Annotated in this window: 46 protein-coding genes, 1 tRNA gene and 3 rRNA genes; 30 read left to right on the top strand and 20 right to left on the bottom strand. The window is 69.9% G+C overall.

Annotated features, from left to right (window positions below; translation table 11 throughout):
- Window positions 1–629, top strand: a 629-nt coding sequence (locus VM681_02415; protein ID HVL86852.1) for a hypothetical protein, incomplete at its 5' end; no start/stop codon positions are given.
- Between the two features lie 234 nt (window positions 630–863).
- On the opposite strand, the gene VM681_02410 is transcribed toward VM681_02415, so the two are convergent.
- Window positions 864–2,351, bottom strand: coding sequence for an aldehyde dehydrogenase family protein (locus VM681_02410; protein HVL86851.1), 1,488 nt, complete (start codon window positions 2,349–2,351; stop codon window positions 864–866).
- Between the two features lie 131 nt (window positions 2,352–2,482).
- Here VM681_02410 and VM681_02405 point away from each other — a divergent pair, with 131 nt between their 5' ends.
- Window positions 2,483–2,680 (top strand): hypothetical protein, encoded by a 198-nt coding sequence (locus tag VM681_02405; GenBank protein ID HVL86850.1) that lies wholly within the window; start codon window positions 2,483–2,485, stop codon window positions 2,678–2,680.
- On the opposite strand, the gene VM681_02400 is transcribed toward VM681_02405, so the two are convergent.
- A complete protein-coding gene (locus VM681_02400; protein ID HVL86849.1) occupies window positions 2,677–3,495 on the bottom strand; it encodes a universal stress protein in 819 nt (272 codons plus the stop codon). The two genes, VM681_02405 and VM681_02400, sit on opposite strands and share 4 nt — an antisense overlap.
- Window positions 3,492–4,535 (bottom strand): hypothetical protein, encoded by a 1,044-nt coding sequence (locus VM681_02395; GenBank protein ID HVL86848.1) that lies wholly within the window; start codon window positions 4,533–4,535, stop codon window positions 3,492–3,494. The genes VM681_02400 and VM681_02395 overlap by 4 nt, the downstream gene beginning before the upstream one ends.
- 124 nt (window positions 4,536–4,659) lie before the next feature.
- Between VM681_02395 and VM681_02390 the strand changes: the two genes are divergently transcribed.
- Complete coding sequence (locus VM681_02390; GenBank protein ID HVL86847.1) at window positions 4,660–5,553, top strand: Mrp/NBP35 family ATP-binding protein; 894 nt, start codon at window positions 4,660–4,662, stop codon at window positions 5,551–5,553.
- 46 nt (window positions 5,554–5,599) lie between these two features.
- On the opposite strand, the gene VM681_02385 is transcribed toward VM681_02390, so the two are convergent.
- Genes VM681_02385 through VM681_02370 form a run of 4 tightly spaced genes read right to left on the bottom strand, consistent with a single transcriptional unit; the run spans window position 5,600 to window position 11,524 of the window.
- Complete coding sequence (locus tag VM681_02385; GenBank protein ID HVL86846.1) at window positions 5,600–6,619, bottom strand: hypothetical protein; 1,020 nt, start codon at window positions 6,617–6,619, stop codon at window positions 5,600–5,602.
- Window positions 6,620–6,678: 59 nt separating this feature from the next.
- The gene (locus VM681_02380) at window positions 6,679–9,642 is read right to left on the bottom strand and encodes a hypothetical protein (protein ID HVL86845.1); all 2,964 of its coding nucleotides are present in this window, start codon (window positions 9,640–9,642) and stop codon (window positions 6,679–6,681) included.
- Window positions 9,639–10,325, bottom strand: coding sequence for an ABC transporter ATP-binding protein (locus VM681_02375; GenBank protein HVL86844.1), 687 nt, complete (start codon window positions 10,323–10,325; stop codon window positions 9,639–9,641). Before VM681_02375 ends, VM681_02380 begins: the two co-directional genes overlap by 4 nt.
- A gap of 26 nt (window positions 10,326–10,351) precedes the next feature.
- A complete protein-coding gene (locus VM681_02370) occupies window positions 10,352–11,524 on the bottom strand; it encodes a flavoprotein (protein ID HVL86843.1) in 1,173 nt (390 codons plus the stop codon).
- Window positions 11,525–11,646: 122 nt separating this feature from the next.
- Here VM681_02370 and VM681_02365 point away from each other — a divergent pair, with 122 nt between their 5' ends.
- Together VM681_02365 and VM681_02360 are read left to right on the top strand one after the other, a co-directional pair.
- A complete protein-coding gene (locus tag VM681_02365) occupies window positions 11,647–12,222 on the top strand; it encodes an AAA family ATPase (GenBank protein HVL86842.1) in 576 nt (191 codons plus the stop codon).
- Window positions 12,219–12,821: an RNA-binding domain-containing protein gene (locus VM681_02360; protein HVL86841.1), complete on the top strand. Its 603-nt coding sequence runs from the start codon at window positions 12,219–12,221 to the stop codon at window positions 12,819–12,821. Before VM681_02365 ends, VM681_02360 begins: the two co-directional genes overlap by 4 nt.
- Here the strand turns inward: VM681_02360 and VM681_02355 are convergent.
- Together VM681_02355 and rnz are read right to left on the bottom strand one after the other, a co-directional pair.
- Window positions 12,818–13,183, bottom strand: coding sequence for a hypothetical protein (locus tag VM681_02355; GenBank protein ID HVL86840.1), 366 nt, complete (start codon window positions 13,181–13,183; stop codon window positions 12,818–12,820). The two genes, VM681_02360 and VM681_02355, sit on opposite strands and share 4 nt — an antisense overlap.
- A 148-nt stretch (window positions 13,184–13,331) precedes the next feature.
- Window positions 13,332–14,339, bottom strand: coding sequence for a ribonuclease Z (rnz, locus tag VM681_02350; GenBank protein ID HVL86839.1), 1,008 nt, complete (start codon window positions 14,337–14,339; stop codon window positions 13,332–13,334).
- Between the two features lie 106 nt (window positions 14,340–14,445).
- On the opposite strand from rnz, the gene VM681_02345 reads away from it, so the two are divergent.
- From VM681_02345 to VM681_02320, 6 genes are all read left to right on the top strand, one after another.
- Complete coding sequence (locus VM681_02345; GenBank protein ID HVL86838.1) at window positions 14,446–15,855, top strand: sialidase family protein; 1,410 nt, start codon at window positions 14,446–14,448, stop codon at window positions 15,853–15,855.
- A 580-nt stretch (window positions 15,856–16,435) separates the two neighbouring features.
- Window positions 16,436–17,903, top strand: a 16S ribosomal RNA gene (locus VM681_02340).
- Between the two features lie 163 nt (window positions 17,904–18,066).
- A tRNA-Ala gene (locus VM681_02335) sits at window positions 18,067–18,138 on the top strand.
- A 206-nt stretch (window positions 18,139–18,344) separates the two neighbouring features.
- Window positions 18,345–21,267: ribosomal RNA gene (locus VM681_02330) — 23S ribosomal RNA — on the top strand.
- An 81-nt stretch (window positions 21,268–21,348) separates the two neighbouring features.
- Window positions 21,349–21,470: ribosomal RNA gene (rrf, locus tag VM681_02325) — 5S ribosomal RNA — on the top strand.
- Together the 16S, 23S and 5S rRNA genes with 1 tRNA gene alongside form the textbook arrangement of a ribosomal RNA operon.
- A gap of 124 nt (window positions 21,471–21,594) precedes the next feature.
- A complete protein-coding gene (locus VM681_02320; protein ID HVL86837.1) occupies window positions 21,595–21,990 on the top strand; it encodes a Holliday junction resolvase-like protein in 396 nt (131 codons plus the stop codon).
- On the opposite strand, the gene VM681_02315 is transcribed toward VM681_02320, so the two are convergent.
- Together VM681_02315 and VM681_02310 are read right to left on the bottom strand one after the other, a co-directional pair.
- Complete coding sequence (locus tag VM681_02315) at window positions 21,987–22,430, bottom strand: hypothetical protein (GenBank protein HVL86836.1); 444 nt, start codon at window positions 22,428–22,430, stop codon at window positions 21,987–21,989. The genes VM681_02320 and VM681_02315 overlap by 4 nt on opposite strands.
- Before the next feature lie 149 nt (window positions 22,431–22,579).
- The gene (locus VM681_02310) at window positions 22,580–23,143 is read right to left on the bottom strand and encodes a TOBE domain-containing protein (GenBank protein HVL86835.1); all 564 of its coding nucleotides are present in this window, start codon (window positions 23,141–23,143) and stop codon (window positions 22,580–22,582) included.
- A 77-nt stretch (window positions 23,144–23,220) separates the two neighbouring features.
- Between VM681_02310 and VM681_02305 the strand changes: the two genes are divergently transcribed.
- From VM681_02305 to VM681_02290, 4 genes are read left to right on the top strand one after another with little or no spacing between them, the layout of a single operon-like run.
- On the top strand, window positions 23,221–24,066 hold the full coding sequence (locus VM681_02305; GenBank protein ID HVL86834.1) for a substrate-binding domain-containing protein: 846 nt from the start codon (window positions 23,221–23,223) through the stop codon (window positions 24,064–24,066).
- Window positions 24,063–24,701, top strand: coding sequence for an ABC transporter permease (locus tag VM681_02300; GenBank protein HVL86833.1), 639 nt, complete (start codon window positions 24,063–24,065; stop codon window positions 24,699–24,701). Before VM681_02305 ends, VM681_02300 begins: the two co-directional genes overlap by 4 nt.
- Window positions 24,698–25,411 carry an ATP-binding cassette domain-containing protein gene (locus tag VM681_02295; protein HVL86832.1) on the top strand — a complete coding sequence of 238 codons (714 nt, stop codon included), beginning with the start codon at window positions 24,698–24,700 and terminating at the stop codon, window positions 25,409–25,411. Before VM681_02300 ends, VM681_02295 begins: the two co-directional genes overlap by 4 nt.
- 45 nt (window positions 25,412–25,456) lie before the next feature.
- Window positions 25,457–25,798, top strand: coding sequence for a hypothetical protein (locus tag VM681_02290; GenBank protein ID HVL86831.1), 342 nt, complete (start codon window positions 25,457–25,459; stop codon window positions 25,796–25,798).
- Between the two features lie 37 nt (window positions 25,799–25,835).
- Here VM681_02290 and VM681_02285 read toward each other — a convergent pair whose 3' ends face one another.
- Window positions 25,836–26,654 carry a hypothetical protein gene (locus VM681_02285; GenBank protein HVL86830.1) on the bottom strand — a complete coding sequence of 273 codons (819 nt, stop codon included), beginning with the start codon at window positions 26,652–26,654 and terminating at the stop codon, window positions 25,836–25,838.
- Window positions 26,655–26,847: 193 nt separating this feature from the next.
- Between VM681_02285 and VM681_02280 the strand changes: the two genes are divergently transcribed.
- The 3 genes from VM681_02280 to VM681_02270 all read left to right on the top strand — a co-directional run bounded on the left by VM681_02280 (window position 26,848) and on the right by VM681_02270 (window position 28,348).
- Complete coding sequence (locus tag VM681_02280; GenBank protein ID HVL86829.1) at window positions 26,848–27,324, top strand: winged helix-turn-helix transcriptional regulator; 477 nt, start codon at window positions 26,848–26,850, stop codon at window positions 27,322–27,324.
- A gap of 183 nt (window positions 27,325–27,507) precedes the next feature.
- Complete coding sequence (locus VM681_02275; protein HVL86828.1) at window positions 27,508–27,783, top strand: hypothetical protein; 276 nt, start codon at window positions 27,508–27,510, stop codon at window positions 27,781–27,783.
- The gene (locus VM681_02270) at window positions 27,770–28,348 is read left to right on the top strand and encodes a hypothetical protein (protein ID HVL86827.1); all 579 of its coding nucleotides are present in this window, start codon (window positions 27,770–27,772) and stop codon (window positions 28,346–28,348) included. Before VM681_02275 ends, VM681_02270 begins: the two co-directional genes overlap by 14 nt.
- Here the strand turns inward: VM681_02270 and uvrB are convergent.
- Entirely contained in the window at window positions 28,345–30,357 is a 2,013-nt protein-coding gene (uvrB, locus tag VM681_02265; GenBank protein ID HVL86826.1) for an excinuclease ABC subunit UvrB, read from the bottom strand. The genes VM681_02270 and uvrB overlap by 4 nt on opposite strands.
- A 110-nt stretch (window positions 30,358–30,467) precedes the next feature.
- Here uvrB and VM681_02260 point away from each other — a divergent pair, with 110 nt between their 5' ends.
- On the top strand, window positions 30,468–30,722 hold the full coding sequence (locus VM681_02260) for a hypothetical protein (GenBank protein HVL86825.1): 255 nt from the start codon (window positions 30,468–30,470) through the stop codon (window positions 30,720–30,722).
- A 5-nt stretch (window positions 30,723–30,727) separates the two neighbouring features.
- On the opposite strand, the gene VM681_02255 is transcribed toward VM681_02260, so the two are convergent.
- From VM681_02255 to VM681_02240, 4 genes are all read right to left on the bottom strand, one after another.
- The gene (locus tag VM681_02255; protein ID HVL86824.1) at window positions 30,728–31,132 is read right to left on the bottom strand and encodes a hypothetical protein; all 405 of its coding nucleotides are present in this window, start codon (window positions 31,130–31,132) and stop codon (window positions 30,728–30,730) included.
- Between the two features lie 99 nt (window positions 31,133–31,231).
- The gene (locus tag VM681_02250; protein HVL86823.1) at window positions 31,232–32,809 is read right to left on the bottom strand and encodes an acyl-CoA carboxylase subunit beta; all 1,578 of its coding nucleotides are present in this window, start codon (window positions 32,807–32,809) and stop codon (window positions 31,232–31,234) included.
- A 2-nt stretch (window positions 32,810–32,811) separates the two neighbouring features.
- On the bottom strand, window positions 32,812–33,300 hold the full coding sequence (locus VM681_02245) for a biotin/lipoyl-containing protein (GenBank protein HVL86822.1): 489 nt from the start codon (window positions 33,298–33,300) through the stop codon (window positions 32,812–32,814).
- Window positions 33,300–34,793, bottom strand: a complete 1,494-nt coding sequence (locus tag VM681_02240) for an acetyl-CoA carboxylase biotin carboxylase subunit (GenBank protein HVL86821.1) — start codon at window positions 34,791–34,793, stop codon at window positions 33,300–33,302. Before VM681_02240 ends, VM681_02245 begins: the two co-directional genes overlap by 1 nt.
- A gap of 108 nt (window positions 34,794–34,901) precedes the next feature.
- On the opposite strand from VM681_02240, the gene VM681_02235 reads away from it, so the two are divergent.
- Together VM681_02235 and VM681_02230 are read left to right on the top strand one after the other, a co-directional pair.
- Window positions 34,902–35,804: a right-handed parallel beta-helix repeat-containing protein gene (locus tag VM681_02235; protein ID HVL86820.1), complete on the top strand. Its 903-nt coding sequence runs from the start codon at window positions 34,902–34,904 to the stop codon at window positions 35,802–35,804.
- A 43-nt stretch (window positions 35,805–35,847) separates the two neighbouring features.
- Window positions 35,848–36,630: a nucleoside 2-deoxyribosyltransferase gene (locus VM681_02230; protein HVL86819.1), complete on the top strand. Its 783-nt coding sequence runs from the start codon at window positions 35,848–35,850 to the stop codon at window positions 36,628–36,630.
- On the opposite strand, the gene VM681_02225 is transcribed toward VM681_02230, so the two are convergent.
- Complete coding sequence (locus VM681_02225; protein HVL86818.1) at window positions 36,631–37,761, bottom strand: alanine--glyoxylate aminotransferase family protein; 1,131 nt, start codon at window positions 37,759–37,761, stop codon at window positions 36,631–36,633.
- 130 nt (window positions 37,762–37,891) lie between these two features.
- Here VM681_02225 and VM681_02220 point away from each other — a divergent pair, with 130 nt between their 5' ends.
- Window positions 37,892–38,503: a hypothetical protein gene (locus VM681_02220; GenBank protein HVL86817.1), complete on the top strand. Its 612-nt coding sequence runs from the start codon at window positions 37,892–37,894 to the stop codon at window positions 38,501–38,503.
- On the opposite strand, the gene VM681_02215 is transcribed toward VM681_02220, so the two are convergent.
- Entirely contained in the window at window positions 38,472–39,602 is a 1,131-nt protein-coding gene (locus VM681_02215; GenBank protein ID HVL86816.1) for a radical SAM protein, read from the bottom strand. The two genes, VM681_02220 and VM681_02215, sit on opposite strands and share 32 nt — an antisense overlap.
- Window positions 39,603–39,699: 97 nt before the next feature.
- Between VM681_02215 and VM681_02210 the strand changes: the two genes are divergently transcribed.
- Window positions 39,700–40,095 carry an STAS/SEC14 domain-containing protein gene (locus VM681_02210; protein ID HVL86815.1) on the top strand — a complete coding sequence of 132 codons (396 nt, stop codon included), beginning with the start codon at window positions 39,700–39,702 and terminating at the stop codon, window positions 40,093–40,095.
- Window positions 40,044–40,343: an RNA repair domain-containing protein gene (locus tag VM681_02205; protein ID HVL86814.1), complete on the top strand. Its 300-nt coding sequence runs from the start codon at window positions 40,044–40,046 to the stop codon at window positions 40,341–40,343. Before VM681_02210 ends, VM681_02205 begins: the two co-directional genes overlap by 52 nt.
- Here the strand turns inward: VM681_02205 and VM681_02200 are convergent.
- The gene (locus VM681_02200; GenBank protein HVL86813.1) at window positions 40,319–42,895 is read right to left on the bottom strand and encodes a penicillin acylase family protein; all 2,577 of its coding nucleotides are present in this window, start codon (window positions 42,893–42,895) and stop codon (window positions 40,319–40,321) included. The two genes, VM681_02205 and VM681_02200, sit on opposite strands and share 25 nt — an antisense overlap.
- A 60-nt stretch (window positions 42,896–42,955) precedes the next feature.
- On the opposite strand from VM681_02200, the gene VM681_02195 reads away from it, so the two are divergent.
- From VM681_02195 to VM681_02170, 6 genes are all read left to right on the top strand, one after another.
- A complete protein-coding gene (locus tag VM681_02195; protein HVL86812.1) occupies window positions 42,956–43,777 on the top strand; it encodes a CBS domain-containing protein in 822 nt (273 codons plus the stop codon).
- A 108-nt stretch (window positions 43,778–43,885) separates the two neighbouring features.
- Window positions 43,886–45,016 carry a helix-turn-helix domain-containing protein gene (locus tag VM681_02190; GenBank protein HVL86811.1) on the top strand — a complete coding sequence of 377 codons (1,131 nt, stop codon included), beginning with the start codon at window positions 43,886–43,888 and terminating at the stop codon, window positions 45,014–45,016.
- Window positions 45,017–45,064: 48 nt separating this feature from the next.
- Complete coding sequence (locus VM681_02185; protein HVL86810.1) at window positions 45,065–46,612, top strand: helix-turn-helix domain-containing protein; 1,548 nt, start codon at window positions 45,065–45,067, stop codon at window positions 46,610–46,612.
- Between the two features lie 173 nt (window positions 46,613–46,785).
- A complete protein-coding gene (locus VM681_02180) occupies window positions 46,786–47,376 on the top strand; it encodes a 50S ribosomal protein L15e (protein ID HVL86809.1) in 591 nt (196 codons plus the stop codon).
- Window positions 47,377–47,379: 3 nt separating this feature from the next.
- Window positions 47,380–47,838: an RNA-binding domain-containing protein gene (locus VM681_02175; GenBank protein HVL86808.1), complete on the top strand. Its 459-nt coding sequence runs from the start codon at window positions 47,380–47,382 to the stop codon at window positions 47,836–47,838.
- Between the two features lie 26 nt (window positions 47,839–47,864).
- A partial coding sequence (locus VM681_02170) for a hypothetical protein (GenBank protein HVL86807.1) occupies window positions 47,865–48,434 on the top strand: 570 nt, incomplete at its 3' end.

Genomic DNA, 48,434 nt, shown 5'->3' with positions numbered 1-48,434 from the left:
GCGATCTCGACTGCGTCCAAGCGCCCCCGCCTTGGCCCCTCGTCGTCCTCGTCGGGCCGGGAGAAGCTCGTCCAGTCGTGCTCGCCCACGAACGCGAGGAGCGCGCGGGCAAGCTTGCGGTCGTCGAGGCCCGACGCCGCTACCGCTACTTCCTGCCGGCGTCGGGCCTCGACGACCGCAAGCTTGCCCGCGCGCTCCTCGCGTTCGTGGGCGAGCACGACTGGACGAGCTTCTCCCGGCCCGACGAGGACGACGAGGGGCCAAGGCGGGGGCGCTTGGACGCAGTCGAGATCGCCGATCGGGGAGCCATGGTGGCCCTCGACGTCACCGCACCCTCGTTCCGTTGGAACCAGGTGCGGCGCATGGTGGAGGCCGCCCGGCGCGTGGCGGCCGGCGAAGCCTCGCTTGAGTCCGTCGAGGCCGCGCTTGCGGGAAAGGAGGCGGTGGACCTCGGGCTTGCGCCGGCGGAGAACCTCGTCCTTCTCGACGTGGACGTCGGCGTTGCCTTCGCGCTTCCGGAGCCGGCAAGCGCGCGGGTGCTCGAGGACTTGGGCCGCAGGCTCTTTGCCCTCGCGGTGGAGCGCGAGGTCCTAGGAGCGGTGCACGAAGCGGTGCTGGAACGAGAATAGGGGGCGGCGGGCGCGGCCGATGGCCGCGCCTTCGCGCGCCTCCGAAGGCCGGTTTTTCCGACCAAGGATTCCCGCTGTCGTGCGGACCGTGGGGGGTCGCGTCCGCGCCCGGCGGTGGGCGCCGGGGCGAGGATCCTCCAAGCCTCCGGGCCGTCGTTCCCCGGCGGGGAAATAAGGGTTTTGGCGAGTCGTTGTTCGGATGCCCCAGGAGGGCGGTTTCCAACGGAGACCGGCCTACTCCTTGTCGATCTGGGCCCGCTGGAGCCTGTCCGAGTAGTCCACGAAGACGGCCTTCTGCTCCGTGAACTCGTCCACGGCCGTGGTCCCCGCCTCGCGGCCGCCGTTCCCGGTGTTCTTCGTGCCGCCAAAGGGCAGGTGCACCTCGGCGCCGATCGTGGGAGCGTTCACGTACGTGATGCCCGTGTCGAGCGCCTCGATGGCCCGGAAGGCGTGGTTGACGTTCCGCGTGTAGATCGAGGACGAGAGGCCGTACTCGACGTCGTTTGCCACGCGGACGGCCTCGTCGAAGTCGCGCACCTTGAGGACCGAGAGCACGGGGCCGAAGATCTCCTCCTTGGTGATCCGCATCCCGTGACGCGCCTCGAAGATCGTGGGCGCGTAGAAGAATCCCTTGTCGTAGGCGCCGCCCGTGAGTCGCTTGCCGCCCGAGAGGAGCTTCGCCTTGTCCTCCGTAAGGCCGATCTTCACGTACTTCTCGACCGTGGCAAGCTGGTCTTCGCTGTGGACGGGCCCCATCTGAGTCGCGCTCTCCAGGGGATTTCCGACGGCAAATGTGCGAAGGCGATCGGCGAGGCGGGCGACGAGCTCGTCATACACGCGCTCGTGCACGATGAGGCGCGAGGTCGCCGTGCAGCGCTGGCCGGACGTCCCGAAGGCGCCCCACAGGACGCCGTCGAGCGCAAGGTCGAGGTTCGCGTCGTCGAGCACGATCTGCGGGTTCTTGCCGCCCATCTCGAGCTCGACGCTCTTGAGCAGGCCCGCCGCGCGCGTGTAGACGTCCCGCCCGGCCGTCGTGCCGCCCGTGAAGCTCACGTGCGCGACCGCCGGGTTCTCTGCGATCTCGCGACCCACGACCGATCCGTCGCCCGTGACGAGGTTGAGCACGCCCGGCGGAAGGCCGGCCTCCTCGAGGACTTCGACAAGCGCGGCCGCGCAAAGCGGCGTCGTGCTCGCGGGCTTGAAGACGCAGGTGTTTCCGGCGACAAGCGCCGCGCCCGTTTTCCAGCTCGGGATCGCGATGGGGAAGTTCCACGGCGTGATGAGGCCGACGGCGCCCTTCGGACGGCGCACCCACATGGCAAACTTGCTCTTGAGCTCGGAGGTGGTCGTTTCGCCCAGCAGGCGGCGGCCCTCGCCGGCGATGTACTCGTAGAAGTCGATCGCCTCCTGGACGTCGCCTGCGCCCTCGGGAAGGACCTTGCCCATCTCCTTTGTCACAAGCTCGGAGAGCTCCTTCTTGCGGCGGCGGAGGATGCGCGCGGCCTCGAGGAGGATCTCCCCCCGGCGGGGCGCGGGCGTGGCCGCCCAGGAGGGGTACGCGCGCTTGGCCGCCTCGATGGCGGAGCGGGTGTCCTCGCGCGTGGCCTTGGGGAAGCGGGCGAGCACCTCGCCCGTGGCCGGGTTGATCGTGTCGAGGCGGTCCTTCGACGACGCGTCCGTCCACTTTCCGTCGACGTAAAGGCCGTACTCCTTGGCAGCCATGGGAACTCCCTTGGCCGTCCAAACCCGGGGCCCGTTATAGCCTTTGGGCCGCACCCGGGCCGGCGTGGCGTCCCACGCGACCGGCGGGAAGGTCCGAGAAGCTTATAACCGGACGCCGCATTGCGCGCGGCGTGGCCACCGTGTTCGGACGCGGAAACGACGGCGCGCAGACGGGCATGCCCTTCACCCTGGCGATGCTTCTCCTCGTGCTGCCGTGGATCGTGATCCCCGTGAACGCCCTGTTCCTGGGCGGGGATCTCCTGCTGTTCCTCCTCATGTTCCTCGTCTTTGGAATCGGCGTGCTCCTGGCCGGCGCCTTCGAGAGCTAAGGCGCCCACGCCCGCACGACGAGCACGCTCGAAGGAACGTGCCCGATGACGTAGTCGGCGACGTCGAGCGTGAGCCTTCCTCCGCGCGTGCTCTCGTGCGAGCCCACGACGACGAGGTCGTACCCTCCATCGTGCACCTCCTGCACGATCTCCTCGACGACAAGCCCGACCCTCGTGCGAACGCCGCCCTGGACGCCCCGCGCGCGCAAGGCCCGCTCGGCGTTCGCGAGCGCCTGCGCCGCCGGATGCTCGAGCTCCAGGAGCTGCCCGATCTCAAGCGGGCCCTCCGACTCAAGCGGCATGTGCGAGAGGACGTGGAGGACGTGGAGCCGCGCCCCGCCGCGTTGCGCAAGGTCGATCGCCGCATCGACGGGGTCGCTTGCGCCCGAGCCGGCCGTGCAGGCGAGCACGTTCTGGATCGTCCGCCGCTTGCCGCGCACGAGAAGGACGTTCGTGTGGATGTGCCGCACCGTAAGCGGCACGAGCAGGCGCCCCGTGAGCGCGTCGAGCCCTCCCAGGCGCGCGAGCACCACGAGGTCGTACTTGCCCGCGTTTGCGATGCGGGGAAGCTCCCACTCGATGAGCCCCACGGCCGAGAGGCGCTCGCGGGCGGGAACCTCTCCCATGGCCTCGTCGGCGCGCTGGTACGCGCGGATCCGCCGGTCGAACGAGTGCGTGAGCGAGAGCATCGTCACGGAGGCCGACAGCAGGCGCGCCAGGTGCCCTGCGATGGCGGCCGCGTCGGCGCCCTCGGGGCTGTCGTGGACGACAAGCAGGATGCGCCGGCGGGGCGCAGCGTCGTCGGGGGGCTTCACAGGACCAGCAGCAGCAGCGGACATAGCACGAGCACCACGAGGAACACGAGGAGCGATCGCGTGGAGGAGACGATGGTGTTGGTCAACGACATGAGCCTTTCTTCGTAGGGCGTGTAGAAGAGCCCGATCACGACGAGCGAAACGACGAAGACGGCCGCCATCTCGGCGAGCACGACCGTGAACCCGGCGCCCGCCACGATGGCGGCAAGCAGCGTGTCGATGAAGGTCGTGATGTTGGCGCCCATGATGTACGGGATGAGGTTCTCGCGCCGCACGTAGCCTTTGGCCGACAGGGGGACGAGAAGCGAGATCGAGACGGAAACGGAGAGCGTGAGCGCCGTGACGGCCATGCCAAAGGCGAACATGACGCTCGGTCGGTAGATGCGGCCCGCCATGCGCGGGACGCGGCCGCTGCGAGGATCGAAGTCCGGCACGGCGCGGTCGAACAGCGACAACGCGCCCGCGACCGTGGCCAACCCGAGGAGGAACGTGGGGACGCCGCCCAACGCCTGCAGCGCGGCGTCGGCCACGCGCCCGAACGTGAGATCGATCACGTCGGCGACCTGCGGCGGCGTGCCCACCTGGATCCCGTCGAGCGCGCCCGAGGAAAAGACGAAGTACCCAAGCGCAAGCGCGGGCAGGTAGATCGTGATCGTGACCATGAGCGCTAGCACGCCCGTCATGAGGCTCGTGTGGCGCGCGTGCCCGCGAAGCTGGTAGATGAAGCCGATGAGCAGCACGACCATGGCCGCGCCAAACCGGCTGCCGCCGATCATGAAGAAGGCCTCGATGTTCGTGAGAAGCCCGCCGCCCAGAAGCCCGATCGCCGTCGCCGCCACGGGCGATCCCGACAGCGCCACGTAGGAGAGAAGCCACCCAAAGCCCAACGCCGACACGGGCCCGTCCACCTGCAGGAAGCCCCGCACGAAAGGCTGGATGGAGCTTGCCCCGTTCTTCAGCAGAAGGATCGCGAGCACGAAGAGGGAAAGCGCGGCAAGCGCAAGGGCAAGGCGGCCCGCCGCGGACGTCGCACGACCCATCGGACGCCCGGACCGCCGCGCGGGGTCTTAAGCTCGGCGAACACGCGGCGCCACGTACGCGCAAGCGATGGCCGCGCGCCGCGTCCCCGCAACCTCTAGATACTACGAACGGCTACGAGGCGCGATGGCCACGCCCCCGCCCCCCGCCGGCCCGCGTTCCGGCGCCCTTCCGCAGGCCAACCCGGAAGCGCAGCAGCGGGCGCGAGCGTTCCTGGCGCGCGTCCAGATGATGGAGCGCATCAAGAACAACCTCGACCGCATCGACCGCAAGATCGTCGTCATGAGCGGCAAGGGCGGCGTCGGCAAGACGACCGTCTGCGTGAACCTCGCCGCGACCTTCGCGCGCGCGGGCAAGCGCGTGGGCGTGCTCGACGCCGACCTCACGAACCCGAACGTCCCGAAGATGCTCGGCGTCGAGGGCGCGCGGGTTGCAAGCGACGGCGAGCGCCTCGTTCCCGTCGCCGCCCACGGCATGAAGGTCGTCTCCACGGGCTTCCTCGCGCAGGACCCCAACAAGCCCATCATCTGGCGCGGCCCCATCAAGATCGGCGTGCTGCAGCAGTTCCTCGGCGACGTCGCGTGGGGCGACCTCGACTTCCTCTTCTTCGACCTTCCGCCCGGCACAAGCGACGAGCCCCTCTCCATCGCGCAGGAGATCCCGCAGGCGGACGGCGCCGTCGTCGTGACGACGCCGCAGGAGGTCTCCGTGCTCGACATCGTGAAGTCCATCGGCTTTGCAAAGGCGCTCAACCTGCGCGTGCTTGGCATCGTCGAGAACATGTCCGGCTTCGTGTGCCCGCACTGCCAACAGGAGACGCCCGTGTTTGCAAAGGGCGGCGGCGAGCGCGCGGCCCGCGAGACGGGCGTCCCCTTCCTCGGCTCGATCCCGCTGCACCCGCCCATCGCGCGGCACGGCGACGAGGGCGTGCCCTTCGTGCTCGGCGACGAGGACAGCGCCGCGGCAAAGGCCTTCCAGCAGGTCGTCGCCGAGCTCGAGAAGCGCCTGCCGGCGCGCTGAGCCCGTCAATGTATACGTATGTATACATCTGTATACGTTGTGCGCGTTAGGGCGCCGTCCCGTAGTACTCCCACGCGCCGGCGAGCATGACCGTCGCCGTCGTGGTGCCCGTGAGCGTGACCTCGACGCGCCAGTTGCCCGCGCGCGGCTGGTCGATCGTCTCGAAGCGGAACTCGTCGGTCTGGCTCTGCAGGAACGTGCGCTCGTAGACGGCGCGCCCCGCGGGGTCGCTGATGCGCACGTCGGCGCGCTCGTTGGCGCTGCTGCCCACCTGCACGCGGACGTTGAACGCGAGGACGTCGTAGGGCTTGCGTTCCTTGGAGCTCGCGCCGTCCACGAGCACCGTTCGCGAGTACGTCTGCGCAAGCCCGCCGGGCGGGCCGAAGGTCTCCTGGAAGAGGTCGTCGCCGCGGACGAAGTAGGCCGTCTCCCGCACGTTCGTGCGGTGCTCGGAAACCTGCAGGTCGTGCAGCACCTGGCCGCGCCCGTCGGTGACTTGGAGCTTCGAGAACCACTTGATCTGCGGGATGAAGTCGTACGCGAGGCGGAAGCCCGCGTTGTTGGTGGCCACGATCTCGAAGCCGGGACGGGGGCCCATGCGCGTGGGAATGTCCTCGCGGTAGGTCGCCGTGGCGCGAAGCGTGCCCTTGTGGAGCGAGAGGAAGAGGTCCGTGTCCCACGTGTCGCCGTCGCGGATGGGGAAGCGGTACATGGCGCGCGGCTCGCCCTTCTCGTAGATGGCGAGGTTGCCCTTCTGGATGCGGCCGAGCTGCGGGTTCACGTTGAAGAGCGCGTGGACGAGCGCCTGCGTGCGGTCCGTGACGCCCACCCAATAGTGGTTGCCGTCGTCGTCGTAGGCCACCATCGTGGACGTGGAGGCGGGAAACTCGGAGGTCTGCGCCGTGTAGGTCCACGCGTCGCCGAGGTTCCAGCGGGGGATGTGCGCGACGGGGTCCTCGTCTCCTCCGTTGCCGTTGGGCGGGGGCGGAGGCGGCGTCGGGCCGGCGCAGCCCGCAAGCGTGCCGGCCAGAAACAGGACGGAAAGCGCGACGGCGCGCGAGTTCATCGCGCGGCCGAAGCCGCGACCTCGCAAAGTATTTTGTGGTCGCGGCGGCAACGCGTTCGTCAACGCAGCTCCTGCATCGTCTCGCGGTCGACCCGCCGCACCGACGACCGCGCGAGGGCGACGGCCATGGCGACCGCGACGGCAAAGAGGGCCGCCAGGAGCCAAACCGCCGTCCTCGCGAGGGCAAGCGCGTCGACCGGAAGGAGCGGGAAGGCGAGGCCGGAGATGCGGTCGAGCGCGGCGGCGGCCGGAAGCGCAAGCGCAAGCGAGAGGGCGAACGCGACCAGGAGCGGCAGGGCCACCTCGACGGCAAGCCCGGCCGCGACGGCGTTCCGGGATGCCCCAAGGGCCAGGAGCACGCCGTCGGCCGCGCGGCGCTCCGCCCGCGCGCGAAGGCCCAAGAGGACGACGAGAAGGAACGAGGTCGCCACGCCGACGAGCGCAAGCGCCTGCAGCGTCGCCCCCGCGCGCACCTGGCCCGCGAGGCGCTCCTGCACGAGCGCGTTGGCGGAGAGGGCCGACGCGCCCGCGTCGCGGAAGAGGTCCTGGTAGCGCGCGGCAAACGCGTCGGCGTCGGCGCCCGGGTCGAGGAGCACGCGCTGCTCGCCGGCAAGCGCGGTGAAGTGCACGGGCAGCGCCTGCTTGGAGACGTACACGCCCTCGAGCAGGCGCGTCTCGACGACGCCAACGACGCGGTAGGAGAGCGCGCCAAGCGGGCCTTCGAGACGGATCTCGTCCGAGCCGAGGGACGCGTGCACGGAGGAGCTCACGACGGCAAGGTCGCTCGACGTCGCCACGGCGAGGAAGGGGTCGTGCACGGACGGGTCGAGCGAGCGGACCGCGTGGCGGTGCCGCTGCGCGAAGGACGTGTCGATGCCGTACACCGTCTGCTCGCGCGTGGACGCCGAGTGCAGCCCCACGCCCGTGACGCGCATGAGCGCGTCGATGCCAAGCGTCTCGCGCAGCAGCGCGCGCGCCGCCTCGGCGCGCGCGGGCTCGCGCGGCAGGACCGCCGTGGCGTCCTCCACGAAGCCGGGCAGCGCAACGACGACGGCGTAGCCGCCCGCTTCGCGCTGCGGGTCGGGCGCGGCGGCGCTCGCAAGCGCAAGGCCCGCGAAGAGGCTCGCAAGGACAAGCGTGGTGGCGGCGGCCGCGACGGCGTGCGCGCGGTGGGAGCGTCGCGTCCGGAACCATCCGAGCGCGGAGGGCGAAAGCGCGCGGGGGCGCGCGAGGAGGGGCTCGGCCCACGGCGCCACGAGGATGGCCGTGGCAAAGGCGGCGGCCGCAAGCGCGGCCGAGGAGAAGGCCTCCGTGGGCGCCTCGGGCGCAAGGGCAAGCAGAAGGACGGCGCTTGCCAGAAGCGGCGCGGCCAGGAGGATGCGCGCGCGGGCGGGAGCCGGCGGCGAGGAGGGCCGCGGCGCGCGGCCTTGGACGGCGCGGCGAAGCGACCACCACACGGAGAGCGCAACCGGCACGGCGGCCGCCAAGGGGACGAGGAGGACGGCAAGCCCGGGCGCAAGCGCGCCGCCGTGCGCAAGGCCAAGGCCGCGGGCAAGGAAGCTTCCCAGAAGCGGCGAGGCCGCAAGCGCCAGGAGAACGCCGGCACCAAAGGCGGGCGCAAGGTGCAGCGCGGCAAGGCCCCAGGTCGTGCGGCGGCGCGCTCCCAGCGCGGAGAGGACGCGAACCTCGCTCGCCAGGCGACCCGTGTGGAACCCGGCGGCCCACGTCGCAAGGAGAAGGCCCGCGACCGCGCCCGGCCCAACGGCGACGGCGAGAAGGCGCTCGGTCGTGGACAGCCGGGCCTCGCGCTCCTCGCGTAAGCGGCTTGCCGTCGCGTCGAGCGCAAGGCCCCGCAGCGGGTCAAGTGTCGAGCCGGCGCCCTCCCTGGCGCGGGCGAGGACGCCTTCGACTCGCGAGGCAAGCGGGGGCGGCATGCCCGCGAGCGCGTCCTCGCCGGGCGCGGCGAGCACGAGAAGACCCGAGGCCTGGCCGGCAAGGTCGAGCTCCGCCTGGAGATCGGAGAGCGCCACGACCGCAAGGCCGTGCGCGCCGGGGCCAAGCGCGGAGAGATCGGCCCGCACGAGCGCGCGCTCGATGCGGGCCTGCTCGAGGAGCCCCACCTGCGCGGCCACGGCGCGCCATCCCTGCCCCGACAGGAGGCGACCGAGCGCTTGCGCGTCGCGCGCGTCGAAGACGCTTGCGTGCTCGAACCGGAAGGCGACGCCCTGCGCGAGCTTCGCGTGGACAAGCGCGGTCCAGCGGCCCGCCGCCGGGGCCTCGATCGTGAGGTTGGGAAGGACGGGCGCGGCGGGCGTGCCCGCGTCGTCGAGGATCGGATCGCCCGAGGGCGGCAGAAGCTCGAGGTCGAAGTCGGTTCCCGCGTCGGCCGTGGACAATCGCGCCTCCAGCCGGCGCGCGCCTTCGGGAACGGCGAACTCGAAGCGGAAGACGTCGTTGTCGCTGTGCACGTACGTGTTGCCGACGCGGCTTGCAAGGAAGAGCGAACCTTGCGCGCTGTCGGCCACGCGCACCTCTTGTGCCGGCGCCTGCTGCACGCGGAAGGTGGCGCGCGCGGGCGCAAGACCGGAGGCGCCCGGGTCCCACAAGGCCTCGCCGGCAGCCGGTTCGGGCAGGCCCAACGCGCGCAGGCTCTCGGACGAAAGGCCCAGGAGGCGAACGCCCGCGTGCGTGCGCTCCCCGGAGGAGGCGAGCGCCTCTCGCTCGAGATGGACGGGGAACGCGGTCTGGGGCGCAACGCCGGGCCGCGCGGCCTGCGCAAGCTCGCCTTGGAGCGCCTCCAGCCGCTCTTGCGCAACCGTGTAGCCGCCGGGCGTGAGGACCGTGCCGAGCACGCGGCCCAACGCGCGGGCGTCCGTGTCGCGCTCGGCCTGCCGCGCGTCCGAGAGCGCAAGGTCGCTTGCGCCCACAAGAAGCGTCGCGGCGAGAACGCCAAGGGCGACAAGCAGCGGGCCCGCGGGCCGGCGCGTCCAGACGCGCGCCGCCGACCGAAGGGCGAGGCTCACGCCGGCAGCTCCTGCGGCGCGAGCGCGCCGTCGCGCAGCCGCAGCGAGCGCGTGGCGCGCGAGGCCATCACGTCGTCGTGCGTCACGACGACCGCGGCGCGCTCGCCCTCGCGCACGAAGCGCGCGATGGCGTCTGCCACAAGGGCGGCGCTCTCGTGGTCCAGGCTTGCGGTGGGCTCGTCGGCCAGCAGCAGGCGCGGCTCCTTGGAGAGCGCCCGCGCCACGCTTGCGCGCTGCGCCTCGCCCCCGGAGACCTCCGCCGGGAAGCGGTCGGCAAGCGCGCGCAGGCCCACCGCGGTGAGCGCGGCGCGCGCCTGCTCCCTGGCAGCCGCGGGGGCAAACCCGCGGATGCGAGCGGCCAGCGCCGCGTTCTCGAGAAGCGTGAGCTCGGGAACGAGCGCCGGGTCCTGGAAGACGAAGCCCACCTCGCGCGCGCGAAGCGCCAGGCGCTCGGCCGTGGACAGCCGCGCGAGGTCGTGGCCCAGGACGTGGACGGTTCCCTCGTCGGGAGCGTCAAGCCCGCTCACGAGGTTGAGAAGCGTCGTCTTGCCGGAGCCCGAGCGGCCGCGCACGGCCACCACTTCGCCGGGCAAGAGTTCGAGCGTGACGCCCGCAAGCGCCCGGACGGCCGCCGCGCCCCGGCCGTAGGTCTTGGCGAGGTCGCGCGCGACGAGCACGTGCATCGAGAGCGGACGGGCGCCCCGCTATTTTAACGCCGCGGGAAAACGGCCTCGAGCAGGGCGGCGGCGAGCGCCTCGCGGGTTCCCTCGAAGGGCTGCGCCGACCGAGCCGCCACGAGGAGCGCCCGCGTGCGCGCGGCGGAGACGTCCTCGACGCGGTTCCCCACCACAAGCGTCGCGTCGAGCCGCGCGCGAAGCTCCTGCGCGCGGCGGCGAAGCGCCGCGTCGTCCCCGCCCGCTTGGGCCTTCCAGGCGACAAGCGGCCCGGCGAAGTGCTTCCGGACCGCGTCGACGAACTTCGGAAGCGGGCGCAGGGGAACCTCGCCGGGCCCGTTTGCCCGTGCGGCGGGGGCGTAGTCGCCGACGGCCGCCGGGACGAACACCGCGTCGAAGCCGCGGGCAAGCGGCGCAAGCGCGAGGAGGTCGTCCACGGTCGAAAAGCGGCGGAAGCCAATCCACGTCGGAACCGGCTCCTCGACGTCGCCCATCCAAAGCTCCACCTCCGCGCCCCGACGGAACGCCTCCTCCGCAAGGGCAACGCCCGTCGCGCCCGAGGCGCGGTTCGTGAGCACGAGATCCTCCGCCAGCGGCTCGGCCGTGGGCCCGGCCACGACAAGCACGCGGCGGTTGGCAAGCGGCCGGCCGGAGAGGAGCCGACGCGCGTGCGCGTCGATCTCCTCGATGGAGGCCATCTTCGCCGCCTCCTCCTCCATCCGCGCGGCAAGCACGACGGCCCCGCGGGCCCGCAGCCGCGCGAGGTTCTCCTGCACGGGCGGATTCGCGAGCATCGTCGCGTGCATGGCCGGCGCGACGAGAATCGGGACGCGCGCCGCAAGCGTGGTGGCGAAGGTGAGAAGGGCGTTGTCGTCGACGCCAAGCGCGACTTTCGACACCGTATTGGCCGTCGCGGGCGCAAGGACGAGAAGATCGGCCCCGCCGCCCCTCGCGTCGCCAAGCGCGGCCACGTGCTCGCCGCGGCCCGAGAGCGACGTCACGGCGGGCTTGCAACCCACCGCCGCAAACGCGGGCGGCCGCACGAGCCGCTGCGCGGCCGGCGAGAGGACCGGCAGCACCGACGCGCCGTCGCGCACCCACCTCTCCGCAAGCGTGGGCGCCACGACGGCTGCGATGCTGCCCGAGACGCCAAGGACGATGCGCTTCCCGGCAAGCGGAAGCCCGGGCGAGACCGTGCGGCGCGCCAACGGGCGCCCATGCCAGCGGAGGCGCTTAGCGTTTCCGGACCCGCGGCCCGCCGTTTTCCTGCGCAAGTGCGCAGGAACCCTCCCCGTCACGGTTATCTGCCCGCCCGCGCTCCGCCTCGTGGATGCGCGTCATCGCCTTCACGGGCCTGCCCGGCGCGGGCAAGACCGTCGCCGCCGACGTCGCGCGCGAGATGGGCCTGCCCGTCGCGCGCATGGGCGACTGCGTGTGGGACGAGGTGCGCGCGCGGGAGCTTCCCCTCACCGAGGAGAACGTGGCGCGCGTGGCGCGCGAGATGCGCGAGCGGCACGGCCCGGCGATTTGGGCCAAGCTCACGCTTGGCCGCGTCGCGCATCGCGGCTACGACCTCCTCGTCGTCGACGGCGTGCGCAGCCCGGACGAGGTGGACCACCTGCGGGCGACGCTCCGGCGCGACTTCCTGCTCGTGGCCGTCGTGGCCGACGAGGCGACGCGCTGGCGTCGCATCCAGGAGCGCAAGCGCCACGACGAGACGGCCGACCACGCGCTCTTTGCCGCGCGCGACGCTCGCGAGAAGGCCTTCGGGATCGAGCGCGCCATGGCGGCGGCCAACGTCACGATCCACAACGACGGCGGGCTCGAGCCGCTGCGCGCGAGCATCCGCGCAATCCTGGAAACCGCCGCCGGCGGCAAGTGGCCAAGCGGGGGCGCGCCGCCGTGATCGTCGCACGCGTGTCGGCGGCCGTGCAGCCCACGGAGGACCCGGCGCTCGTGGAGCGGGCCGTGCGCGCGTTCTTCCCGGGCGCCGCGCTCGAAACGACCGGCGCGCGCGTCGCGGGCAGCGAGGAGGGCGCAAAGGGGCTCGCGGAGGCCATCGCGCGCGCCAAGATCGCGGACACGGCGCGCGCCATCCTGCTCGGGAACCTTTCGCGCGACGAGCGCACGACGGCGTTTGAGATCAACAAGCAGGCCGCCGTCGCGGGCCGGCTCAACTTCGCCACCGTGCGAGGTCCGCTTGGCGACATCGTCGTGCGCCTCGAAGCCGACGCGCCCGAGGAGCTTCGCGCGTTCATCGACCGCGCCGCGCCGGACACGCGGGCCAAGAAGTATCGCGAGGCGCTCTCGCCCGCGGATCTTCGGGAGCTCCTGCGCGCGCAACGGCGCGAGTGGACGCCCGAGGAGATGCTCGAAGGATCCGAGGAACCTTCCGAACCGTCGGCGGAGGCGGAAGAGCCGGAGGAAGAAGAAGGACGGCCGGGACCCGGAGGGAAGGCGGGCGATCGACGGGCCCCGGCCGACGACAAGCGGCCAGGCGGCTAGCCGCTTGCGGAGGCGCCCGCGGCGGCGCGGGCGCGGTCGAACAGATCCCGCAGGAGCGCGCCAAGGCCCGTGAGGCCGTCGGCAAACGCCTGCTGGATCGCGGTCAGCTTCTCGGCCACGCGCTCGGGAACGTGCTCGAGCGCGACGGCAAGCCCGCGGCCGCGCGAAGGCTCCGAGGCGGGGCCGGCCTCGTTCCCCGAGTCGCCGGTTTCCTCCGGCTGGGATCCCGAGGGCAGCTCGCGGTTGCTTCGTTCGGAGGCGTTCTCGATTCCCCGGTTCGACGCGGCTGGGAGCGAGGCGGCAAGGGCGGCCGTCGAGAGCACGAGCGCAGCGGCGAGCGCGGCGATGCGTAGGGTTCGCATTTCGTTCACCGCCGCCGCAGGCGACCTCCGGGGTATACCTCGCTTGTGATGCAAGGATCGAAGCGTCCGGGCGGCGTTTGAGGCTTGGTCCCAAAGCCTAAGACGAGTCACCCTCGACCGCGTCGCGCGCAAGCGCGCCCGCCACGCCCTACGCCTTTCGCCGGCGTGCCGTGGCCGGCGCGACGCCCGGCGGCTCGGGGGACGCCTCCGCGGGCTCTTCCGTGAAGGCGACGTCGATCTCGAGGAAATCGTGGGCCGCGTGCGTCTTCTCGAAGAGACGCCGCGCCGACTCGAGGAGGGGCCGCACGTCCCGGTAGCGTGCGGAGAAGTGGGTGAGGTACAGCGCGCGCACGCCGGCCTTCTTGGCCACGTAGGCGGCCTGCGTCGAGGTGCTGTGCCCGTAGGCGTTGGCCTCCGCATAGTCGTCGCCAAACGTGGAGTCGTGGACGAGCACGTCGGCGTCGCGAGCAAGCTCCACCATGGCCTCGCTCGGGACGGCGTCGCCCGAGTAGGCGATCTTGCGCCCGCGACGCGCCGGGCCCAGCACGTCCTCGGGCCGCACGACGCGCCCGTCGGCAAGCGTGACGGGCGTGCCCGTCTGCAGCGACCCGAAGGCCGGTCCTTCGGGCACGCCAAGCTCAAGCGCGCGGGGCTTGTTGAAGCGGCCCGGGCGCGGATCCTCGACGAGCGCATAGCCGAGGTTGGGCACGTTGTGCTTGACCGCTCGGGCCTCGATGCGGTAGCCCGGGAAGGGGACCACGTCGCCGTCGCGAAGCTCGCGCACGTCGATTGCGAAGGAGGGCTTGAAGTAGGCAAGGCGCGTGAAGCCGGCCACGATCTCGGCGATGCCGGGGGGCCCGTAAACCTCGAGCGGGTCGACGCGCTCGTTCATGGACATCGTCTGCAGAAGGCCGGCAAGCCCCAGGAAATGGTCCGCGTGGAGGTGCGAGACGAACACCCTGCGGACCTGCATGTAGCTGAGCTTGCTGCGCTGGAACTGCCGCTGGGTCCCCTCGCCGCAATCAAACAGGATCACCTCGGGGCCCCGCTTCACGGCGATGCAGGCCGTGTTGCGCTCGGCGGTGGGCCAGCTGCCGCCGGTGCCAAGGAACGTGATGGACATCCCTTCGTGGATGCCGGGTCGAGGCTGGCCCATGGCGGGCGATTGGGAGCCTCGTAGATAAGCGTTTATTCGCGCGGGGCGCCGGAATGCCCGCCGCCCTCGTCCCAAGGTATTTCTCGGGGGAGGAGAAGTGCGCCCCGTGCGCCCGCTTGCCCTGCTCCTGTTGGCGCTCGTCGTTGTCGGATGCCTGGCCGGCCCCCCGCCGCCCTCCGAGGGCGCACGCGAGGAGGAACGCCAGGGTTTTCCGTCGCTTGCTTTTGGCCCTTCGGTTGGCATGGCGCAGCCAAGCGGCGGAGCCGAGCCCAACCTCGCGGTACTCCCCGACGGCACGATTTTCATCACGGCCGTCGCGGGAGGCCAAGATCGCCCGAACGCGCTCGAGGGCGCCGCCTGGCTGTGGCGCTCGCGCGACGGCGGGCAAAGCTGGCAGACGCTTCGGGAGCCCATCCGCGACTCGCCGTTTGGGACCGTTTCAGGCACGAGACGGCCGTTTGGAAGCAGCGACGCGGACGTCGTGGCCACGACGGACGGCTGGGTCTACTACACCGACTGGTGGAATTGGGGCGCGCCCGTCGCGGGCACCCACCGCGTGGGCAACTACCTTGTCGAGCGAAGCCGCGACGGTGGCGAGACGTGGCAGTCCGCGCCCGTCACCATCCCGGAGCCCGCGAACATCGACCGCCAATGGCTCCTCGCGCGCGAGGGCGGCTTTATCGGTCTCTTCTGGAGCGGCTACAACCATCCCGAGACGCTCACGGCGCGCGAGCGAAGCGAGATCGTAAACGACATCCAGGGCGTCTTCTCGCGCAACCACGGCGAGAGCTGGAGCCTTCCCGTCGTCGTGGCCCCGCCCAAGCCAAACTACGTCTACCTCATCGCGCACCCCTTCTGGCTTCCAAGCGGCGAGATGGTCGTTCCGTACGCGGCCGTCTTCGGCGACTACCTCTTCGATCCGGGCGAAGCCGCCTACGCGATCTCCGCCGACGACGGCCGCACGTGGACGCAGCACGCCATCGCGCCCATCGAGACCGCCTTCGAGGGCGTCTGGCCCCTGCAAGGAGCCGCAGACGCCGCCGGCCGCATGTACGTCGCCTGGCAGGAGCGGCGCGGGGAGCACATCGCGCTTCTCGTCTCCACAAGCAACGACAAGGGGCGCACGTGGACCTCACCGCACGCCATTGCAGCCGAGGGCGTCCACGGGCTCCCGTGGGTGGCGGCGCAGAAGGACGGGCACGTCACCGTCGGGTGGTACGGCGGAGCGTCCACGGGCGATCCGCGGCAAGCGCCCGCCGACGCGCAATGGTTCGCCTACGCGGCGGATTCGCGCGACGCCGGCGCCACGTGGACGATCGCGAAGGTGAGCGACGAACCCGTGAAAGTCGGGCCTTTCTGCCTCCACGGCGCCGCGTGCGCCTCCGACCGCGAGCTTCTCGACTACGTGAGCGTGACCTTTGGGCCCGACGAGCGGCTGCATTACGCCTTCGCCCGCTCCCGCGAGGTCGGGGGCGTCAAGATCGGGCACGTGCACTATGCCGGGCAAGCGCCGTGAAGCGTGAACTTTGATTCCGCCGTCTGAAAAACGGCCCCCGACGGCGCAACGTTCTTATAGAAAGCGCGCATACGAGGGAAGGCGCACCGGGTGCCAAGAGCGCCCGACGCACACTGGTTCTGACCCACGGAAAACCCGTGGCGAGCCTGCGAGACCGTCTCGGCGGCCGATCGTCGTCCGGGCGCTCGCAACCCACAAATACGATGTAACGTATCTGTAGGGGCCTACCTCGTCAGGTAGGTGGACAAGCAATCACTCCGCGGTTACAAGGCCCTTGGAGTCCGGGCGTACGCCCGCTGTGAAAGGGGTTCCATCCAGGCCGCGGAACAGGCGCACGGCTCCGGCCGGCCGCGCTTTCATGGAGGTCCGAGAAACCCGACACGGCGCCCGTGATCCACACGGTCCGGCGCCCTCTGACGTGACCTCTCGGAGCTGACGTGGGAACCGATCAACAGTGCAACGACGTGAGGTGCAAACTCGCTTCCTTTTTTCTGCCGCAGGAGCTCTCGCTTCGGCGAGAGTCCGACCGGTTCACCGGACCTGGCTGGCTCGCACGCGCGAGCAAAGGTCCGGTGGCCAAACTCCGGTTGATCCTGCCGGCGGGCACCGCTATTGGAGTCAGCTTAAGCCATGCGAGTCGAGAGGTGCAAGACCTCGGCAGACGGCTCAGTAACACGCGGAGAACCTACCCTCGAGTGGGGGATACCCTCGGGAAACTGAGGCTAATACCCCATAGCTCTGGGATGCTGGAACGCTTCCAGGGCGAAACTTCCGGGGCTCGAGGATGGCTCTGCGGCCTATCAGCTCGTTGTCAGGGTAACGACCTGACAAGGCTACGACGGGTACGGGCGTTGAGAGACGTCGCCCGGAGATGGGTTCTGAGACACGAACCCAGGTCCTACGGGGCGCAGCAGGCGCGAAAACTCCGCAATGTGGGCAACCACGACGGGGTGACTCCAAGTGCCAGCACTATGTGCTGGCTGTTTTCCTGTCTAAAAAACAGGGAGAGTAAGGGCTGGGTAAGACGGGTGCCAGCCGCCGCGGTAATACCCGCAGCCCAAGTGGTGCTCATTGTTATTGGGCCTAAAACGTCCGTAGCCGGCTTGCTAAATGCCTGGGTAAATCGGGCCGCTTAACGGTTCGAACGCCGGGTAGACTGGCAGGCTTGAGACCGGGAGAGCCTCGAGGTACTCGCGGGGTAGAGGTGAAATTCTGTAATCCTGCGGGGACCACCGGTGGCGAAGGCGTCGAGGTAGAACGGATCTGACGGTGAGGGACGAAGGCTAGGGGCGCAAACGGGATTAGATACCCCGGTAGTCCTAGCTGTAAACGCTGTGGTCTTGGTGTCGGAAGTCCTACGAGGGCATTCGGTGCCGGAGCGAAGGTGTTAAGACCACTGCCTGGGGAGTACGGCCGCAAGGTTGAAACTTAAAGGAATTGGCGGGGGAGCACCGCAACGGGAGGAGCGTGCGGTTTAATTGGATTCAACGCCGGGAAGCTCACCGGAGACGACTGCTACATGTGGCCCAAGCTGACGACTTTGGCCGAATTGCAGAGAGGTGGTGCATGGTCGTCGTCAGTTCGTACCGTAAGGCGTTCTGTTAAGTCAGATAACGAACAAGACCCATATCCCCAATTGCCACTCCCATCTCCGGATGGGAAGCACATTGTGGAGACCGCCACTGCTAAAGTGGAGGAAGGATTGGGCAACGATAGATCAGTATGCCCCGAATTCTCCGGGCTACACGCGCGCTACAAAGGACGGGACAATGGGCTTCAACCCCGAGAGGGGAAGGCAATCCCGAAACCCGTTCATAGTTCGGATCGAGGGCTGCAACTCGCCCTCGTGAAGCTGGATTCCGTAGTAATCGCGTCTCAAAATGGCGCGGTGAATATGCCCCTGCTCCTTGCACACACCGCCCGTCAAACCATCTGAGTAGGGTCTGGATGAGGGTGTCTCGCTTTGTGACATTCGAATCCGGGCTCTGCAAGGAGGGTTAAGTCGTAACAAGGTATCCGTAGGGGAACCTGCGGATGGATCACCTCCTACGAAACCTCGTACGTGAGGGTCTACGACAACGACCTTGCGGTTGCCAGAGGTTCGAAAGGACCTTCGGCAGCCGTTTGGCAGAAAACAAGGAAGCGAGCACCAAATCACGTCGCTGCACAGCATAACGTTCATTCCAAGCGGACCGCATGCCCGGCCACGCCGGGCGTGTAGATCAGCGGAAGATCGCCTCATTTGCAATGAGGAAGTCGTGGGTTCGAATCCCACCACGTCCATCGCACGATGGACCGGTCGGTTCCCAATTCCAAGTCATCTCGAACCGCTTTCGGGCGGTCCGATTCATGACAATCACGTGCACCCGGCGACGCCGCTACCTAGGCGCGTCGGGGAAGCGGCCCAGTCCGTAAGACGCGCCCATCCGGCGCGCCGGGCGATGAAGGTCGATGCATACGCGAACCCGGACGCCAGTTGAGTCGTAATCGTTAGACGGCTGTTACGCCGTCTGGTGGATGGCTCGGCTCAAGTGCCCATGAAGAGCGTGCCAAGCTGCGATATGCCACGGGTAGACGCATGGAGTCTCCGATCCGTGGATCCTCGAATGGGAATCCTGCCGACTTCGGTCGGCGTTCCGTAAGGAACGGGAACCCGCTGGAGTGAAGCATCCTAGAAAGCGGAGGAAAAGAAATCAACCGAGATTCCGTTAGTAGTGGCGAACGAACACGGAACAGGGCAATCCGAATCCCCACGCGACGAGCGTGGGGAGATGTGGAGTTTTGAACTCTCGCACGTCCGACGCCGGTTAGGCGAGGTCTGCTGGAACGCAGCGCCGAAGAGGGTGATAGCCCCGTAACCGAAACCCGGCAGGACGATTGGGAGTCTTCCGAGTAGCGTGGGCCGGATACCCCGCGCGAAATTGGGTGGCACCAACATCCAACCCTAAACACACCTTGAGACCGATAGCGCAGTAGTAGCGTGAGCGAAAGCTGCAAAGCACCCCTGACGGGAGGTGAAAAGTCCCTGAAACCAGACGGTTACAGACTGCCACGGCGTGGAAGCAACGAAGCCACCGCGAGGTGGTGGAGCAGCGTCGTGTCGTACGTGCTGAAAAACGGACCAGGGAGTTCTATCCATTGGCGAGGCTAAGACGTCAACCGTCGGAGCCGCAGGGAAACCAACGTGCGCGCAGTGAAAACGAGGCGCGAGGTGCGTTCGCCTGGAGTCAATGGAGGGAGACCCGAAGCCATTCGATCTATGCGTGGCCAGGTTGAAGCCCTACGAAAGTGGGGTGGAGGACCGACCGGAAACTGACGTGCAAATCGTTCCGTTGAGCTGCGTATAAGGGGTGAAAGTCCAATCGAGAATGGGGATAGCTGGTTCCGCCCGAGACTGCCCGCAGGCAGACCTCTCCGGAGACGGGTGGTGCGGTAGAGCACTGATCGCGGGTTTAGGGAGGGAAACCTCTCGGCCTGCTGTCAAACTCCGAACGTGCCATCGTCGTAGAAGGAGGGCAGTGAGCGACACTGGGGTAAGCTTGTGTTGCGAAAGGGGAACAACCCAAACTGCGGTTAAGGGCCCTAAGTGCCGACTAAGTGTGACATAACAAAAGGCGTCCGTGGCCTAAGACAGCTAGGAGGTGTGCTCAGAAGCAGCAATCCTTTAAAGAGTGCGTAACAGCTCACTGGCCGAGGTCACGGGCCCTGAAAATGGACGGGGCTAAGTCGGCCCCCGATACCGCGGGCCACCGAAAGGTGATGCGGTAGGGCGGTGTCCTGCATGCGTGGAAGGTGGGCTTTGAGGTCCACTGGAGCGTGTTGGAACAAGAATCCTGGTGTGAGTAACAGCGTAGAACGGTGAGAATCCGTTCCGCCGGAAGGGCAAGGTTTCCTCGACGATGATCGTCAGTCGAGGGTTAGGCGGTCCTAAGGCCAACCTTACCTGAGTTGGTCGAAAGGGAAGCCGGTTAATATTCCGGCCCCACGGCAAGTTTGTCTGCAGAATGACGCGTCCGGCTAGGTGGACGGCACTCGTCTGTGTCGCTAAGCACCGAACTTCGGGGAGTACCGTAATGGTGAGAACCGAAGGAATGTGCGAACGGGATCCCTCCGGGGGTCTTCCGCTGATGCCAGGCGCCCGTGAAAAGTTTTGCAGAGTCGCTTGTCGTGTCCGTACCGAGATCCGACACAGGTGCCCCTGGCTGAGAAGGCCAAGGCGTATCGGATACAACGTTTGCGAGGGAACTCGGCAAATTAGCTCCGTAACTTCGGGAGAAGGAGTGCCAGCCGCGAAAGCGACTGGTCGCAGTGACAAGGGCGCTCCGACTGTTTAACCAAAACATAGGTCACCGCAAGTCCGAAAGGATGTGTATGGTGGCTCAATCCTGCCCAGTGGCGGTACCTGAAACCCCAGTACAATGGGACGAAGGGCCGCTAAACGGCGGGGGTAACTATGACCCTCTTAAGGTAGCGTAATACCTTGCCGCTTAATTGGCGGCTTGCATCAATGGTCCAACGAGGGCGCTACTGTCCCCGCAAACAGTCCGGTGAAAACGACATACTGGCGAACAGTCCAGTACGTTCCTAGGGGAAGCGAAGACCCCGTTGAGCTTTACTGCAGCCTGTGGTTGTGATACGAAGTTCGATGTGTAGCGTAGGCGGGACCCGTCGAAGCGGAGGCGCTAGCTTCCGTGGAGGGGCCGATGAAACACCGCCCTTCGAACTTTGTATTGCTCACTGCTTCGGCAGGACACCCATAGGTGGGCAGTTTGGGTGGGGCGCCACACGCTCGAAAAGATATCAAGCGTGCCCAATGGGTAGCTCAGGCCGGACAGGAATCGGCCGTAGAGTGCAAAGGCAAAAGCTACCTTGACGCCGATGGGCCCAACAACCATCGGCGATGCGAAAGCAGGGCTTAGCGAACCATTGAGGCTCCCTGGTGGGGCCCAATGATATCAGAAAAGTTACCACAGGGATAACTGAGTCGTCTCGTGCAAGAGCCCATATCGACCACGAGGCTTGCTACTTCGATGTCGGTTCTCTCCATCCTGGTGGTGCAGCAGCTGCCAAGGGTGGGGTTGTTCGCCCATTAAAGGGGATCGTGAGCTGGGTTCAGACCGTCGTGAGACAGGTTTGTTGCTATCTCTAGGAACTGTTCATGCCTGAAGGGAAGGGACCCATAGTACGAGAGGAACTGGGTCTCGGCGCCACTAGTCCATCGGTTGTCCGACAGGGCATCGCCGAGCAGCCACGCGCCAAGGGATAAGGGCTGAAAGCATCTAAGCCCGAAACCCACCCTAAAACGAGGCATTCGAGCTCCGGTAGAAGACCGGTTCGATAGAGCGGGGGTGTACGCACCGAGCTTCGGCGAGGTGCTCAGCCCGCCGCTACTAACCGCTCTAGCCGTCGTTCCGCGATTATGACTCAACCTTCAAACGGGTTCGCGTATGTGATTCACGGTCAACCGATCGCAAGATCGGTTGCAGTGGGTGGCTTGACGGTCATGGCGGAGGGGTACACCCGATCCCGTCCCGAACTCGGAAGTTAAGCCCTCCTGCGTGCCACGAGGTACCGGCTTGGGAGACCGGCTGGGAAGCGTGCCTGGCTTGCCAGGGTCCGCAAGGACGTTCGCTGTCACCACCCACTCACTCTTCTTTCATCACTGGCTTGGATAGCGGAGCGGCCGCCCTTTGCGCGCTGCGCCCCAAACCTCTTGACCCCGCGCGCCTCAGCGTTCGCATGCTTGCCGCCGACGCGCTGGCCCTCGCGATCCTCACCTTCCTCCTCGGGTGGGCCCTTGCCCGGGCCGGCCGCGCCGCCGCCGTCGCGGCCGCGCGCCGGGACACGGCCGTGCGCCAGCGCGCCGTCGTGCGCGGGAATGCGGTCGAGCAGCTGGCGCCCATGCTGCCGGGCTTCCGATGGAATCCGGCGGACGCGCGCTGGATCGGAAAGCCGGTGGACTTTGTCGTGTTCGACGGCTACAGCGCGGCCAGGGACGGCGCCTGCGCCGATCTGCCCTGGATCGTGCTCGTGGAGGTGAAGTCCGGCCGCGGCGAGATCTCCTCGGATGAGCGCAGGATCCGCGACGCGGTGGAGAAAGGGCGCGTGCGGTACGAGGTCTGGCGCGTGCCCTAGGCCTCTACGCCCACGACGATGTCGCAGCTCCGCAGGGAAGAGAGGATGCCCGGCGGGCTGAGCTTGTACCGCTTGGGCGACTGGATGTCGAGCGTGAGCTCGAGCACGGAGCCGGGTTGCAATCCGCGTTTCATGGGAACGAGGATGCCGCCGAGGAGGTCCCACGCCTCCTGGCTGTACCGCTCGGGCACGACCTCGAGGTAGGGCTTGTCGGCCTCCTCCGTGCCGCCGTCTCCGGCGCGCACCTTGATCTTCTTGATCACGCGCTCGCGCGCGACGTAGCCGCGGAAGGTCACCTTCATGGGGAACTTGTACTGGGAGACGAGCGCGTCGACGAGCGCGCACCGAAGGTCGCCCTTGTCGGCCTCGGAGGCAAGCGTCTTCAGGCTGCGCGCCTCGGCGTTCAGGAAAGAGAGCCAGTCGTCGGTGCCTTGTGCCAAACCCTTTGCACCCACGTCTGCTTGGTCGCCCGCTCCTTTTCCCCGCTGCGTCAGGCGCTCTCGGGAGAAACGGGGGAATCGACCGCAGGGGACCTGGGGGGCAAGGGGCCCTTCGGGCGCCGGCCGGCGAGCCTTCAACGGTCACCCTCTCACGACGGTGGACGCTTGCGCGGGGGCGCGAGGATCATGACCTCCGTGGCCTTGATCACGGCCCTCACGCGAAGCCCTTCCCGCAGGCGGAGGTGGTCGGCGGCGGCTCGGGTGATGAGGCTCTCCAGCGCCTGGCCGGGCGCAAGGTCGATCGTGACGCGGGCCGCCACGCCGTCGCGCTCGACGGCCCGCAGCGTCCCGCGGAGCTGGTTGCGCGCCGACAGGCCGTACCCCATCGCCTGCCAGAAGGTGTCCTCGTCCGTGACGCGCTCGAGCGCGCCGCGCCGTTGCTCGTAGGCGGCAAGCACGCGCTCGCCGGCCGGCGTAAGGCGCGCGCCGCCTCGCGCCGCGCCCCCGCGCGCCCGCGTGAGGAGAGGGCGCCCGGCGGCTTCCTCCGCCTTCCGCAGGAGGCCCCACGCGTGACGGTAGGATCGGCCCGTCGCGCGCGCCGCGGCCGCAAGCGAGCCCTCGGTCGCAACGGCCGACAAGAGCGCGGCGGCGTCGTCGGGCAGGACCGCGCGGCCGCGCGCCTCCAGCCAGCTTCGCGTGCGCAGGCGCGGCATCGGCGTGGCCAACGGTCGGGCGGGCGAAGAACCTTTGCCGTTATGCTTAAGCGAGCATAACGGGGTGACCGCGCCGCATGCGGACCGTCGCCGCGCTTGCGATCGCCGCGCTTCTGGCCCCCGCGCTCGCCGGGTGCCTGTCGGCCTTCGAATCCAGCCCGCGTCCGGCGCTGCGCGTGTCCACGACGACGAGCCTTGAGAATTCCGGCCTGCTCGCCTCGATCGTTCCGGTCTTCGAGCAGGCGCGCGGGATCGACGTTCGCGTCCGCGCGCTTGGAACGGGCTTGGCGCTTGAGGACGCCAAGCGCGGCAACGCAGACGTTCTTCTCACCCACGCGCCGGCGCTCGAGGAGGCCTTCGTCGCGCAAGGGTTCGGCACGGGGCGGCACGTGTTCGCGCGCAACGGGTTCCTGATCGTGGGCCCCTCGGGGGACGGGGTGCGCGTGGCGGGCCTCGACGCTCCGGCCGCCATGGCTGCGTTGGCGCAAGCGGGTGCTCCGTTCGTGTCGCGCGGGGACGGGTCGGGCACGCACGCGCGCGAGCGCGAGCTTTGGGCGCTTTCGGGCCTCGACTACGATCGTGAGGTCGTCCCGGCGCCGTGGTACCGTCTGGTCGGGCAGGGCATGGGCGCCACGCTGCGCATCGCAAGCGAGCTTTCGGCGTACACGCTTGTCGACGAGGCCACGTACCATTCGTATCGCAGCGCGCTCGCGCTGGTCGTCCACGTGCAGGGCGGAGAAGCGCTCACGAACGTGTACAGCGCGCTTCCGGTGGACGCCTCGCGCGTGCCGGGCGTCAACTCCGAGGCGGCGGGGGCCTTCGTCGAGTGGCTGCTCTCGGCCGAAGGGCGGGCCGCCGTCGAGACGTTTGCGGTGGACGGGCGACCGTTGTTCCGCGCGGGCGCTTCGGGCGGAGGCGCATGAGCGCCGACGTCGGGGCGATCACGCTTCTCACCGTCCAGGTGGCGCTTGCCAGCACGGCGCTCGCCGGCGTCCTCGGCGTGCCGGCGGGGTTGTGGCTGGGCGAGCGGCGGACGCGTTTTCGCCGCACGTTCCTCGTCCTCACTCGCACGCTCTACGGCCTTCCTCCGGTGCTCGCCGGGCTCTTCGTGTTCCTGCTCCTCTCGCGCGCGGGGCCGCTTGGGTCGTTGGGGCTTCTCTTCACGCCGGAGGCGATGGTGGTGGCGCAGGTGCTTCTCCTGGCGCCGCTTCTGGCCGGCATGGTCGCCTCGGCCGTCGCGTCGGTCGATCCGCTGCTTGGTGAGACCGCGCGCGCCGTGGGCGCAAGCGAGTCGCAGGTGCGCGGGATGCTGCTGCGCGAGATCCGCCGGAGCCTCGTGGGCGCGCTCATGCTGGCCTTCGGGCGCGCGATCGGCGAGGTGGGCGCCGTCATCATCGTGGGCGGCAACATCCAGTCGCACACGCGCGTGCTCACGACCGCGATCGTGCTTGAGACCGGAAGGGGCGACCTCCAGTACGCGGTCCTGCTGGGCGTGATCCTGCTTGCGCTCTCGGCGGCGACCGTGCTTGCCCTCACGCTGTGGGAGGACCGCCCGTGAGGCTCACGCTTTCGCGCGTGGCGGCAAGTCACGGCGGCCGGCTTGCGCTTCGCGGCGTGGACCTTGCCGTGCCCGAGGGCGGAGTGCTTGCGGTCATGGGCCCTTCCGGCGCCGGCAAGACGACGCTCCTTCGCGTCGCCGCCCTCTTGCATCCGGTCGAAAGCGGCGAGGTGCTCGTGGACGGCGCGCTCCCGCGGGACGCGCTCGCCGCGCGCCGCCGCATGGGCGTCGTCCTCCAGCGTCCGGTGGCCCTTGCGGGGACCGTGCTCGACAACGCGGCCGTGGGTCTTCGCGTCCGCGGCGTGCCGCGCGAGGAGGCGCACGCGCGGGCGCTTCCGGCGCTTCTCCGCATGGATCTTGCGCACGTCGCCGGCCGCCCTGCGCGGCACCTCTCGGGCGGGGAGCTCCAGCGCCTGGCCTTCGTGCGGGCGACGCTCGTCGAGCCCGAGATCCTCCTCCTCGACGAGTTCACGGCCAATCTCGATCCCGCCAACGTGCTCGCGCTCGAGGCGGCCACGGGCGCCTTTGCCCGTCAGCCCGGCCGCTCGGTTCTTCTGTGCACGCACGACGTCTTCCAGGCCAGGCGGCTTGCCACCGAGGTGGCCTTCCTGCGCGACGGTTCGGTGGTCGAGCGGGGAGGCCGCGAGGCGCTTCACGCACCCGCGAATGCGTGGACACGCGGGTTCCTGGCCGGCGAGGTCGTCCCCTAGCCCGGCAACCTTTTTAAGCGGAGGGAGGCTTGCCGCCCGATTCGCATGGCCTTTGCGGTCTTCGAGATCAAGAAGTCGGACAAGCCCAAGTGGGAGCAGGCGTTGGAAATCAACGTGAAGGACCCTGCGACCGGCAAGCTCGTCTACGACAAGGTCGCCGACCTCCTCCGAAAGCAGACCATCGTGGTCAAGGAGGGTCAATCCCTGGGCCTCGAAGAGGGCTACCTCTACGTTCTCGTGGAGGGCAGCGACGAGGCCTTGAAACATGCACGCGACCGCGTGAAGGCGTTCGGGGGACAGGAGGCCAAGGACGCCGAGGCCATCCGCCAGAAGATCAAGGACGAGGAGGAAGCCGCCGCCGGCGGCGTCGGCTTCATCTTCGGCTGAACGCGCGGAGTCGGGATGGGTCTGCCCTCCCGCCGGGCTAGGCCTCCGCCTTCAGGGGAACGTACTCGAAATCGAACCCGTAGCCTTCGCCCCAGATGTGGAACCCGAGGCCCGGCTGGGCAAAGGGAACGGGAATCGGCAGGAAAGCCTGCCGCAGGACGGCGGTGCCCTCGAGACCCATGGCGCCGGCGCGATCCCGCGAGTCGACGTACCCTAGAAGCGTTGCGTCTTCGACGATGTACAGCCGCGCCGCCGAGGGTTCGCCCTTGGTGGGGCTGCCGGTCACCACGGTGTCGATGGAGATCCAGAAATCCTCGTCCTCCCCGTGCGAGCTTCCGGTCTGGCCAAGCGGCGTTTGCGCGACGTCGAGGCGAACCTTTCCGAGGCCCACGTTGGGCAGCTTCCAGGAGGCAAGGACGTCCGCCACGCCCGGCGTGTCGGCCCAACCGCCCACGACGATCCCGTAATGGTCGAAGCCCTCGCCGGCGTGCTCCGCCGGCGGGTCGACGGCCAGGAGGCCCAGCATGACAGTCGAGGTCGCCTGCGCGTCGCCGACTTGGGTCTGCTCGCAGCGGTACGCGATCGTGACGATCAGCGAAGTGGCGCCGGCGGGATCGAGGCTCGACGCCTTGAACCCCGGCGGAAGGGGACCCAAGACGGAGGACGGAATCGTGAAGACGGCGATTTGCTCGACGCAACCGCCAAAGCCCAGCGTCGCGAGCAGCGGAACCTCGACGGAAAGCTCCGCGGGGCCCTCGACGGACGCGGTCGAGACCGGCTCGGGCGAGCCGATGCAGCCGGCCAGGAGGACGAAGGCCGCAAGAAAAGCGCCGAACCGGACGTACGTGGGTACCATGCAAGCCCCCGCCAGGAGGGCCCCTCCCGTGGCATGAGCCTTGCGCCCTTTGGAGGCCCAAAAGCGAGGATTTGATAGGTTCGCCCGAAACGGAATACTACTTGGGGGACGACAAGGGATGCGTATGCGATCCATGGCGTCCAAGCCCAAGCCGCGCAAACCCCGAGGGACCCGGAAGCTTGCCAAGGAAGGCATGTATTCCCGCATCACGGGAATCCAGGTGCTCGACCACGGGACCCGGCACGACATGCTCTCCATGATCACGGCCAAACCGGGCACCTCGTTCAAGGAGCTGCAGGACGCCGTGCGCCTGGCCGACGGGCCCACCACCTGGCATCTCGAGAAGCTCTCGCGCGAGGGCTTCGTCTCCCTCGTCCGCGACGGCAAGACCCGCCGCTACTTCACCAAAGACTTCCCCCCCACGCTTGCCAAGGCCATCGTCGCGGTCCGGGAACCCTCCCGCCGGGCGCTCCTGCACGGCATCTTCGCCCGTGCGGGCGCAAGCCAAACCGAGCTTGCCGCCGCGGTCGGCCTTTCGCCGCCCACCGCCCTGCACCATCTCGACATCCTCGAGAAGCAAGGCCTCGTCGAGGCCTGGCGCGAGGGACGCGTCAAGCGCTACCGCGCGACCGAAACGGCGCGCGAGGTGCTTGGAAGGGCGGGCGGTTAAGGGCCCCCCGACCACGGAGGCGTTCGACGTCGACTCGTGGGCGGCCTTGCGGCTGCCGCCGGCGCAAGCGATTGGGCCGCGCGGCCCAGCCTTCAAGGTACGGGCGAGCAGGAGGTCCAAGCCGCGTGCGTCTTGCTTCCGGCTTCGCAAGGTTTATGACCTTGGTATTACTATAGTAACATCATGCCCGTAAGCCGCCTGTCCATCTCCGTGACGCCCGAGCTCGCGGCGGCCTTGCGCGCCCTCGCCAAGGAGCGATCCGAGGACGTGAGCCGACTCGTCGAGAATCTGCTTCGGGAGAACCCGCTCGTGCAAGAGGCCGTCCAGTCGCTTCGGGGAGGCCGGCCCGTCCTCAAGAAGGGCAGGGACCTGCGTGAGCTCCTTCTGCTGGGACGAGCCGCCGACCGCCAGTGGCGGGACCGCATCGCTTCCGGGCGGGTGACCGTTGAAGGCGGCTGATCCGGGCGGCTCCCGGTTCGCCGACGAGCTCGTCCGCCTCCTTGCGGAGCGTTCGCCGGCGGATCGGAGGATCCTGTTCGTGGGCCTGCTGAACAAGCACCTGCCTGGCGGGCAGCGCGCGGTGCTCGTCGGCGGGGCCCTCGTCGAGTTCTACACCTCCGGGCTGTACACCACCGGTGACGTCGACCTCATCGGCAATTGGAATGCGATCGAGGACGTCATGCGTCAGGCCGGCTTTGGCAAGGAAGGGCGCCACCTCTACCGCGAGGACTTGGGCCTCGTGGTCGAGATTCCGAAGGACTCGCTGCGACGGACCGAGACGGTCGTCCTCCACGAGGTGGAAGGTTTGCCCGTGTACGCCGTCACCGTCGAGGACGCCATCGTCGATCGCCTCCTGGCCGCCAAGTTCTGGAAGTCCACGACCGACTGGGAACAAGCGATCCTCCTCTACGCCGCGCACCGTGCGCGCGTGGATCCTGCCGTCTTGGAGCAAAAGGCGGCGGCAAACGACGTTCCGGACACGCTCCGAAGGCTCGTGTCGGACGTCGCCGGACAAGGCCGCTAGTCCCGCCCGGTCACGCCCTTGAAGCTCCTTCGGACGACCCTCTGACCCGTGGGCTCCGCGCCGCGGAGCTTTCGGATCTGATCGCGATAGTACGCCGCCGCCTCGAAGTCCAGCCGCTTGGCGGCAAGTTGCATCTTGCCGGAGAGCTCCGTGATCAGGACCTCAAGCTCGGCCTCGGTCGTGGCCTCCCGCTTGACCTCCTCGATGGCTTCCTTCTCCCGCTCGCGCATGCGGCGGATGGCCTTCTCGATCGTGCGCGGGACGATGCCGTGGCGCTCGTTGAAGGCGGCCTGCACGGCGCGGCGGCGCCGCGTCTCCTCGACCGCGCGGCGAAGCGAGTCCGTGAGCTGGTCGGCGTAGAGGAGCACCGTCCCCCCCTTGTTGCGCGCGGCGCGGCCCATCGTCTGCACGAGGCTCGTCTCGCTGCGCAGGTACCCCTCCTTGTCCGCGTCGAGCACGGCCACGAGCGAGACCTCGGGAAGGTCGAGCCCTTCGCGCAGGAGGTTGATGCCGACGAGCACGTCGAAGGCGCCCGCGCGGAGGTCCTCGAGCAGGTCGATGCGGTCGAGCGTGTCCACGTCGCTGTGCAGGTAGCGGACCTTGAGCCCGAGGTCCTCGTAGTACTTCGTGAGGTCCTCGGCCATCTTCTTCGTAAGCGTCGTGACGAGCACGCGTTCCTTGCGCTCGATGCGCGCCCGGATCTCGGAGAGGAGGTCCTCGACCTGGCCTTTGGCGGGGCGGATCTCGACCTCCGGGTCCAGGAGGCCCGTGGGCCGCACGAGCTGCTCGACGATCGCGCGGGAGACCTTGCGCTCGTGCGGGCCGGGCGTGGCGCTCACGTACACGACTTGGCCGACGCGCGCCTCGAACTCCTCGAACCGCAGCGGGCGGTTGTCGAGGGCGCACGGCAGGCGGAAGCCGTACTCCACGAGCACCTCCTTGCGCGATCGGTCGCCCGCGTGCATGCCGCGAAGCTGCGGGAGCGTGACGTGGCTCTCGTCGACCACGGTCAGGAACTCCCCCTTGGGGAAGTAGTCGAGGAGCGTGTACGGAGGCTCGCCTGGCGTGCGTCCGTCGAAGTGGCGGCTGTAGTTCTCGATGCCCGAGCAGTAGCCGACCTCGCGGATCATCTCGAGGTCGAAGTTCGTCCGCTGCTCGAGGCGCTGGCCTTCCACGAGCTTGCCTCCGGCGCGAAGCTCGGACAGGCGCTCGGCGAGCTCCTGCTCGATGGCCTGGCAGACGCGCTCGATCTCGTCCTTGGGGGTCACGAAGTGCTTGGCGGGATACAGCGCGACGGCGGGAAGGTTCGTGAGCGTGCGGCCCGTGACGCGCTCGATGCGCGTCAAGCGCTCGATCGCGTCCCCGAACCACTCGATGCGGAAGACGTCGAGCCCGTCGGGGCTCTCCACGTCGACCGTGTCGCCCCGGACGCGGAAGCAGCCGCGCTGCACCTCGAAGTCGTTGCGCTTGTACTGCATGTCGACCAGGCGCGCGAGCACGACGTCGCGCTCGATCGATTGGCCCTGCTCGAGCACGAGGTGGGCGGCCTTGTACTCGTGGGGGTTGCCAAGGCCGAAGATGCACGAGACGGAGGCGACGACGATGGTGTCGCCCCGCGTGAGGAGGCTCTGCGTGGCCGACAGGCGCAGCCGATCGATCTCCTCGTTGCGGGCCGAGTCCTTGGCGATGTAGGTGTCCGTCGTCGGGAGGTACGCCTCGGGCTGGTAGTAGTCGTAGTAGGAGACGAAGTACTCGACCGCGTTGTCGGGGAAGAACTCCCGGAATTCCGCGTACAGCTGCGCGGCGAGGGTCTTGTTGTGCGAGATGACAAGCGTGGGTCGCTGGAGCTGCTCGATCACCTTGGCGATCGTGAAGGTCTTTCCCGATCCGGTCACGCCAAGGAGCGTGGCGCGCTCGTCGCCGCGCTCGATCGAGCGCACGAGCGAGGCGATCGCCTGCGGCTGGTCGCCGGCGGGCTCGTACTCGGATTGCACGCGCAACGAGGGCAAAGCGCTTGCGAAGAGTCGCGCGGGCGGCTTGAGCTTTTGCCCGCCTGGATCGTTTCGCGGTGCTCATCGTTGGCCGAAACCTTACGTGGGCTGCCGCCGGACGAACGGGCATGGCAAGCCAAGCGCCCGTCTGCTCGGTGTGCCGCCAGCCGCGCTCGCCCCTGCACCGTCTGGATTGCCCCGCCCGGTCGCTCACGCTGTGCGGGGAGTGCACCGTCGGCGCGATCCGGGTGACGCGCCCCACCGCCATCACGCTGCAGGCGCTGGAGCAGCTGGCCAAGCGCCTGGAGGGCGCGCTGTGCCGCGAGCCGCCCGACCACTACTGGGTGCTTCCCGGCACGCTCTTGCGGTCGGCCACGGACTGAAGGCGTCACCACTCCGCGGCGCTTGCCCGGTCGGCCGGGGACGTCGAAAGCCCGCCGTGCAGAAGGAACTCGCGCGCGTCGGCGTTCGCGCGGACCCAGCGGACGCGCGCGTCGGTGCCGGAGGCGCGAAGCCGCAGGTTGCCCACGACGCCGTGCAGCATGCCGGCGCCGGAGAGCGCCACCCGCTCGGCTTCGGACGAGGACGCGCACGACTCGATCTTGCGCCGGTGGTGCCCGTCCATGCGGGCCTCGACGGTGTCCACGAGAAGACGCACGCGGGCGGCCCGGTTGCGACGAAGACGGACGTGGCGGGCGACCTCGTCGAAGGCCCACTCGATCCCGTCGAGCGTCTGTTCGCCGCGAAGCACGATGTGGAGAAGGTCGTCGGTGCCCTCGAAAACCCGGTTCATGCGTCCGCACCTTCGCGCCGAGTTCTTGCGGGCTTCGGTTGCGGCCCTTGCGAAAGTCGCCGTCTGCCGGCCCCGCTCGCTCGTCCCGCGACGGCGCGACTAGATGACCGTCCCGTGCCGCTTGGGCGGAAGCGCGTACGTCTTGTCGCGGGCCGCGTGCAGCCGCCGCACGAGCTCGGACCGAAGCTCGGACGGCGGGACGACGGCGTCCACGACGAGGTCGTCGGCCATGACGTGGACGTCGATGTCGCGACGGTACTCCTCGCGCTTCTGCGCCACGAACCGCTCCCGCTCGGGGCCCTCGGGCACGGCGTCGATGTGGCGGCGGAAGACGGCGTTCACGGCGGCCTCGGCCCCCATCACGGCGATCTCGGCGCCGGGGAGCGCGATCGTGGCTTCCGGCTCGAAGGCCGGCCCGCACATGGCGTAGATGCCCGCGCCGTACGCCTTGCGCACGACGACGCAGAACTTGGGCACCGTCGCCGTGGAGGTCGCGTAGATGAACTTCTTGCCGCGCTTGAGGATGCCCTGCTTCTCCACGTCGAGGCCCACCATGAAGCCGGGCGTGTCGCAGAGGTACACGAGGGGAACGTTGAACGCGTCGCACTTGAGGATGAACTCGGCGGCCTTGTCGGCGGAGGCCGGGAAGATGGCCCCGGCGCGGTGACGGCTGTTGTTGGCGACGATGCCCACCACGCGCCCGGCCAGCCGCGCAAAACCGGTCACAAGCTCGGGCGCATAGTCGGGCGAGAGCTCAAGGAGCGAATCGGCGTCCACGAGGCAGTCGAGGAGCTCGTGCATGTCGAAGGCGGCGTTGGGATCGTTGGGCACGATGCCGGCGATGTCGGCGGGCGGCCGCGCGGGCGCGACGGCCTCGTACTGGGGCGGCTTCTGCGCGTGGTTGTCCGGAAGGTACGAGAGCAGGCGCCAGGTGAGACGCGCCGCGTCCTCCTCGCTCTCCGCGACGAGGTGGCACGACCCGCTCTCGCGCGCGTGGAGGTCGGCGCCGCCGAGCTCCTGCATGCCGATCGTCTCGCCCGTCACCATCTCGACCATGCGCGGCGAGGCGATGCACATCGCGCTCATGCCGCGCACCATGATCGTGAAGTCGCAGAAGACGGGCGTGTAGGCGGCCCCGGCGACGCACGGGCCGTAGAGAACCGCGATCTGCGGGATGGCGCCCGAGAGGAGCGAATGATAGTAGAAGTACTTCCCGATGCCGCGGAGGTTCGCGAAGAAGCCGGACTGGTCCGTGATGCGCGCGCCGCTCGAGTCGACGAGGTAGAGGATGGGCTTCTGCGCGCGCAGGGCCCGCTCCTGCAGGCGCAGGAACTTCTCCACGCCCTTCTCGGCCATGCTGCCGGCCTTCACGGTGTAGTCGTTGGCCATGACGTACACGGTGCGCGAGTCGAGCTCGCCCACGCCCGTCACCATGCCGTCGGCGGGAAGGTCGGGGTTGCGGTTGTTGGCAAACAGGCCGTCCTCGTACGAGAGGCCGCCGGGGAAGAACAGGTGCAGCCGCTCGCGCACGAAGAGCTTGCCCTCCTCCTTGAGGGCGTTCCGGTATTTCGCGGGGCCGCCTTGCTGGAGGCGGCGCGTCTCCTCGGCGAGCTTGGCCGCGAGGTCTTCGAGCCCGCGCGCGGGCCGCGACGCGCCCTGCCGCGTTTCCTGCGTCATGCCTAGCCCTCCAGGTCGACGAGCACCGCGTTGGCCTCCACGACTCCGCCCTCGGACGCGTGGACCTTCGCCACGCGGCCGGTCGTGGGCGCGTGAACCTCGTTCTGCATCTTCATGGCTTCGAGCACGAGCAGCACCTGGCCTTTCTGGACGGCGTCGCCCTCGCGGACCTTCACGGCCACCACGCGTCCGGGCATGGGCGTGCGCACGCGCGCCGGTCCGGCGGCTCCCGCGCGGTGCCGGCCGGGCCCGCCCCCGGGCGAGAAACCGACGACGCGGAACTCCACGAGGTGGCCGTCGATGCGCGCGTGCGTGGGTCCGCGCGTCTCGACGTGGAACGTGCGGCCGTCGAAGGCGACCTCGATCGTCTTGCCGCGCCGGCGCGCCTCGACCGAGAAGGTCTTGTCGCCCGCTTCGATCGCGACGCGCTCGTCCTCGCGCTCGATCCAAAGGTCGTGCGTCTCGCCGTCGATCTCGAGGACGACGTGCATCAGGCGTCCCTCCGCGGGACCCTGGCCGGCGTCGTGTGCCGGTGGTGGAGGGTGCCGATTCCCCCCTCGGGCGCCTGCGCCAGCGCGGCGGCAAGCGCGACGGCGCGGCGGCGCGCCTCCTCCGCGTGGGCCGCGGCACGGGCGCGCAGGTCCGCGAGGACCGGGCGCTCCTCGAGGAAGCGCGTGGAGAGCTCGCCCTTGCGGAAGGCGGGGTCGGAGAGGAGAAGGAGGTGGAGGTCGCGGTTCGTGGGGAAGCCCCGGATCTCCAGATGCGAGAGCGCGCCGCGGGAGCGCGCGAGGGCCTCGCCGCGCGTGGCGCCGTGCACGATCACTTTGGCCACGAGGCTGTCGTAGTGGCTGGGCACGGTCCATCCTTCGCGAAGGCCGTGGTCCACCCGAACGCCCTCGCCGTCGGGCACGCGCAGGCGCCGCACCGGCCCGGGGCTCGGGCGGAAGTCGTGCAGGGGATCCTCGGCGTTGATCCGGAACTCGATCGCATGCCCCCGCAGCCGCACGTCCTCCTGCCGAAGCGAAAGCTCCTCGCCCGCGGCGATGCGAAGCTGCCACCGGACGAGATCCGCGCCCGTCACCATCTCCGTGACGGGGTGCTCGACCTGGAGGCGCGCGTTCACCTCGTTGAAGTGGAAGGCGCCGTCCTGGAGCAGGAACTCCATCGTGCCGGCGTTGCGGTAGCCCCCGGCGCGCGCGAGCTTCACCGCCATCGTTCCGACGCTCTGGCGCATGGCTTCGGAGAGCGCCGGGCTTGGCGCCTCTTCGAGGAGCTTCTGGTGCCGGCGCTGGATGGAGCATTCGCGCTCGCCCAGGTGGATCACGTGGCCGTGCGCGTCCGCGAGGATCTGCACCTCGATGTGGCGCGGTCGTTCGAGGTACTTCTCGACGAACATGGCGCCGTTGCCAAAGGCCGAAAGCGCCTGCGCGGACGCGTCGGCAAAGAGGCGGGGAAGTTCGGCCTCGGAGCGGGCCACGCGAAGGCCCATGCCGCCCCCGCCGCCGGCGGCCTTGAGCATGACGGGAAACCCGACGCGCCGCGCGACCGCGAGCGCCTCGTCGGCGTCCTTCACGGCGCCCTCGCTTCCGGCGGAAACGGGGACGCCTTCGCGAACCGCAAGCTTGCGGGCCGCCACCTTGTCGCCCAGCGCCTCCATCGCCTCGGGCGGGGGACCCACGAAGACGAGTCCCGCCTTGCCGACGGCGCGCGCGAAGCCGGCGTTCTCCGAAAGGAACCCGTAGCCGGGATGGACGGCTTCCGCGCCCGCGCGCTCGGCCGCCTCGAGGATCGCTTCCTGGCGGAGGTAGCTTTGCTGCGAGGGGGCCGGACCGATGGCGACGGCCGCGTCGGCCAGGCGCACGTGGAGCGCGTCCGCGTCCGCGTCGCTGTGGACGGCCACGGTGCGCACGCCAAGTTCCCGGCAGGCGCGGATCACGCGGCAGGCGATCTCGCCGCGGTTGGCCACAAGCAGCGTCCGGAACATGGTCGGCCAAGCCACAACGGACGATGGCTTAAAGGGTTCGCAGCGCGCGCGGCGCGGTGCCACGAAGGTGGAACAAACGGCTTGGCGTCGGCGCCGCGTGGGCGGGCCATGATCGCCCGAATCCTCGCCCTGGCGCTTGCCGTCGTGGTTACCGTTCCTGCAGCGTCGGCGGTTTCTCTCGCCGCAACCACGACCGATCCGTGCGCGGACCCAACGCCCCACCCCCCGATCGCCATCCTGGGCGACGACGACTTTGCGCGGCCCGGAAACGGCGTTGTGGGCGGCGCGGGAACGCCCGCCGACCCGTACGTCATCTGCGGTTGGGACATCGCGCCCCAAGGCGTGGACGGCATCCTCCTCAAGGACACGACCCGGCACGTCGTCATCCGCAACAACGTCGTCCACGACTCGCTCGTCGAAGTCAAGCACTACGACACCTCCGGCGTCGTTCCGCTCGACAAGCGCATCCGCGCGGGCGTGTACCTGTACAACGCGGAAAACGTCGTCGTGGCCGACAACGAGATCGTCCGCATGGAATGGGCGATTTCGGTGACGGTCTGCGCCTGTTTCCTCATTCCCGGCGCCGACGGCATCGCCGTCGAGTTCTCCTCTGGCGTCACGGTCACGGGCAACCGGCTCGAGCGAAACTCGGCCTTCGGCGCCCGCCTGCGCGAATCGACGGACGTCGTCTTCTGCGGCAACGTCGTGCGCGAGAACCGCGGCCATGGCGTGGGCGTGTACAACGTTCCCGGCGTCTTGCTGTGCGGCAACGACGTGCGCGACAACCACGCCCCGACGGAGCTCATCGTCTCGGCTTCGCCGGGCGCGCAGGTCGTGGACAACGTCGTCTGCGGACACCACTTCGCCGGCGTCGCGATCACCTTCGGCTCGCACGGAAGCCTCGTCGCACGAAACGCGCTCGCGGGCGCCCAAAACCCGATCCACGTGCAGGGCTCCGACGGCGTGACCGTCCAGGACAACGTCCTCCTGCCCGCGTGCCCGACGGCGTGAACGATTCCTCCGCCTTGAAGAGGCGTGGCGGGATTCCGCCCGCATGCGCCTGTACCTCGCCTCTCCGATCTTCGCGCCGCGCGACCGCGCCTTCGTCGCCGCGGTGGGCGCTCGGCTGCGCGCGAAGGGGCACGAGGTCTTCCTGCCGGCCGAGACGTTCGCGCCGCCTCCCGCGCGGCCGTCGCTCCGCGAGCGCGAGGCCACGTTCGAGGCGAACGTGCGCGAGCTTCAGGCGGCCGACGCCGTCGTCGCGATCCTCGACGGCGCCGACGCCGACTCGGGCACGGCCTTCGAGGTGGGCGTCGCGTGGTCGCGCTGCGTCCCCGTCGTGGGCGTCCGAACGGACTACCGCACGCTTGGTCCCGAAGGAAGCGTGAACCTCATGCTCGAGCGCGCCTGCTCGGTCCTGCTCGCGCTTCCCGACGCGCCCCCCGCCCGCGTCGCCGACGCCGTCGCCCGAATCCTCGACACGCCGCTTCTTCCGCCCGGCGGGAAGCTCGTGCGCGACCGCCTGCCCTCCGTCGTGCGGGCGCAAGGGCGCCGCGCGACCTCGCGGCGGGTCCGCTCGCCCGCAAAGCGCGAGGCGCTTCTCCTTCGCAAGCTCGCGGAGGAAGTCGGGGAGCTCGGGCGAGCGCGCGGGCCCCGCGAGCGCGCCCGCGAGCTGTGCGACCTGTGGGAGGCGCTTCGCGCCTACGCGGACCTCCACGGTCTTGGCGCCCGCGCCCGGCGCGAGCAGGTCGCCGTGCGCGAGCGGCTGGGCGGCTACGGCGGGGGCGTCGTGCTCACGCGCCTGAGCGGCCGCGAGCCCGCACGCCGCCGTCGTTGACTACGCTTGCGAGACGGCCTGCGCCGCCGCGCCGGCGTCGCACTTGAAGCCCTGCTCGTTGAGCGTGGCCGCGACGGCCGCGAAGGCGGCGGCGATCTCGTTTTTGCCCACCGTGCCCATGTGGCCGATGCGGAAGATCGAGCCCTTGACGGGTCCTTGGCCGCCCGAAACGACGACCCCGCGCTTCTCCTTGAGCGCGCCGCGGAACTTCGCGTCCTCCACGCCCGACGGGTACCGGATGGCGGAGACGGTGTCCGAACGGTGGGCCTCGTGCGCAAAGAGCGAGAGACCCAGCGCCTGCGCGCCCGCGCGGGTCGCCCGCGCCGTCGCGGCCACCTGCGAAAAGCGCGCCTCGCGCCCCTGCTCCTTGAGCAACCGCAGGCCCTCCACGCAAGCAAAGTACAGGTGGGTGGCGGGCGTGAAGGGCGACTGGCCCTCCTTGCGCCACTTCTCGAGGTACCGCGAGAGCGACAGATAGTACGACTTCTTGGGCTTGAGCGCGCGCTCGGCCTCCGGCGAGAGGCTCACGAAGGCAAGGCCCGGCGGAGCGCCGATGCACTTCTGGCTTCCCGTGATCGCCACGTCCACGCCCCACGCGTCCACGGGCACGGGGATGCCGCCGATGCTCGTGATGCAGTCGGCGATCACGAGCGCGCCGTGGTCGTGCGCGAGGCGCGCGATCTCGCGCAGCGGGTTCGTGAAGCCCGTGGACGTCTCGTTGTGCGTGAGCACGACGGCCTTCGCGCCGCCGCGCAGCGCGGATTCGACGGCGGCAAGATCCACCGGCTGGCCCCACGCGGCCTTCACGGTCGTGCACGTTCCGTAGAGGTCGGCCAGGCCGGCCATGCGCTCGCCGAAGTTGCCGTTGGCCACGGCGACGACCTTGTCCTGCTTGTCGACGAGGCTTTGGATCGCCGCCTCCATCCCAAGCGTGCCCGATCCCGTGAGCGCAAGGACGGGGTTTTGCGTGTCGAAGGCGTACTGGAGGAGGTCGTGGAGCTCGCGCGCCACGGCGGCAAACTCGGGCGCGCGGTGGTTGATGGCGGGCCGCTCCATGGCGCGCAGGACCCGCGGGTGCATGCGGATGGGGCCGGCCAGCAGGAACAGGTTGTCCTCGGGGTCAAAGGGCATGGGCCGGACAACAGGCAGCGCCTCTAAAAAGGCTCCAGCGGCTGCGATGAACATTCATCGCAACGCCGGCGGACGTTCCCCGCTCCCGCGCCCACAGGTTCTTTGCCCCGCCGGCGCCACCGACTCACGTATGGGACGGGGGCTTGTCGCGTTCGTAGGCCCGCTGCTGGCGCTTGCCGCCTGCGGGCTGCTCCTTGCCTCGCCGAGCACCACGCGCGTGCCCGGCGCGGCGCTCGAATCCGAGCCCGTGGTGGAGACGGCTCCTGCGCCGTCGTGGCTTCTCGTCGATTGCGTGGGCGTTCGCGTCCGCTCGACGCTCGCGCTCGATTGCGGGGCCACGCACGAGGGCGTCGACGACCTCGGCCGGACGCTCCTTCTGGTTCGCAACGCAAGCGTGGGCGTGCAGGGCGGGCTCGCGGGCCGTCTCGACGTGGAAGCGATCGAGGGCATCGTTCGCGCGCGCAGCGCGCCCATTCCCGGCGAGCCGTTTGCGTTTGCCACCCTCCGCGACGCCAACAAGACGCTTCTCCTGGACGTCGCCGCGACGGCGCCCTTGGGCCAAGCCCGCGTGGAGTCGGCCGGCGCCGACGTGGACGGAGCGAGCCTGCGTTGGCAGTGCGACGTGCAGCCGATGACCGCGCGCGTGGAGGAGGGCGCGGGCGCGGCCGTAGCGCGCGTCGAGCTTTTGCGTTGCGAGGCGCGGCTGTCGCTCACGGAACGGGCCGCGAGCGGGCCCGGTTGAGCGGCGTGCGCTCGACCTCGACCTCCTCGTCGGTGGGGTGGACCTCCGACAGGAAGCACGGGTGCGGAATCCGTTTGGCGATCTTCTCCAGCACCCAGGGGGCGACTTCGAGCCGATCCTTGCGGACGACTGCAAGGTCGGCCGGAACGTCGAAGTCGTCGCGCAGCGACTCCCGCAGCGCGCGGGGGTCGGGGCATTCGACGACGCCGCGGAGGAGCGTCCCCTCCTCGGTCACGATCTCGTGCGGGCGCTTCACGCGCTCGGCGCGGCGGCGGAAGCGCTGGGCGAGCTGGATGCGGTCCTTGAAGGGCGAGGAGCAGTAGTGGACGGGCATGCGAAGCCCGACGGATTCGAGGAGGATCCGCCGCGCGGCCGCCTCGGCGCCGGCGACCTTGTTCGTGTCGTCGGAGGCGTAGTCGAAGCCGCGGGCGAGAAGCTTTCGCGCGTTTGTCTCGCTGAACTCGAGCTCGTTCACGTTCACAAAGCGCACGCCGTTTTCCGCGCACCACCGGAGAAGCGCCATCGTCTCCTCGTGCATGGGCGGCAGGATCGGAATCTCGACGCCGACGACAAGGCCGGCCTTGCGCGCGGCGGGGACGAGGCGCGCGTGGTGGCCCGCGTCCATGTCGCTCCAGTGCTCCTCGGGGGGATGGAATCGGATCTCGTCGAGGCCGGCGTCCTTGAGCTTTGCAAGCCACGCGGGGTCGAAGTCGACCTGCGTGTAGAGGTGCACGTGGTGGCGCGGGCCGAAGGCATCCTTGAGCGCGCGGCAGTACGCGACGACGCGCTCGGGGGCGTACATGGGATCGCCGCCGGTGATGCCCGTGCCGTGCGCGCCGATGAGGCGGGCTTCGTCGACGACGCGCGCCACGGCGTCGGGCGCGGCGGGGTCGATCCGCCGCTCGTTCGCGTAGAGCTGGTCCTTGTTGCGCCGTGCGGCGGACACGGGGCAGTAGAAGCACTTCCAGTGGCAGACGCCCGTGACGTAGAGGACGAGCTTCTCTCCGCGCGCGCACTGCTTGCACCCTTGGGCAAGGGGCCCCACGGCAAGCGAATCGCCGTGGATGCGCTCGACGGATCGGGCCGTGGAGGGGGTCAACGACCGATTCGAGTCCGAGTCTCCTTGATAAGGCTATCGCCCGCTCGGCCGCCAGGCTACTTAGCCAGGGAGCGACAGAAGCGCAAGGGGTGAGCGGGTGAGCCACGCGACGTTCCTCGATGAGGACGGGCGCATCGTCGTGGTCGTTCGAGGCGATCAGATCGCCGCGGGCATCCGCGAGATGGGCCGGCAGGTGAAGGCGCTCGCGGAGGCCGCGGGATCGCCCGCCTCGGCGCGCATCCTCGTCGACCTTTCGCTCGTCGGGCAGGCCGACGCCGACGCCCGCCGCGCCGGATCGCAGCTCCTGCACACGATCGCGTTTGGACGCGCGGGGCTCTTTGGCGCAAAGCCGATCCCGCGCCACTTCACGAACCTCATGCTGCTGGCGGCCCGCATGACCGACCGCATCCGGCTGTTCGAGACGCGGGAGGAGGCGCGGCGGTGGGTCGACGAGATCCGCGCGCCGGCGGCCGCGCCGGAGGCGGGCCCCTGAGCGAGAACGCCATCCGGGACCTGCTCAATCGCCACAAATGGGAATCCCGCGATCTCGACCGCGTCGTCGTCACGTATCGCCACCGCGGGGCGCCCGGCGACGAGGCGCAAGTGCGCGGAAGCGACGTCCTCGACGTGGGCCCGTCGTTCCTCGCGCTCCGGGGCGGCACGATGATCCCGTACCATCGCGTGCTGCGCGTGCAGGTGGGCGATTCGGTCGCGTTTCAGCGCGCCGACGCCGGCTTGTAGTCGAACCGAACGTAGGGGTCGAGCTGGTCGCTCACGTGGCGCCCGAAGCGGCCGCCAAGCGCGTCGGCCAGAGCGACGTGGCCGCTTTGCCCCGGCGGCACGACCGTGCGCATGGAGCCGTCTCCGAAGTCGGCGATGTAGTTGATGCTGCCGCGGTTCTGCTGCGGCATGGAGAGCTCTGGGCCCAACCCGCGCGGCGTGTAGTGGATGCGGGCCATGGGCCGCCGCCAGTCCTCCGGCGAGGGTCCGAAACGCTCGGCCAGGCGCGCGTCGAGGTCGGCGAGGCTTGCGGCGACGACGTCGGCGGCCGTCTCGCGTTCGGGCGTGGCGACGTCGTCCCACCAACCGTGCGCGAGGTCGCCGCGCAGGAGCGCCAAGAGGACCGACTCCGAGTACGCGCTCGTTCCGTGGTCGTCGTTGTTGGAGCCGGAAAGGTCCTTTCCCCACGAGGGCACGCGAGCGTGCGGCCCAAGCTCGTCGCCGAAGATGCGTTCCTGGAGGATCTCGCGCCACGTCTCGTAGGCCGCAAGGCCGGGATGGTCCACCCGGCCGTCGTCGTCCTCGTCGCGGATGGGGAGGCCCAAGGAAAGCCAATCGGCGACCTGGGCGGTCGCGGGCGTTCCGGGCGAGGCGAGCAAGAGGAGCCGCGGCAGCACCGCGTCGGCGAAGGCGTCGGCCATCGAGACGTCCTCGTACAGGGCGTTGAGCCGCGCGGCGTCGAGGGGGCCTTGCGCGATGGCCTCGCGCACGGCCCCGTCGAGCGCGGTCCATCGGTGGCTGTCGCCCCAAAGCCACGGCCGGCGGTCCATGTTGGACCAGCCCTCCGCGGGGTTGTTGTTCCAGTTGACGACGTACCCTTGGCGCGGGTTGGCCACCTTGGGGAGGCACGAGGGCGCCCAGACCTTCGTCCACTCCGTCTCGGGGTCGCCGGGCCGCGGAAGGCGCGGGTCGTACGTGGGCGGGCGCGCGGGCACGCGGGCGTTGTGCCACAGCGCGATCGTGCCGTCGGCAAACGCTGCGATCGAGTTTCCGCCCGTGATCCGGGCGGACTGCGCGTCGACGAGATCGAAGAGCGATCGCGGATCGGCCGAGCGCGCGGGAAGGTCCTCGCGCAGCGTCACGAGCGCGCCCGAGAGCTCGCCGCCCCGCGTGGTCGCGTGCTCGACGAGCGCGACGCCAAGCGTCGGATCCCACGCGACGACGGGTCCGAGGTGGCTCTGGCGCACGGCGAAGGTCTCGACGCGGGGCGGCGCAAGCGCGGGCGGCGCAAGCAGGCCGTTCGCGGCGGTGCGAGCGGTGGTCCACCGGTCGGCGACGGCGAAGGTCTCCTGCCGAAGGACAAACGGCCGCAGGTCGTCGCCGTAGAGGTAGCGTTCGGGATCGCCCGGGTCGAGACGTAGCACCACGAGGTCAAGCTGGTCCCCGTAGCCTGTCGTCTGCACGAACGCGCCGGTTCCGTAACGGCCGCGAAGCAGCGGCGGCTCGCCGGGCTTCACGAACGCGTTCCAGGTCGCGTCCGGGAAGCGGATCTCGGCCTCCCAGTACACGGCGGGCGTCTCGTAGCCCACCTGCGGGCCGCCCAGCAGCAGCGGCGCGCCCGAGACCGTGTGGGCGCCCGACACGGCCACGGCGTTCGAGCCTTCGCGCGGGGCGAACGGCTGCGGGACGTCCACGAGCGAATACGCGCTTAGGCCGGCGCGCGGGGTGAACGTCACGGAGGCGGACGCGTCGAAGAACGGACGCGCGCGTTCGAGGAGCGAAAGCTGCGCGGGAAACGGCCCCGGCGGCGAGGCGACGGGCGCGTAGCGCAGTTCCCGGGGTGGAATGGACGGCGGTGCGTGGAGGCTCGTGCTGGGCACGAGATCGCCAAGCCGATCGACGGCGCCCTGCCGGCCGAAGAGGTCGAGCAGGCGGAAATACAGGCGCGCGTTCGCCGTTTCGTTTCCCGAGTCGGCGCCTTGCGAGAGGACGAGCACGGCGTCGTCGGCCGTCCACGGGCGCGGCGAGAGGCCGGTTGCGACGAACTCGCCGGGCAGCCGGGAAGGATCGGCGCGGACGTCCTCGATCCAGCGGTTGATGCCCGCCACGTGCGCCTCGAGCGAGAGGCGGACGTCGGGCGCAAGCGCGGCCAGAAGCCCCGCGCGCTGCGCGGAGGTGGGCATGCGCGTGCGCGTGAGGAGGTCGGCGCCAAGCTGCGATTCGCCGTACACCTCGGAGAGGGTGCCGTCGGCCGCGCGTCGCTTCCATTCGAGCTGCCACAGGCGGTCCTGCGCCATCGCGTAGCCGGCGACGAACCAGGCGTGCGCGGTCGATTCCGCCTCGATGAGCGGTACCCCGAACTCGTTGCGGGAGAACGACGAGGACGGAGCGGGGAACGACGGAAGCCGGGGCGGAGGACGCGGCGAGGCTTGCGGCGTCGGCGGCGGGTCGACGAACGCCTCGCACGAGAGCTCCGCCGCCGCGCGCGAGGGCGGCTCGGCGGGCGCAAGGCATCCGGCGAGCGCGGGCGCAAGAAGCGCAAGCAGCGCCAGAGGCGCGAGGGAGAAGCGCACGCGGCGCGAGCGCCGGCCCGCTCCAAAAGCTTAACGTCGCCGCCCCGCATCGCCCGCCCGGTGGCAAAGCCGCTCGTCCGGGACTACATGACGACGGAGGTCGTCACGATCCATCCGAGCCTCACCATCCGCGAGGCCATCGACCGCATCGTGCAGGAGGGACACGTGGGCCTTCCCGTGGCCGAGGGCAAGGTCCTCGTGGGCTTCCTCACGCCCAAGGAGCTCCTGCGGAACGCGCACCGGCCCGACGCGCGCGTGAGCGACATCATCGCCAAGGGCACGATCGTGGCGCACCCCGACATGGATCTCGAGGACGCCGCGCGAATCCTCTTCCGCATGGGCGTGCGCGAGCTTCCCGTCGTGGACGACGACGGCCACATGGTCGGCATCGTCAGCACGACGGACGTCATCCGAAGCCACATCGAGCGCGTGACGCCCACGAAGATGGAGAAGCTGCGCGACACGATCGAGAGCCTGTACAACATCCGCGTCTCCGTCGATCGCCAGCGCGTCCCCATCGCAAACCTCCTGCCCACGCAAAAGCAGATCTACGCCGACGAGCTCGAGGGCCGAAAGCGCGAGCTCAAGCGCGGCCTTGCCGAGCCCATCCTCATCATCCTGAAGCGGCCCCAGCCCATCCTCGTCGACGGGCACCACCGCGTGGTCGCCGCGCAACGCTTGGGCCTCCACGAGCTCGACGCGTACGTGCTGCGCGTGGAGGCGGAGATCGAGCTTGGCCTTGAGCGCAACGCCCACGCAAGCGGCCTGCACTCGCTTGCCGACATCCAGATCAACGACTTCGGACAGCACCCGCTCGTCGAGGTCACGACGCGCCTTCTCAACCGGGAGAAGGACCGCGAGCCGGGCGCGCGCAACGCGTAGGCCGCCGGCCTTGACCTTCATATCCCTTCTCCGAGCGTTTTCCAAACCTCGATACGGCAGCACGGCAAGCTTTATCGCCGCACACCGGGAAGGGGGGCCGGGAGAGCCGTGCGGACCTGGTGCACGATCGTTCTAGGCGTCCTCGTCGCCGCGCTCACGGGCGCGCCGGCGTTTGCCGCGTACTCCTACGAATCCATCGAACCGCGTCTTGAGGACAACGGCGACGGCTCGATCACGATCCTCTTGGGAACGAACGCCCGCCGCGACGACGTGCCTCGCGACGCCGAATCGCGCGGCGTCTCCTTTTCCGCGCCCGACCCCGTGGAGGCGGACGTCCACGTGAGCGACGAGATCCGGCCGCCGCGGCCCACCTCCTCGGTCGTGACGGGCGTTCGGGTTTCCGTCGATGGAGCCTCCGACGGCCGCCCGCGCCTGCGGATCGAGTGCGGCCAGGTCGGCGTCCTCACGGTCTCGTGCCGCGCGCGGGCGGGAATCCCCGCGCCCGTTCCGGCGGACGTCCCGCCCGCCGCGCCCGCGGACGACAGCCCCGCGACGCCCATCCACGGCGACCAACTCGCGCCCTCCACCGGCTCGGCAAACGCGCCCCACGTCGACGCGCCCTCCGCCTCGCCGGCGTCCCCGCCCCCACCGGCGCGCGAAACGCTTTTCCCGCGTGAGGTCCACCCCGTGGTCGCCTCGCAACCGCCGACGCGCGCCGCCTTGCCCGAGATTCCCGCGGCCGTGCTCGCGGGTCTGCTGGCCCTCCCGCTTCTCGCCTACGCGCTCTACTCGCGCATCCGCCCCGGCAAGGAGCTCGACCATTCGCTGCGCGCCCGCATCTACGCGGCCGTCGGCTCGCGCGAAGGGGTCACCGCGGCGGCCCTCGGAGAGGAGCTGCAGGCGCACCTCACGACCGTGCTCTACCACCTGCGGCGCCTGGAGGCCCGCGGGTACGTTCGCCGCGTTCCCGGCGCCGGCGCGGGCTTCTGGACGCTTCCCGACCGCGCGCCAGACGTGGTCCGTCTCTCGGCCGTGCGCGTCCCCTTGGCCCGGCGGATCGAGGCCGCCGTCCGCGAACGGCCCGGCGCCGGCTGCGCGCAGATCGCCCGAAGCGTGGCCGCGCCGTTCGACTCCGTGTACTACCACTTGCACCGCCTCGAATCGGCGGGCCTCGTGCGCCGAGCGTCCGGCGGCGACGGCCGGGCGCACTGGCACCCCGCGCCTAGCGCTTTCGAATGAAGCCGGGAAAAGGTTCATGAGACCCCAGGCCGCCTGGCGGCGGGGAGAGTGCGCGTGCGCCACGTGGCGCCCATGGCGTGCCTTGTGCTTCTCGTGACGACGGGATGCGCCGGCGCGACGACCGTGGGCTTCGAAGCGGAGGCAGGCCTTCGAGGAGCCCGAGCGTCGATCGTGCTGGCCGACGCCTCGCACGAAGCCGCGGCGCCGCTTGAGATTCCCGCCGTCGAGCCCGTGGAGGCGAGCCTCACGGCCCCTGCCGTCGTCCTGGAGCCGTTGTCCTTGCGTCCCTTCGAGCCGGCCTTCGAGATCCTCGCTGCGCTTGCCGCCGTCGAGCTTCCCCGCGTGCGCGTTCCCGCGCGCGACCCCGTCGATCCGGAACGCTTCTTCACGCCCGCCGACCCGTGCGGATCGGATCCGCTCTGCCCGGCGAACTTCCTCCGGCAGGCTCGCGCATGGACTGGCGCCGCCGGCGCGCTGTGGGACCACCTGGCTCCGCTTCTCCCGCGCCCGGCGGCCGAGGCGCTCCCCCCGCGTCCCGTCGAGGAGGCCGACGATGTCTCCGACTGCCTTGCCCGCACGTCGTACTTCATCGACGCGGGACGATGGACCCGGTGCGGCCTCGACAACGCGCGCGCGGCCGCTGACAACTACCACGAACGCGTGCCGCGCCCGCAACTCGCCGCGCCTCCGATCCAACGCGAGACCTCCGTCCGCATCGAGCCGCCCCCCGTCGGAGGCGTGGAGATCCGCGTCGGCACCGGCCCAATCGCGTTGCCGGAGCCGCCCGCCCCGCTGGGCGCACCCGTGCGCCTTGAAGGCGAGGTCCGGTTGCCGGAACCCGGCGTCGATCCCGGCGCGTCTCCCGAGGGAACGCACGCCCCCTCGCTCGACCGAGCGCAGCCCCGGCCCGACGAGGACGCCCCCGCGCGCCTGCCCGGGGCTCCGTCGCTTGCCCCCGGTTTTGCAAACGTCCGCGCGACGGCGCCGGCCCCCGAGCTTCCCGCGCCCCGCGCGGCGACGGGAAGATCCGAGGCGATCGACCCCTCGCGCGTGACGCCCGAGCGCGCGTCGCCCCTGTCGCTTGCGCTCGCCGCCGCGCTTGCGCTCCCGCTGCTTGCGATCGCGCTCTACAGCCGCATCGCCCGCGACCGCATGCTGGCACAGCCCCTGCGCGGGCGCCTCTACGACCGCGTGCGCGCCGCGCCCGGAACGACGGCCGCAGCCCTTGCCCGCGAGTTTTCCGTCGACCTCACGACCGCGCGGTACCACCTCGTCCGCTTGGAGCGCGAAGGGCTCCTGCGCTCGCAGCTTGCCGGCCGCTCGATCTACTGGTTCCCGCCCGAGGCGCGCGTGGACGTCGCGGCGGCCGACGCGACCTCCGCCGAGACGGCGCGCCGCATCGCGCGCCTCGTGGGCGAGCGGCCGGGAAGCACGACGACGGAGATCGCGCGCACGGCCGGCCTTCGCGTGGACCTCACGCACTACCACCTGCACCGCATGGCGCGCGCAGGCCTCGTCGCGCGGTCGGAGGGAAAGCGGCGGGCCGCGTGGGTCCTTTCCGGCGGCCAGGACGTTTCCTGCGCAATTGCGCAGTAAAGCTTCGGGCCCCTCCCACCCCCCACATTTTTATACCCCAACCGGTTTGCAAAGCCGCCACCCGATGGGCCTTGCCTTTCGGGTCCTCCGGAGTTGTACCAGCCCCTGGCCGGGGCGGGCCGGGAGCCTCGCTGCGCTCGGCCGATGGCGAATCCGCAACGGCAGGTGAAATCGTGTCGAAGTCCGCGTACGCATTCATGAGCGAGCTGTGGGATCGTCCCCGCGACGGCCCCCTCGAGGACCTTGTCAAGAGCCGCCTCATCGCCTGGCGCCGCGAGGCCGTCGTGGCCCGCGTCGAGCGCCCCACGCGCATCGACCGCGCGCGCTCGCTTGGCTACAAGGCCAAGCAGGGCTTCGTGATCGCCCGCACGCGCGTTCGCCGCGGCTCGCTGCGCAAGCGCCGTCACCAGCGCGCGCGCAAGCCGGCCAACGTCGGTGTCCGCAAGATCACGATGGGCAAGTCCATCCAGCGCATCGCCGAGGAGCGCGTCGCGCGGAAGTTCCCCAACCTCGAAGTCCTCAACTCGTACTGGGTCGGCGAGGACGGCAAGCACAAGTTCTACGAGGTCATCCTCGTGGATCCGTCGCACCCGGTCATCCAGTCCGATCCCAAGCTGCAGTGGCTCCAGGACCCGGCCAACCGCAAGCGCGTCACGCGCGGCAAGACCTCGGCCGGCCAGAAGGGCCGTGGCCTCATGTACAAGGGCAAGGGCGCGGAGAAGGTCCGCCCGAGCCTGCGAGCGCACGGCCGGCAGGCAAAGTAGGCCATGGAGGAACCCCCGGGGCGCGCCCGCGCGCCCCGCGCGCTTCCTTTTCAGCGTGCCAGCGTCCACGTCTTTGGGCACGCGACCGAGCGCATCGAGAAGGTCGAGGAGGCGCTGCGCGCCGTCGTGGGCCCCGCGCCCGTGCGCCAGCGGCGCGTCACGGGCCACCACGGCAATCCGATCCAGCATTTGGAGGCGGAACTTTCCGGCGGCGACCTCCGCCGCACGATGGAGGCGCTCCGCGAACGCCACGGGCCGAAGCTTGCGGCCGAGGCCGACGCGCGCCTCTCCGACGACCTGTGGTTCTACGTGCGCTTCGACAAGCAGCGCGCCGCGCAGGGCGAGATCGTCGTCGCGCAGGTGGACGACGCGATCCGCTTGCGGGCCAAGGTGAAGACGTTCCCCGCCAACCGGGCAAGCGCCCTCTTGGCCCTCGGCGACTACTTCGGGGGACAAATATAAGACGAGGCGGCCGCATCGAAACGAGCATGCGACTGCCGTGGAAGAAGGCCGCCGAGGCGCCCCCCGCGACGGCGCCCGAACCGACGCCCGCCCCCGAGCCGACGTCCGCGCCCGAACCGGCGACTCCCGCCGCGCCCGCCGCCCCGCGCGGCGTCCGATTTGTTCCTCTCGAATACTCGCCGCCCGAGCCGTCGCCCGAGGCCGCGCCCGCGCCGCCGGCCGTCCCGACGGTCGCGCCGGCGGCCGCGGAGCCCGCGGCGGGGGTCGCGGCGCCGACGCCCGAACGGAAGCGCCGCTTCGCGCCGTCGCTTCCGGCCGTGTCGCTGCCCCGCCGCGCCAAGGCCGCCGAGGCGGCGGAGCCCGCGTTGCCAAAGCCGACCGAGCCCGCCGCCCCGTCTTCGCGCACGTCAACGCCGGAAAGCCCCGCGCCGACGTCCGGACGCCGCTTCTCGTTTCCAACGTCGTTCTCGCGGCGCAAGGCAGCCGCCGACGTGGCGCCCGCGCCGCCGGCCGCCGCGGTTCCGGAGGCCCCGACGCCAAAGCCCGAGCCCGTCGAAACGACGATCGCCTCCATGCCGGCCCCCGCAGCGCTTGCG

It is taken from the genome of Candidatus Thermoplasmatota archaeon (assembly GCA_035541015.1).
Classification (GTDB): Archaea; Thermoplasmatota; SW-10-69-26; order JACQPN01; family JAIVGT01; genus DATLFM01.
Note: the sequence above shows the minus strand (reverse complement) of the source record. Positions and strands in the feature narration are given on the sequence as shown.

What these genes read in the sequence shown, in the direction of transcription:
- VM681_02410 (HVL86851.1), bottom strand. Translation starts at nt 2,351, where the DNA reads ATGGCTGCCAAGGAGTACGGCCTTTACGTCGACGGAAAGTGGACGGAC.
- VM681_02395 (HVL86848.1), bottom strand. Translation starts at nt 4,535, where the DNA reads ATGGGTCGTGCGACGTCCGCGGCGGGCCGCCTTGCCCTTGCGCTTGCC.
- VM681_02390 (HVL86847.1), top strand. Translation starts at nt 4,660, where the DNA reads ATGGCCACGCCCCCGCCCCCCGCCGGCCCGCGTTCCGGCGCCCTTCCG.
- VM681_02385 (HVL86846.1), bottom strand. Translation starts at nt 6,619, where the DNA reads ATGAACTCGCGCGCCGTCGCGCTTTCCGTCCTGTTTCTGGCCGGCACG.
- VM681_02375 (HVL86844.1), bottom strand. Translation starts at nt 10,325, where the DNA reads ATGCACGTGCTCGTCGCGCGCGACCTCGCCAAGACCTACGGCCGGGGC.
- VM681_02365 (HVL86842.1), top strand. Translation starts at nt 11,647, where the DNA reads ATGCGCGTCATCGCCTTCACGGGCCTGCCCGGCGCGGGCAAGACCGTC.
- VM681_02355 (HVL86840.1), bottom strand. Translation starts at nt 13,183, where the DNA reads ATGCGAACCCTACGCATCGCCGCGCTCGCCGCTGCGCTCGTGCTCTCG.
- rnz (HVL86839.1), bottom strand. Translation starts at nt 14,339, where the DNA reads ATGGGCCAGCCTCGACCCGGCATCCACGAAGGGATGTCCATCACGTTC.
- VM681_02320 (HVL86837.1), top strand. Translation starts at nt 21,595, where the DNA reads ATGCTTGCCGCCGACGCGCTGGCCCTCGCGATCCTCACCTTCCTCCTC.
- VM681_02310 (HVL86835.1), bottom strand. Translation starts at nt 23,143, where the DNA reads ATGCCGCGCCTGCGCACGCGAAGCTGGCTGGAGGCGCGCGGCCGCGCG.
- VM681_02305 (HVL86834.1), top strand. Translation starts at nt 23,221, where the DNA reads ATGCGGACCGTCGCCGCGCTTGCGATCGCCGCGCTTCTGGCCCCCGCG.
- VM681_02300 (HVL86833.1), top strand. Translation starts at nt 24,063, where the DNA reads ATGAGCGCCGACGTCGGGGCGATCACGCTTCTCACCGTCCAGGTGGCG.
- VM681_02290 (HVL86831.1), top strand. Translation starts at nt 25,457, where the DNA reads ATGGCCTTTGCGGTCTTCGAGATCAAGAAGTCGGACAAGCCCAAGTGG.
- VM681_02285 (HVL86830.1), bottom strand. Translation starts at nt 26,654, where the DNA reads ATGGTACCCACGTACGTCCGGTTCGGCGCTTTTCTTGCGGCCTTCGTC.
- VM681_02280 (HVL86829.1), top strand. Translation starts at nt 26,848, where the DNA reads ATGTATTCCCGCATCACGGGAATCCAGGTGCTCGACCACGGGACCCGG.
- VM681_02275 (HVL86828.1), top strand. Translation starts at nt 27,508, where the DNA reads ATGCCCGTAAGCCGCCTGTCCATCTCCGTGACGCCCGAGCTCGCGGCG.
- VM681_02260 (HVL86825.1), top strand. Translation starts at nt 30,468, where the DNA reads ATGGCAAGCCAAGCGCCCGTCTGCTCGGTGTGCCGCCAGCCGCGCTCG.
- VM681_02255 (HVL86824.1), bottom strand. Translation starts at nt 31,132, where the DNA reads ATGAACCGGGTTTTCGAGGGCACCGACGACCTTCTCCACATCGTGCTT.
- VM681_02250 (HVL86823.1), bottom strand. Translation starts at nt 32,809, where the DNA reads ATGACGCAGGAAACGCGGCAGGGCGCGTCGCGGCCCGCGCGCGGGCTC.
- VM681_02245 (HVL86822.1), bottom strand. Translation starts at nt 33,300, where the DNA reads ATGCACGTCGTCCTCGAGATCGACGGCGAGACGCACGACCTTTGGATC.
- VM681_02240 (HVL86821.1), bottom strand. Translation starts at nt 34,793, where the DNA reads ATGTTCCGGACGCTGCTTGTGGCCAACCGCGGCGAGATCGCCTGCCGC.
- VM681_02235 (HVL86820.1), top strand. Translation starts at nt 34,902, where the DNA reads ATGATCGCCCGAATCCTCGCCCTGGCGCTTGCCGTCGTGGTTACCGTT.
- VM681_02230 (HVL86819.1), top strand. Translation starts at nt 35,848, where the DNA reads ATGCGCCTGTACCTCGCCTCTCCGATCTTCGCGCCGCGCGACCGCGCC.
- VM681_02225 (HVL86818.1), bottom strand. Translation starts at nt 37,761, where the DNA reads ATGCCCTTTGACCCCGAGGACAACCTGTTCCTGCTGGCCGGCCCCATC.
- VM681_02220 (HVL86817.1), top strand. Translation starts at nt 37,892, where the DNA reads ATGGGACGGGGGCTTGTCGCGTTCGTAGGCCCGCTGCTGGCGCTTGCC.
- VM681_02175 (HVL86808.1), top strand. Translation starts at nt 47,380, where the DNA reads ATGGAGGAACCCCCGGGGCGCGCCCGCGCGCCCCGCGCGCTTCCTTTT.